This window comes from Allobosea sp. CCNWLY174 (assembly GCF_037120455.1).
Taxonomy (GTDB): Bacteria; Pseudomonadota; Alphaproteobacteria; order Rhizobiales; family Beijerinckiaceae; genus Allobosea; species Allobosea lupini.
The window spans coordinates 167,830-225,500 of the sequence record NZ_JBBBBQ010000009.1 but is presented as its reverse complement, the minus strand read 5'-3'; the positions used below and the strand labels follow the sequence as shown (position 1 = coordinate 225,500).

The 57,671-nt window shown below is 62.8% G+C and carries 47 protein-coding genes and 1 pseudogene (2 of these 48 only partly in view); 23 read left to right on the top strand and 25 right to left on the bottom strand.

The features are described from left to right. From V7S63_RS23250 to V7S63_RS23210, 9 genes are all read right to left on the bottom strand, one after another. Positions 1-416, bottom strand: the 5' portion of a protein-coding gene (locus V7S63_RS23250) for a hypothetical protein (protein WP_336531976.1). Its footprint begins 211 nt before the window's first position; the window shows 416 of its 627 coding nt (coding positions 1-416); the start codon lies at positions 414-416; the stop codon falls past the left edge of the window. Between the two features lie 491 nt (positions 417-907). Then, the gene (locus V7S63_RS23245; RefSeq protein ID WP_336531975.1) at positions 908-2,599 is read right to left on the bottom strand and encodes an FAD-dependent oxidoreductase; all 1,692 of its coding nucleotides are present in this window, start codon (positions 2,597-2,599) and stop codon (positions 908-910) included. A 69-nt stretch (positions 2,600-2,668) separates the two neighbouring features. After that, positions 2,669-3,898: an MFS transporter gene (locus tag V7S63_RS23240; RefSeq protein WP_336531974.1), complete on the bottom strand. Its 1,230-nt coding sequence runs from the start codon at positions 3,896-3,898 to the stop codon at positions 2,669-2,671. A 186-nt stretch (positions 3,899-4,084) separates the two neighbouring features. Beyond that, the gene (locus V7S63_RS23235) at positions 4,085-4,384 is read right to left on the bottom strand and encodes a putative quinol monooxygenase (protein ID WP_336531973.1); all 300 of its coding nucleotides are present in this window, start codon (positions 4,382-4,384) and stop codon (positions 4,085-4,087) included. Positions 4,385-4,446: 62 nt separating this feature from the next. Continuing rightward, complete coding sequence (locus V7S63_RS23230) at positions 4,447-5,160, bottom strand: type 1 glutamine amidotransferase domain-containing protein (protein WP_336531972.1); 714 nt, start codon at positions 5,158-5,160, stop codon at positions 4,447-4,449. Positions 5,161-5,294: 134 nt separating this feature from the next. Further along, positions 5,295-5,927 carry a hypothetical protein gene (locus V7S63_RS23225; protein WP_336531971.1) on the bottom strand — a complete coding sequence of 211 codons (633 nt, stop codon included), beginning with the start codon at positions 5,925-5,927 and terminating at the stop codon, positions 5,295-5,297. A gap of 7 nt (positions 5,928-5,934) precedes the next feature. Continuing rightward, entirely contained in the window at positions 5,935-8,190 is a 2,256-nt protein-coding gene (locus V7S63_RS23220) for a xanthine dehydrogenase family protein molybdopterin-binding subunit (protein WP_336531970.1), read from the bottom strand. A 1-nt stretch (position 8,191) separates the two neighbouring features. Then, the gene (locus V7S63_RS23215; protein WP_336531987.1) at positions 8,192-8,653 is read right to left on the bottom strand and encodes a (2Fe-2S)-binding protein; all 462 of its coding nucleotides are present in this window, start codon (positions 8,651-8,653) and stop codon (positions 8,192-8,194) included. A gap of 54 nt (positions 8,654-8,707) precedes the next feature. Then, complete coding sequence (locus tag V7S63_RS23210; protein ID WP_336531969.1) at positions 8,708-9,139, bottom strand: GlcG/HbpS family heme-binding protein; 432 nt, start codon at positions 9,137-9,139, stop codon at positions 8,708-8,710. Positions 9,140-9,469: 330 nt separating this feature from the next. Between V7S63_RS23210 and V7S63_RS23205 the strand changes: the two genes are divergently transcribed. The 4 genes from V7S63_RS23205 to V7S63_RS23190 all read left to right on the top strand — a co-directional run bounded on the left by V7S63_RS23205 (position 9,470) and on the right by V7S63_RS23190 (position 16,209). Continuing rightward, positions 9,470-12,295: a winged helix-turn-helix domain-containing protein gene (locus V7S63_RS23205; RefSeq protein ID WP_336531968.1), complete on the top strand. Its 2,826-nt coding sequence runs from the start codon at positions 9,470-9,472 to the stop codon at positions 12,293-12,295. A 190-nt stretch (positions 12,296-12,485) separates the two neighbouring features. Beyond that, positions 12,486-13,244 (top strand): alpha/beta fold hydrolase, encoded by a 759-nt coding sequence (locus tag V7S63_RS23200; protein ID WP_336531967.1) that lies wholly within the window; start codon positions 12,486-12,488, stop codon positions 13,242-13,244. A 197-nt stretch (positions 13,245-13,441) separates the two neighbouring features. Beyond that, a complete protein-coding gene (locus tag V7S63_RS23195) occupies positions 13,442-14,986 on the top strand; it encodes a cation:proton antiporter (RefSeq protein WP_336531966.1) in 1,545 nt (514 codons plus the stop codon). Next, positions 14,983-16,209, top strand: coding sequence for a flavin monoamine oxidase family protein (locus V7S63_RS23190; RefSeq protein ID WP_336531965.1), 1,227 nt, complete (start codon positions 14,983-14,985; stop codon positions 16,207-16,209). Before V7S63_RS23195 ends, V7S63_RS23190 begins: the two co-directional genes overlap by 4 nt. 391 nt (positions 16,210-16,600) lie before the next feature. Here V7S63_RS23190 and V7S63_RS23185 read toward each other — a convergent pair whose 3' ends face one another. Both V7S63_RS23185 and V7S63_RS23180 read right to left on the bottom strand, forming a co-directional pair. Further along, a complete protein-coding gene (locus tag V7S63_RS23185) occupies positions 16,601-17,035 on the bottom strand; it encodes a putative quinol monooxygenase (RefSeq protein ID WP_336531964.1) in 435 nt (144 codons plus the stop codon). Between the two features lie 16 nt (positions 17,036-17,051). Then, on the bottom strand, positions 17,052-17,864 hold the full coding sequence (locus V7S63_RS23180; RefSeq protein WP_336531963.1) for a VOC family protein: 813 nt from the start codon (positions 17,862-17,864) through the stop codon (positions 17,052-17,054). Between the two features lie 163 nt (positions 17,865-18,027). Between V7S63_RS23180 and V7S63_RS23175 the strand changes: the two genes are divergently transcribed. After that, entirely contained in the window at positions 18,028-18,594 is a 567-nt protein-coding gene (locus tag V7S63_RS23175) for a TetR/AcrR family transcriptional regulator (protein ID WP_336531962.1), read from the top strand. Between the two features lie 586 nt (positions 18,595-19,180). Here V7S63_RS23175 and V7S63_RS23170 read toward each other — a convergent pair. The 8 genes and pseudogenes from V7S63_RS23170 to V7S63_RS23135 all read right to left on the bottom strand — a co-directional run bounded on the left by V7S63_RS23170 (position 19,181) and on the right by V7S63_RS23135 (position 30,381). After that, a complete protein-coding gene (locus V7S63_RS23170; RefSeq protein WP_336531961.1) occupies positions 19,181-19,837 on the bottom strand; it encodes a GGDEF domain-containing protein in 657 nt (218 codons plus the stop codon). Positions 19,838-19,860: 23 nt separating this feature from the next. After that, positions 19,861-21,606: a hypothetical protein gene (locus V7S63_RS23165; protein ID WP_336531960.1), complete on the bottom strand. Its 1,746-nt coding sequence runs from the start codon at positions 21,604-21,606 to the stop codon at positions 19,861-19,863. Then, on the bottom strand, positions 21,597-22,718 hold the full coding sequence (locus V7S63_RS23160; protein ID WP_336531959.1) for a family 8 glycosyl hydrolase: 1,122 nt from the start codon (positions 22,716-22,718) through the stop codon (positions 21,597-21,599). The genes V7S63_RS23165 and V7S63_RS23160 overlap by 10 nt, the downstream gene beginning before the upstream one ends. Then, positions 22,718-25,033 (bottom strand): cellulose biosynthesis cyclic di-GMP-binding regulatory protein BcsB, encoded by a 2,316-nt coding sequence (locus tag V7S63_RS23155; protein WP_336531958.1) that lies wholly within the window; start codon positions 25,031-25,033, stop codon positions 22,718-22,720. The genes V7S63_RS23160 and V7S63_RS23155 overlap by 1 nt, the downstream gene beginning before the upstream one ends. Before the next feature lie 36 nt (positions 25,034-25,069). After that, positions 25,070-27,397 (bottom strand): UDP-forming cellulose synthase catalytic subunit, encoded by a 2,328-nt coding sequence (gene bcsA, locus V7S63_RS23150; RefSeq protein ID WP_336531957.1) that lies wholly within the window; start codon positions 27,395-27,397, stop codon positions 25,070-25,072. A gap of 557 nt (positions 27,398-27,954) precedes the next feature. Further along, positions 27,955-28,435 (bottom strand): annotated as a pseudogene (locus V7S63_RS23145) (ATP-binding protein). Positions 28,436-28,519: 84 nt separating this feature from the next. Continuing rightward, positions 28,520-29,059: a GNAT family N-acetyltransferase gene (locus V7S63_RS23140; RefSeq protein WP_336531956.1), complete on the bottom strand. Its 540-nt coding sequence runs from the start codon at positions 29,057-29,059 to the stop codon at positions 28,520-28,522. Between the two features lie 509 nt (positions 29,060-29,568). After that, positions 29,569-30,381, bottom strand: a complete 813-nt coding sequence (locus tag V7S63_RS23135; RefSeq protein ID WP_336531955.1) for a helix-turn-helix domain-containing protein — start codon at positions 30,379-30,381, stop codon at positions 29,569-29,571. A 968-nt stretch (positions 30,382-31,349) separates the two neighbouring features. On the opposite strand from V7S63_RS23135, the gene V7S63_RS23130 reads away from it, so the two are divergent. The 5 genes from V7S63_RS23130 to V7S63_RS23110 are packed head-to-tail and all read left to right on the top strand — an operon-like array spanning position 31,350 to position 37,270. Further along, the gene (locus V7S63_RS23130) at positions 31,350-32,966 is read left to right on the top strand and encodes a methyl-accepting chemotaxis protein (RefSeq protein ID WP_336531954.1); all 1,617 of its coding nucleotides are present in this window, start codon (positions 31,350-31,352) and stop codon (positions 32,964-32,966) included. A 9-nt stretch (positions 32,967-32,975) separates the two neighbouring features. Beyond that, positions 32,976-33,455: a chemotaxis protein CheW gene (locus V7S63_RS23125; RefSeq protein WP_336531953.1), complete on the top strand. Its 480-nt coding sequence runs from the start codon at positions 32,976-32,978 to the stop codon at positions 33,453-33,455. 27 nt (positions 33,456-33,482) lie between these two features. Then, positions 33,483-34,532: an HD-GYP domain-containing protein gene (locus tag V7S63_RS23120; protein ID WP_336531952.1), complete on the top strand. Its 1,050-nt coding sequence runs from the start codon at positions 33,483-33,485 to the stop codon at positions 34,530-34,532. A gap of 23 nt (positions 34,533-34,555) precedes the next feature. After that, complete coding sequence (locus V7S63_RS23115; protein WP_336531951.1) at positions 34,556-35,062, top strand: putative pterin-binding protein; 507 nt, start codon at positions 34,556-34,558, stop codon at positions 35,060-35,062. Continuing rightward, on the top strand, positions 35,063-37,270 hold the full coding sequence (locus V7S63_RS23110) for an ATP-binding protein (protein ID WP_336531950.1): 2,208 nt from the start codon (positions 35,063-35,065) through the stop codon (positions 37,268-37,270). On the opposite strand, the gene V7S63_RS23105 is transcribed toward V7S63_RS23110, so the two are convergent. Next, positions 37,260-38,051, bottom strand: coding sequence for a PAS domain-containing protein (locus V7S63_RS23105; RefSeq protein WP_336531949.1), 792 nt, complete (start codon positions 38,049-38,051; stop codon positions 37,260-37,262). The genes V7S63_RS23110 and V7S63_RS23105 overlap by 11 nt on opposite strands. Between V7S63_RS23105 and V7S63_RS23100 the strand changes: the two genes are divergently transcribed. Continuing rightward, complete coding sequence (locus V7S63_RS23100) at positions 38,042-38,872, top strand: hypothetical protein (protein WP_336531948.1); 831 nt, start codon at positions 38,042-38,044, stop codon at positions 38,870-38,872. The two genes, V7S63_RS23105 and V7S63_RS23100, sit on opposite strands and share 10 nt — an antisense overlap. Positions 38,873-39,419: 547 nt before the next feature. Here the strand turns inward: V7S63_RS23100 and V7S63_RS23095 are convergent. Together V7S63_RS23095 and V7S63_RS23090 are read right to left on the bottom strand one after the other, a co-directional pair. Then, positions 39,420-46,829, bottom strand: a complete 7,410-nt coding sequence (locus tag V7S63_RS23095) for a hypothetical protein (RefSeq protein ID WP_336531947.1) — start codon at positions 46,827-46,829, stop codon at positions 39,420-39,422. Positions 46,830-47,002: 173 nt separating this feature from the next. Then, positions 47,003-47,167 carry a hypothetical protein gene (locus V7S63_RS23090; protein ID WP_167561788.1) on the bottom strand — a complete coding sequence of 55 codons (165 nt, stop codon included), beginning with the start codon at positions 47,165-47,167 and terminating at the stop codon, positions 47,003-47,005. A gap of 412 nt (positions 47,168-47,579) precedes the next feature. Here V7S63_RS23090 and V7S63_RS23085 point away from each other — a divergent pair, with 412 nt between their 5' ends. Genes V7S63_RS23085 through sctT form a run of 11 tightly spaced genes read left to right on the top strand, consistent with a single transcriptional unit; the run spans position 47,580 to position 54,943 of the window. Beyond that, positions 47,580-47,837, top strand: a complete 258-nt coding sequence (locus V7S63_RS23085; RefSeq protein WP_336531946.1) for a hypothetical protein — start codon at positions 47,580-47,582, stop codon at positions 47,835-47,837. Beyond that, a complete protein-coding gene (locus V7S63_RS23080) occupies positions 47,834-48,289 on the top strand; it encodes a hypothetical protein (RefSeq protein WP_336531945.1) in 456 nt (151 codons plus the stop codon). Before V7S63_RS23085 ends, V7S63_RS23080 begins: the two co-directional genes overlap by 4 nt. A 17-nt stretch (positions 48,290-48,306) precedes the next feature. Further along, complete coding sequence (sctJ, locus tag V7S63_RS23075; protein WP_336531944.1) at positions 48,307-49,062, top strand: type III secretion system inner membrane ring lipoprotein SctJ; 756 nt, start codon at positions 48,307-48,309, stop codon at positions 49,060-49,062. Continuing rightward, positions 49,059-49,694, top strand: coding sequence for a hypothetical protein (locus V7S63_RS23070; protein WP_336531943.1), 636 nt, complete (start codon positions 49,059-49,061; stop codon positions 49,692-49,694). Before sctJ ends, V7S63_RS23070 begins: the two co-directional genes overlap by 4 nt. Further along, positions 49,691-50,293: a type III secretion system stator protein SctL gene (gene sctL, locus V7S63_RS23065; protein ID WP_091842581.1), complete on the top strand. Its 603-nt coding sequence runs from the start codon at positions 49,691-49,693 to the stop codon at positions 50,291-50,293. The genes V7S63_RS23070 and sctL overlap by 4 nt, the downstream gene beginning before the upstream one ends. Beyond that, positions 50,290-51,639, top strand: a complete 1,350-nt coding sequence (locus tag V7S63_RS23060) for a FliI/YscN family ATPase (RefSeq protein WP_336531942.1) — start codon at positions 50,290-50,292, stop codon at positions 51,637-51,639. Before sctL ends, V7S63_RS23060 begins: the two co-directional genes overlap by 4 nt. Further along, a complete protein-coding gene (locus tag V7S63_RS23055; protein ID WP_336531941.1) occupies positions 51,636-52,109 on the top strand; it encodes a hypothetical protein in 474 nt (157 codons plus the stop codon). Before V7S63_RS23060 ends, V7S63_RS23055 begins: the two co-directional genes overlap by 4 nt. A 32-nt stretch (positions 52,110-52,141) precedes the next feature. Beyond that, positions 52,142-53,170 carry a type III secretion system cytoplasmic ring protein SctQ gene (gene sctQ, locus V7S63_RS23050; protein ID WP_336531940.1) on the top strand — a complete coding sequence of 343 codons (1,029 nt, stop codon included), beginning with the start codon at positions 52,142-52,144 and terminating at the stop codon, positions 53,168-53,170. Further along, positions 53,163-53,816: a type III secretion system export apparatus subunit SctR gene (gene sctR, locus V7S63_RS23045; RefSeq protein ID WP_336531939.1), complete on the top strand. Its 654-nt coding sequence runs from the start codon at positions 53,163-53,165 to the stop codon at positions 53,814-53,816. The genes sctQ and sctR overlap by 8 nt, the downstream gene beginning before the upstream one ends. A 38-nt stretch (positions 53,817-53,854) precedes the next feature. Further along, a complete protein-coding gene (locus tag V7S63_RS23040; protein WP_336531938.1) occupies positions 53,855-54,127 on the top strand; it encodes an EscS/YscS/HrcS family type III secretion system export apparatus protein in 273 nt (90 codons plus the stop codon). 9 nt (positions 54,128-54,136) lie between these two features. Then, positions 54,137-54,943 carry a type III secretion system export apparatus subunit SctT gene (gene sctT, locus V7S63_RS23035; protein WP_336531937.1) on the top strand — a complete coding sequence of 269 codons (807 nt, stop codon included), beginning with the start codon at positions 54,137-54,139 and terminating at the stop codon, positions 54,941-54,943. Positions 54,944-54,954: 11 nt separating this feature from the next. Here sctT and V7S63_RS23030 read toward each other — a convergent pair whose 3' ends face one another. Further along, positions 54,955-55,992, bottom strand: a complete 1,038-nt coding sequence (locus V7S63_RS23030; protein WP_336531936.1) for an EscU/YscU/HrcU family type III secretion system export apparatus switch protein — start codon at positions 55,990-55,992, stop codon at positions 54,955-54,957. Positions 55,993-56,045: 53 nt separating this feature from the next. Here V7S63_RS23030 and V7S63_RS23025 point away from each other — a divergent pair, with 53 nt between their 5' ends. Beyond that, positions 56,046-56,843, top strand: coding sequence for a tetratricopeptide repeat protein (locus V7S63_RS23025; RefSeq protein ID WP_336531935.1), 798 nt, complete (start codon positions 56,046-56,048; stop codon positions 56,841-56,843). 20 nt (positions 56,844-56,863) lie between these two features. Here the strand turns inward: V7S63_RS23025 and V7S63_RS23020 are convergent, their stop codons facing one another. Both V7S63_RS23020 and V7S63_RS23015 read right to left on the bottom strand, forming a co-directional pair. Further along, on the bottom strand, positions 56,864-57,298 hold the full coding sequence (locus tag V7S63_RS23020) for a hypothetical protein (protein ID WP_336531934.1): 435 nt from the start codon (positions 57,296-57,298) through the stop codon (positions 56,864-56,866). A 16-nt stretch (positions 57,299-57,314) separates the two neighbouring features. Then, on the bottom strand, positions 57,315-57,671 hold the end of the coding sequence (locus V7S63_RS23015) for a type II and III secretion system protein family protein (protein WP_336531933.1). The gene runs 960 nt beyond the window's last position; the window shows 357 of its 1,317 coding nt (coding positions 961-1,317); its start codon lies beyond the right edge, outside the window; it ends in the stop codon at positions 57,315-57,317.

Below are 57,671 nucleotides of genomic sequence, written 5' to 3'. Positions count from 1 at the left end.
GCAAGAACGATCAGATCGCGCTTGCGTGCGCTATCCTCTTCATCTTTTACCTTCTCCAGAGCGTGTTTGGAGGCAGAAAGTAGATCTGGTTGAACGTTATGCACCCCCGCACGTTCAAGCAGTCGGCTCAGCTGTTCAGAGTTATGATACGGCCACTCCACTGGTAGGTACGATCGTCCCGTATTGTGGTCAAATCTAACCAGCAGCTTTACCGCACGGCCGTGAATATAGTCCACGCTGACACAATTAGTGTGATGTTGGACTGACCGTAATGCTTCTTCCTCCGAAAGCGCTCGCATGAACGGGGCTTCATAGCCTCGGCCAACGGGCAACGAGAGCCGGAACGCTTCGACCACGAGGCGCGCCAGCGGGATATCCGTTACGTCGATATATCCGCGCCAATCATACTCGCTCATCTGCCTCCCCTCTTCGGCAGCAGGATAGGTGATTGGACGGCGATGAAGCAATCCGCCGCGGATGCCGAGCGGCCATCGATCCGACAGCTCACTAGCAACCACAGAGCCCGCTGCTAGAAGGATCCAGAAGGCCTCCGGAGTCCAACTCATCAAAGGCAATATTCTTCAAACATGTGGCCCCCGGCAAAGTTGGAAAGTCGATCGACGCAAAAGACTCTTAGCAAAAGCCCGGAGCTTGGTCTCCGAATGCATACCCGCGCGGTGTCGAGGATGTTAAGCGAGGGCGTGTCGTTCTGGCGCCGGCGCGTGGGGCGGTGGATGACGTGCACCCAGCGCCCGGGGAACGTCCAACTCCTGGCGACGAGTTCGCGCGGCTATGAAGCAGTGGAAGATTGGCGCGCTTCAGACTAGCCCTTCGGAAGCTTTCAAGTCTCCGTCGGACTGGGGATGCGCCTCAACGCAGCGAGCCCTGATGCGATGCGGAGCCATGTTCAATTATGTGTGCCGCACTGCGTTTGAGGCGTGTCGGTTCGTGTCAGGAATGAGTGAATCTGGGCGATGACGGCGGCGCCTTCCCCGACGGCGGCGGCGACCCGCTTGGTCGAGCCGGCGCGCACGTCTCCCACGGCAAAAATGCCTGGGCAACTCGTTTCGAGCGGCAGCTGCTCGCCATCGCCGGCCCGCTCCCCGGTGAGGACGAAGCCAGTTCCGTCGAGCGCCACGCACTCGTCTAGCCAGCGTGTGTTGGGATCGGCGCCGATGAACAGGAAAAGATGGCGCGAGCTGCATTCCCGGACCACACCGGTTCGGCTGTCCCGAAACGTGGCGCCGGTCAGGCCTGTCGTGCGGTCGCCGTGCAATGCGGCAATCTCGCTGCCGAGATGCAGTTCGACATTGGGCAGCGCTGCGATCCGATCGATCAGATAGCGGGACATCGTCTGCTCCAGCGGGCGGCGCGCCACCAGGTGCAACTGTCGGACCTGCGGCGCGAGATAGGCAACGGCTTGGCCGGCCGAGTTTCCACCACCCACCAGAACGACGTCTTCGCCCCCACATAGCCGCGCCTCGACTGGCGAAGCCCAGTAGGACACACCGGCCCCCTCCAGCTCTTCGACATTGGGGATGGCGGGCTGCCGGTAGCGCGCGCCCGACGCGATGACGACTGTGCGCGAACGCGCAGTGCCACCATTGCTGAGCTCAAGGCTAAACGGTGCCTTCGAACCCTTGCCGTGACAACGGAGCATTTCGACGGTGAGAGGAATGGCAAGCTCGGCGCCGAATTTCGCTGCCTGATTGAAGGCCCGCCCTGCGAGCGCCTGTCCGGATATGCCGGTAGGAAAGCCGAGATAGTTTTCGATCCGGGCGGATGCGCCGGCCTGGCCGCCGAAGGCACGGCTGTCCAGGACCAGTACGGACAGGCCCTCGGACGCGCCATAGACCGCAGTGGCGAGGCCGGAGGGCCCGGCCCCGATGACCACCACGTCATAGATCTTGTCCGCGTCGAGGTCCGGGGTGATGCCGAGACAGGCCCCGGCATCGGCATTGCTCGGGCGTCTGAGCACCGTGCCGTTCGGGCAGATCATCAACGGTAAATCGTCGCGGTCGACGCCGAGCCGTTCGACAAGTTCTCGCCCTTCCGCCTCGCAGGCGGCAATGACAGTGTGGGGGTAGCCGTTGCGGGTTAGGAAGCCCGACAGCCCGACGATGCCCGGGTCATCCCGGCGCCCAACCAAGATCGATCCCGCGCCGCCGGTCTGCCCAGCCTCAATCAGCATGACGCGCCGCAGGATGAAGGCGCGCATGATCGTCTCGCCGACATCCGCCGATCCGATGACAAGTGCCCGCAGATGCGGTGCATCAAATGGGATCGCAATCGCGCCAGCGTTGCCTGCCACGACCGACATGAGGGCTGGACGCCCCGTGAGCTGATTGGTCTCGCCGGTGAACTGGCCGGGACCGTAGGTCGTGACGAGCGATGACTGACCGGCCGCGCTGCGCCGGATCGCATCAGCCGAGCCATCCAAGATCAGCCACGAGGGCGCGTTGCGGTCGCCGATCTCATAAACAACGTCGCCAGGGCCGAAGCCGTGCGGCGCCCCGCTCGCAAAGCGGCGAGCCGTCGCGATCTGAAGGCCGGAAAGTATTGGAAAAACCTGCTCCCGCCGAGCATCGCCTATTGCCATAGGGGGACCTCCGCCTGGGACTAAGTTCTCGCGCGACATCATCCGACCAGATGAAGGGCCCCAGCGCAATCATGCGGGCGCAAGCCGAGGTGCCCTTGGCAAGGTGAGCGCGAAGAGCATCAAGCCGAGCAGCGTCAGGCCGAAGCCCGCCCATACGGCGGAGAGCAGGCCATAGCCCGCCGCAATTGTCGCACTCCCCGCCCAAGCGCCGATGGCGTTGGCGACGTTGAGTGCCGCAAGGTTCATGGCGCCCATGAGTGTGGGCGCCTCCGGCGCGAGGCCAGTCAGGCGCACCTGGATGGTCGGGATGGCGACCATCATCGTCATGCCGACGCCGGATAAGGCCGGCATCAAGATCCAGACATTTTCGCCGCCGACGGCCAGCACAGCCAGTACGAACAGCGCGCTGCCAAAGCCAATGACCAATCCTCGGGTGGAATGGCGGTCTGCCAGCCTTCCACCGATCAGATTGCCGGCAGTCATGCCGCCCCCGAACAGCGCGAGCGCAACCGGAATCCAGGACTGGTCGAGAGCCGCCGTATCGGTGACGAAGGGGCCGACGAAAGTGTAAACGGCGAAGATGCTGGCAACGCCAAGCGCCGCGACGAGCATCATGGCCCAGACAGCCGGCTTGCGCAGGGAGGCGAGCTCCTGCAACACCGGCCCGCCACGAAGCGCCTCGGTGCGCGGCACCCAGGCCCACAGGGCAAGGAAGGCCAGCAATGCCGCCCCGGCTACGCCGAAGTAAGTGTTTCGCCAGCCCACGGTCTGCCCCAGGTATGTCGCCAGCGGCGATCCAATGATCGTCGCGACCGTCAGCCCGGTCATGACCAGCGCGAAGGCCTTTCCGCCATGCGCGGGGCCGACGATATAGGACGCGACCACGGCGCCGGCACCGAAATATGCCCCTTGCGGCATGCCGCTGACGAAGCGCGCCAAGGCGAACATGCCGAGATTTGTGGAGAGCCCGGATAGGACATTGCCGATGATGAACAGAGCGATCAGGCAGAGCAGAAGCGTCCGCCGGTTCAGCCGTGCCGCCGCCAGCGTCATCAAAGGCGCGCCGATCACCACGCCGAAAGCATAAGCCGCGATGGCATGCGTCGCGGTGGGAATATCGATGCCGAGGCTGGCCGAGAACAGCTGAAGAATTCCCATGCTCGCGAACTCGGACGTCCCGATGCAGAAACTGCCGAGCGCGAGGGCAAACAGCGTGAGGCCGCGCTTGGCCCGCTGTGCTTCATCCATGCAATGCACCTTCACGGCAGCGCATTGACCGCGATAGGCCTTGTCCAGCATCCATGCCTCCATGTGTCATGGCTGGGTGTCGATCCCATGCTGAGCAGTCCGCCCGGCCGCCCGCGCAAACCCCAGACCGCGGGTCCGGAGCGGCTTTATCGTTAGAACCCCTGGTTGAATGTCCCCGCTCGACTGATTGCACTGCTCGCTCGTAGGCGGCAACGCAGCCTCCGGCGCCCCGGCCGGCTATCTGACGTCTACCGCTTCGAGCACCAGGGCAGTTCGGTCGGCGAGTTCCGGAACTTTCGCGAGATAGGCCTGGTAATGCGGCGTGTTCCGGTGCGCCTCCACAGCTGCCGCGTCGCGATAGAGTTCGTCGAGCACGAAACGCCCCTCATGCGAGGAGTCGCGCCAGATGTCCCAGCGGAGATTGCCAGGCTCAGATCTGCAGTGCGGCGCCATCTCGACAAGCAGCCGGTTCAACTCGGCGGCCTTACCTGACTGAGCGGTCAGGATGGCGGTGATCTTCGACACCGGGTGCGTCATACGAAGGGTCCAGCTTTTGCCACAGGGCGGTGCAGCGATGACTTGGCCTCTGGGCCTGAGACCTAGCCCGCGGCCTTTCGCGCCTCGTCGCCGCGCTCTGCCATGGCGGCCCGCTGCAGTGCGGCGACCAGTTCCTCCGCCAGCGGCCCGGCCGAGGCGGGGTTCTGGCCGGTGATGAGGCGGCCATCGACGACGACTTTCGGCTGCCAATTGGCTGTCGAAGAGTATTCGGCCCCCTCGCCCGTCAAGGCGTCCTCCAGTTCGTAGGGCACATCCTCTCGGGCGTAATCGTACTCTTCCTTCTTTGAGAACGACGTGAGCTTCTTGCCGCGGACGAAGGGTTTGCCGTCACCCAGATCAACGCCGAGCAGTGCGCAGGGGCCGTGACAGACGGCGGTCACGAGCTTGCCCGTGGTCCACGCACGCACAACGGCTCTCTGGACGTCGGCGTTGCGCTGGATGTCGACCATTGGCCCAAGGCCGCCTGGCACGAGGATCGCGTCGTAGTCTGCTGCGTCCACCTCGGACAGCTTGCGACTATGGTTCAGCCGCCGAAAGGCTTTGCTCTCGAAGAACGCCTTCTGAGCGGGGTCGTTCTCGTCGTAGGCGTCGTAGGGCGTCCAACCGCCGGCAGGCGACGCGAATTCGATCGCGACGCCCGCTTTGTCGAGCACGTCGAAGGGATGCGCGACCTCGGCGAAAAAGAAGCCGGTCTTGCGGCTTTTCGGGCCGATCACGGCCGCGTTTGTGACGATGAACAGCACATGTTGGGTCAAAACAGTCTCCTCGGATGCTGATGCGTTCGTAAATGCGGATACCTCTGGATTGGGGTCCGGTGCGGCGCGCCCGCAAATTGCTCATCTCGCGTTGCGTGTGGTCGCCCGGTTTACGCCGACCAGTGCCCAGGCTCTCAGCCGGGACAGGGTTGCCCCGCAGCTCCCCATTGAGCCATGTCCTTGACGTGATCCTCGAAGGTCCCAGGGGGGGTCGTACGGCCAGTTCCGGGCTCCCAAGCTCTTGGGATGAAGCCGCTCAGCGAAGCATCGTGACGCAGATGCTCAAGGAGGCCGGCGGCGTCGCGGCCGCCATTGCGCCTGGGATCCTTGAGCTGGGCACAAATCTCGGTGCCGCTCTTGCCGAACCAGATGAATTCGACAGGTGCGAGCTGCCAATCGATGCCGGCCTGCGGAGGTGCCGGCGCCGGGAGGTTGGGCAATGTTGATGTGATGTGACACGTCGAGCACGGAATGGTCTCTGCTCCTATGCGGCTTTTACCTCCGTGAATGTTCATACCGTGGACCCGGGGTTTGCCTTCGCCGGCCGGTGTCCAGATCGGAATGGCCTTCGCATCGACGTGGCAATTGGCGCAGCGCGGATGCGTGACAACCGCCTCAATCCGCTTCCAGGCCTGCAGCCCCTCGGCCCGGCTGATGCTGCCTGCCGGTAGCGCGTCCTTCGACTCGCCCTTGGCCAAGACAATGCCCGTCAGAGCGACAATCGATGAACTGGCGAGAGTGAGCGCGATCAGAATCGTGGTCCTCATGGCGCCCTCACACGAAATCGATGAACTTGTTGAAGGGCATCTCTCGTATGCGCTTGCCCGTCGCGGCAAAGATGGCATTGGCGAGAGCCGGCGCCGCGGGCGGTACGGGCGGCTCCCCAATCCCCCTGACCGTGTAGTCGTTCTCCAGCGCGCGCACCTCGATCGCCGGGCACTGGTACATGCGCATGGCCTCGTGGTGGTTGTAGTTCGTCTGCTTGACGGCACCCTTGGTGTAGGTGAGTTCGCAGTTCATGGCATGGCCGAGGCCCCATACGACGCCGCCCTGGACGAGGTTCTCGAAATTGACGGGATCGATGACCCTGCCGACATCGGTAGCCACCCAGACCTTATCGATCTTGATGCCGGCATCGGTCATGGTGACGTCGACGATCTCGGCGACGGCGGTTCCGAAGGATTCGACGAACGCCACGCCGCGGCCTTTGCCGTTTCCTAGCGGCCCCTTCCAGTTCGCCATCTCGCCGACGGTTTCCAGGACTTTCCGGTAGACCGGAATCCTGCACATCTCGATGCGCGCTTGTAGCGGATCACGGCCTGCCGCGTGGATCAGCTCGTCGATAAAGCTCTCGGTGAAGAACCCGTTGGCCGAGGCACCGACGGAGCGCCAGGTCGTGGATGGCCCCAGCCCTTGTACTTCGAAGCTTTTGGCGCGGTAGTTGGGAATGTCGTAATAGACATTCCAGATGCCGACCGCGAGCTGGCCGTCGGGATCCTTCGTGGGCGCGCCCATTCGCGCTTGAAGTTCCTTGAACGGTGCTGTCGCTGCCACCTGCAGATCGGCTGCAATGATCTTCCCGTCCTTGACGCTGCCACGGTATCTCCCCATGGCGATCTGTCGGGGAATGTCCTGGAGAAAGTCCTCCTCCCGGGAGAAGACGAGCTTCACCGGGGTTCCACGCAGCTGGTTCGCGATCTCGGCCAGCACCCTGACATTCTCGAATTCGAGGCGATGCCCGAAGCTCCCGCCCATCCATTCGTTATGGAAAGTCACCTGTTCCGGCTTCAGGCCGATCGCGTTGGCTGCGATATACTGCACCGATTGCGGCGTCTGATGCCCAACCCAGATTTCCATACCCCGGTCGGTCACGACGCCGATCCCGTTGAGCGGCTCCAGCGGCTGATGTCCGACATAAGGCGCGCGATACTCTGCCTCGAGCAGTGTCCCGTCTTTCAGTGCGGCCTCGACATTGCCGTCGTTGCGCCATTCCTTAGCGAGAAATTGGGGGGTGAAGGACGAGCCCACCGTGTGCCAGTGGTCGGCCTGCTCGGCTGGATAAGCGCTCGGTTCCCACACGCAATCGACCCGCTCGGCCGCCTTCATCGCGTACCAACTGTTCGTCGCGATGACCGCGATGCCATTTGATATCTTGAGGATCTTCCGAACCCCCGGCATCGCCTGAGCCTTGCTGGCGTCGTAGGACTTGATCGGCTGACCCTTGTTGGGGTTCAGCTTAACGGCCGCGTAGACCATATCGTCCATCGTCCGGTCGATACCGAACTTCATCTCGCCGGTGACTTTGGATCGTATGTCGAGCCGCTCCATCGGCTTGCCGAGAATCCGCCATTGCGACGGGTCGCGAAGTTTGGCGACCGAAACCGGCGTAATCTTCGCCGCATCGGCGGAGAGCGCGACATAAGGAATTTTTGTCCCGTCCGGCAGAATCACGTTTCCCGCCTCGGTGCGCAGATCGGCGGCCGGCAGGCCGCCGCGCCGGGCAGCCGCCGCCTTGAGTGTTTCCCGCGCGATCGCGCCGGCCATGCGCAGTTTGTCGTAAGTGTCCGGAATCGCGCTGGAGCCCCCAGTCATCTGCAGGCCGGCCTGCCTCAGCCATTCGAGCGCGGCCGCCCGGGCCTTCTCCGCTTCGGGGCTCTGATCCGGCGCCATGAAAGGCGCGAGTTCATGCGCGAAGCCAGTGTTGAAATAGGCGGGGCTCGGTCCGGCGAAGCGGATTTCGAACTGACCGGGCTCGAGATCCAGTTCCTCGGCGATCATGAGCGGCTGGATGGAGCCGACGCCCTGGCCCTTGTCGGCATGCTGGGCGATCAGGGTGATCTTATCAGGACTGATCTCGACCCATGGATTGAAGGTCACCGCGTTCGGACCGAGGCCTGCCGTCAGCGGGTTCGCGGCGGCGGAAGCAGCGGGTTGCTGCGCCGCGCCGTACTGCCCGAAAGCCACGCCTCCAGCGACCGCAACCGAGCCGAAAACGAAGCTGCGGCGGGAAAGATCTGGCATTTCTCCCATGTCATTTCCCTCCCATCTTCGCAGCGGCAGAATGGATCGCCACACGGATGCGTTCATAGGTGCCGCATCGGCAGAGATTGCCCGACATGATTTGGTCGATGTCCTCGTCGGTCGGCTTCGGGATCGCTTTAAGGAGCGAAATGGCCTGGATGATCTGGCCGGTCTGGCAATAGCCGCATTGCGGAACCTGATGCTCGATCCAGGCCTCCTGCACCGGATGCAGCCTGCCGTTGCCGACCGCTTCGATGGTGGTGATCGTCTTGCCCACGACGTCGGCCGTGCGCGCCTGGCAGGAACGGACGGGCGCGCCATTGATCTGCACCGTGCAGGCGCCACATTGCGCGATGCCGCAGCCATATTTGGGGCTAGTGATGCCAAGCTCGTCGCGAAGCACCCAGAGCAAGGGCATCTCCGGGACGACGTCGACGTGATGCTTGGTCCCGTTTACAGTGAGCTCGAACATCATGGCGCGTTCCCTCAGCCGACGATAACATTCGTTGCAGTCAACATCGGCCGGCTAGGAATCCCGGGCCTGGTTGATGGCCGCGGCCACCGCTTTCGCTACCGCGATGTCCTGTTCAACCGAGCCCGCGCTGGCGCCGACCGCGCCGACAATCTGGTCATTGACCGTCACCGGAAGGCCGCCGCCGAAGATTACGACCTTACCGCCATTGCTGTGCTCGATCCCGAACAGCGGCGCGCCGGGTTGAGCAAGAGCAGCAAGATAATCCGTCGCCTTGTCGAACATGCGCGCGGTCTTTGCCTTGCCGATCGCAAGATCGATACTTCCTGCTAAAGCGCCGTCCTGCCGGGTGAAGGCGACGAGGGCGCCGCCGACGTCGACCACTGCGATATTGTAAGGAACCCCGAGGCTCGCAGCCTTGGCTTCGCCGGCCTCGAGCATCTGCTTGGCATCAGACAAAGTGAGTGTATCGAGCGTGCGAGGCATGGTCCCCAATTTCTCGATTTACGTGCGGCCAGATCTAAGCATCGATGGGGCGGCAGCACCGGTAAAATGATGTAAATTCAAAGCTGCCGAGGTGACTGCCTCGGCACGGCGGCAAGGCACCGGCGCCGGCAAACGCCCATGCGTCATATCACTGGCATGGACGGCGGAAGCGGGCGCGAGCTAGGCTTGTCAGGCCTGCAGATGCGGGTGGTAAGCGAGGCGTGACGTGACGAGGTCGAGCAGCGATCGCGAAGTCAGATCTCTCGCTGAAGCGCGGCGGGCTGTGGGGTACTGCGACTTGCGGCAATCCGCATCCCAGCGCTAGACGCGATGACGAGGGTCGGCAGTTCAGAAGAGATTCTGGCGTTCGGCACGTTCGAGCTCATGCCGTCGCGGCGGATTCTGCTCGAGAACGGCAAGGCGGTCGGTATTCGCAGCCGCGCCTTGGACCTCCTCTGCGTGCTTGTCGATGCTTCGGAGCAGATCCTCAGCAAGGATGAGCTTCTGGAGCGCGCCTGGCCCGGCACTTTCGTGGCCGAAGCGAATGTCCGCGTCCAGATCAACGAGCTGCGTCGCGTTCTCGGCGATGGGCGCGATGGCCGGCGATACATCGTAACCGTGCCCAATCGCGGATACAGCTTCGTCGAGACCGTACGGCGCAGCCCGGCCGTCTCGCCAAGAGGCACGGGCATCGCTGGCGATGGGCAGGAGCCCGTCTCGCGTCGCCTTCCGCCTTTGCGGAATAAAATCATCGGACGGGATCGATCGATCCAGACGCTTGCGAAACAGATCCGGCAGCGGCGACTGGTGACTGTCGTCGGCACGGGCGGCGTCGGCAAGACGACACTGGCTCTCGCGCTCATCCAACACGTGCGCATGGTTCCGGACGCAGCTGACCGGCAGAAGATCGTGTTCGTCGATCTCGCTTCGCTCTCTAACCGACACACCGTTCCGAACGCTTTTGCATCGGCAATCGGCGCAGTCGTGGCCGGCGACGATGCCCTATCCAGCATCGTGCTCTATCTGCGTGATGCGTCGTGTCTCCTTCTCATCGACAATTGCGAGCACGTGATCGACATCGTGGCCGACATCGTCGACGCCATTCTGCGCCAGGCACCCAATGTCTTCGTTCTCGCGACGAGCCGAGAGCCGCTGCGGGTCGCCGGCGAATGGGTGTACCGGCTTCAGCCGCTGGCTGCTCCGCCCGTCTCGGAGGCGCTCGGCCTGGATGAAGCTCTGGCCTATCCCGCTGCCGCTCTGTTCGCCGAACGTGTCTCCGCCCGGTTCGGCAGCATGGCGCTTCGGGATGAGGATGGCCGTTTCGTGGCTGACATCTGCCGACGCCTCGACGGTATACCCTTGGCGCTGGAACTCGCCGCCGGACGCTTCGAGGCGTTCGGTGCCCGGGGGCTTGCTGCCGTGCTGGACAATCTCTTCGCGGTGCTAAGCCGAGGAGAGCGCAAGGCGCCGCCGCGGCAGCAGACGCTTCATGCGACGCTCGATTGGAGTTTCAACCTGCTCAGCGCGCGGGACCAGATGCTATTGCCGCGGCTGGCCGTGTTCTCGAACGCGTTCTCGCTGGGATCCGCTGCGAAAGTGGCCGGCTGGGGCGATTTGAGTGCGGGCGACGTGACGGAGGGGATCGCCGATCTTGTCTCGCAATCTCTCGTCAACACGGCGGGGGGCGCGACTGAGCCCTGCTTCATCCTGCTCGAGACTACGCGCGCTCACGCGAGGGAAAAGCTCGCAGCCGCGCCCTGCGCGAACGAAGTCGCGATGCGGCACGCAGGCTGGTGCCTGTACTTGTTGGGTGAGATCGAGCGACCATCCAGCTTAGGGCGCACCGTTGACGAGCAGAGCCTACTGTCCGATCTGCGAGCGGCTCTGAACTGGGCTTTTTCGCCGATTGGCGATCCGACATGCGGGGTCTCGCTGACAGTCGCCGCAATCCCTCTTTGGCTACGTCTTTCAATGGTCGCCGAATGTCGTGAGCGTGTTGAGGAAGCGCTCGCGCGCCATGGCGAGCAAGCCGATACGAGCGACGGTGTCTTGCTGAAGCTGCAGACTGCGCGCGGCTGGGCATTGATGTACAATGCCGGCACGGCTCGACAGACAGGCGACGTCTGGAAGGCCGCTCATGGCCTTGCGGAACGTCTGGGCGACAACGAGTATCGGTTGCGGTCTCTGTGGGGTCTTTGGGCAGGCAATATGAAAAGTGCCGCATTCGCGGCGGCGCTCGAAAGTGCAGTGCAGTTCAAGAGCGCCGCCGAGCTATCTTCCGATCCGGACGATCTCGCGATCGCCGACAGGCTCATCGGAACCTCGCAGCATTTCCTCGGCGACCAGCCGGGTGCGCGCCGTCACATCGAGCAGATGCTCGCGCGCTATCCCTCGCCTGGCCATCGCTCCCACATAGCGCGTTATCAGGTGGCTCCCCGGATCGCCGCCCTGATGACGCTATCGCGCGTCCTGTGGCTGCAAGGCTATGCGGGCGCAGCCGCAGACCTGGCGGCCGCAAGCCTCGCCGAGGCCCGAACCCTCGATCACCACCTGTCGCTCTGCTACACGCTAGCCCAATCGGCCTGCCCAATCGCGCTGCTCAACGGTGACTTCGAGCAGGCGGGTCGCCTGATCGAGGAACTGCTTGCCGAGACAACGCGCCACGACCTTGAGGTCTGGCATATCTACGCGCGGGGCTATCGGGGGCATTTGCACGTGCTGCAGGGCGAGTCCGAACACGGCTTGCCTCTCATTCAGCACGCGGTCGACGAGCTTCGCAGAGCACGCTTCATGCAGCATCACGCGGCGTTCGCTCTCGCTTTGGTTGAAGCGCTCATATCTGCTGGCCGATTAGACGCGGCCGACGCGCTGCTCGACGAGCAGCTTTCTTATCTCGGCGAGGATGGCCGCCTGTGGGTCGCGCCCGAGATCCTCCGGCTGAAGGGCGAACTCGCCTTGCGTCTCGGCGAACAGGCATCGGGCGTGGCGCTTCTCGATCGATCCCTGATCGTGGCCAAGCAGACCGGCCAGTTGGGATGGCACATTCGTTCTTGCTTGAGGTCGTCGGCAAGCCGGGACGAACGTTGGCGGGAAATTCAGAGGATCGTCCCGAGATCGCTGCTCGGCCATTTCAACGCCGAGATAGCCGAACTGTAGCGGCGCTCACAATCTCACGGCGCTCCGTATGGGCAGACTCCCACGCGCATGACGGCCGGACCGACCCCTAACCAAGGTTCGGCCAGCCTCTGTCCCGCCGCCGATTTTACGCTGTTTTACAGCTGCGATCGCAATCGAGTGCTACTGTTCCGGACGACTGGCCATGCGACATCGGTGGTAAGAGGCGCAAATGAGCAGTTTTCAGCGGATCTTTTTTCTGGCGGCCGGAGCAATCGCGCTGATGACCAGCTCGACCTCCGCGACGGCGCAGGTGGCGGCCAAGTCCGTCGTGCTCGTCCATGGTGCATTCGCCGACGGATCGTCGTGGCACAAGGTCATTCCTATACTCGAAAAAGCCGGCCTGAAAGTCATTGCCGTCCAGAACGCGCTACAGTCACTCGAAAACGACGTCGCGACGACGCGACGCGCCATCCGTGATGCCGAAGCTCCGGTTGTTCTGGTCGGTCACTCCTATGGCGGGATCGTCATCACCGAAGCCGGGAACGACCCCAAGGTTGGAGCGCTGGTCTATGTGGCGGCTTACGCTCCAGATAGCGGGGAGGCCCAGAGCCACATCACCTCTCGCTATCCGCAACAGGAAAGTCGGACCGAATACATCCGGGATAGCGACGGGTTTCTCAAGATAAGCGACGCGGGAATCGCGCGCTATTTCGCACCCGACCTCACAGCGGAGGAGCAGAAGCTGGTGACTGCCGTGCAAGGCAGGCTGCATGCAGGAACTCTCTCCACCCCCATCGTCCGCGCGGCTTGGCGTGACAAGCCGACGTTTATGGCAGTTGCAACGAATGACGCCATCATTCCGCCGCAGCTCCAGAAGGACCAGGTCGAACGATCACGAGCGACAGCTATCGAGGTGCCTTCCAGCCATGTCGCAATGTTGTCGTTCCCGGACAGAATCGCCCAGCTGATCATCCGAGCCGCCCGATGACCGTCAGCACGCGGGCGCTGGCGTCGAAAGCTGGGTTGGGCGATAACCGACAGCCAAGAAGCGCTTTCACCGAGCGGTTCGCTGCGGTGGTGCTTGGCTCCCGATTGGCGGACATCGCCTGACTGACGCCAGGATGGGGTGCGACGGCGGATCGCCAGCGATCGACTCCATGGCAATCAACGATAAGATCGCCGAGCATGGCCCTGTTCGAGTCAATTCTTGCCATCATGTTCGGGGCTGTCATCCTCGCCGCGGCGTCGCGGCGGGCCGGCGTTCCGTATCCGGTCGTGCTCGCTGTCGGAGGAACGGCTCTCGCCTTCATTCCCAATGCGCCGCACATCGCGCTGGATCCGGAGCTGGTGCTCGCCCTTTTCGTAGCTCCGATCCTGCTTGACGCGGCCTTCGACAGTTCGCCGCGCGATCTGCGCCGGAACTGGCTGCCGGTGTCGAGCTTAGTATTCGTCGCCGTCGGCGTCACGACCGCAGCCGTCGCCATCGTGACGCGATGGCTCGTGCCCGAGATACAGTGGGCTGCCGCGATCGCGCTCGGAGCAATCGTCGCGCCGCCCGATGCCGTTGCCGCCACGGCGGTTCTGCGAAAGCTGCGCCCACCACACCGCATCGTCGTGATCCTCGAAGGCGAGAGCCTGTTGAACGATGCGACCGCGCTGCTGATCTATCGCCTCGCTGTGGGCGCGGTCACAGCCGGCAGTTTCAGCGCGGCAAGCGCATTGCCCGCCTTCGCGCTCGTGACTGCCGGCAGCATCGTGCTCGGCACGCTCCTTGGGTTGGCCGCCGTACGGCTGCTCACGCTTTTTCGTGAGCCGGCAAGCGCCATAATCGTCCAGTTCATCACGACCTTCGGTGTCTGGATCCTGGCAGAGCGGCTGCATCTGTCCGGGATCATCACGGTCGTCGTCTACGGCATCGCGCTCGCGAGAACGGTTCCGGCAATCACGAGCCCGCACCTGCGGATCCCGGCCTACGCGGTCTGGGAGACGACCGTCTTCGTTCTCCAGGTTCTGGCTTTCGTTCTGGTGGGCTTGCAGTTGCGCCCGATCCTCGAGGGGCTCGACGCCGCACAGCGCTCCGGTTACGTCTGGATCGCGATTGCGGTCCTCGCGACGGTCATTATCGTGCGGTTGACCTGGGTCGCGACCTATCGGGGCCTTGCCGTCCTGTTCTCAGGCAGGCACTCCGACGCAGACGAGAAGGCCGCGTCTGTCCAGAACGTCAAGGGCAGCGTTGTGATCGCCTGGTGCGGCATGCGCGGTATCGTTACGCTCGCCGCGGCGTTCGCTCTGCCCGCGGCTTTTCCCCATCGCGATCTGATCCTGCTTTGTGCCTTCACGGTTGTGGTCGGAACGCTGCTGATCCAGGGGCTAACGCTGGCCCCGTTGCTGCGCTATCTGGCGATCAGCGATGACCACCCTGTCGACCGGGAGTTCGCGCTGGCGCGCAAGGCCGCGCTGGAAGCCGCGATCGGATCGCTCGAAGGCGGGCGGGCTCCGGTCGTGACAGCGATCCGGCAGGAGTATCGCGACATGCTGGAGCAGACCGGACGCGCCGTGCAGCTCGACACCGACCATAACGCGCTGAGGCGGAAGGCCCTCGCGGCCGCGCGAAGGACCGCATTCGACCTCAGAAAGCAGGGCACCATCGGCGATGATGCATTCCACCGTCTCGAGGAGGAGCTCGATTGGCTGGAACTCGGCGCCGCGCCGCGGGAGGGCAGCGCGTGACGCCGCTCGATGTCGCGATTGTGGGCGCCGGCGCGGCCGGCGTCGCGGCGGGCCGGCATCTTTCCGCATCCGGACTGGACGTGCTTCTGATCGAGGCGACCGGCCGGATCGGCGGGCGGGCGCACACCGCCTTCCATGACGGCCTGCATTTCGACCTCGGCTGCGGCTGGCTCCATTCGGCGGATCGCAATGGCTGGGCCGGGCTGGCGCCGCAGCTTGGTTTCCATCTCGATCGGACCACGCCGCCATGGGGCATCCAGTTCCGCGATCTCGGTTTTTCCGCTGCCGACCAGCTTGCCGCGCGAGCCGCTTTCGCCCGCTTCGAGAAGCGCCTGCGCGAGGCGCCTTCCGATATCGACCGCGCCTCGGACCTTCTCGACGCGTGCGACCGCTGGACGCCCTACCTCGAGGCACTGAGCACCTATGTCAACGGCACGGAACTGGAGCAGCTTTCGATCCGCGATTATCTCGCCTATGTCGATGCCGACACCGGCGTTAACTGGCGCGTGGCCGAGGGCTATGGCAGCCTCGTCGCCGCCGCAGCGAAGGACGTGCCGGTTGCGCTGGACACGGCGATCACGGGTATCCATGGATCGGGGCGCGCATTGCGGTTGAGCAGCGCCAGAGGCGAGATCGAGGCGGCGCGCGTCATCGTCACGGTCCCAACCGATGTACTCGCCTCCGGCGCGATCCGTCTGCCGCCGCGGGCTTCCGACCACATCGATGCCGCCGGCGCGCTCCCGCTGGGCTTGGCGGACAAGATCATCTTCAAACTATCCGATTGCGATGGCTTCGAGCCTGACACGCAGGTCCTGGGCAATCCCTCCGTCAAACGAACGGCGAGCTACCATCTGAGGCCATTCGGTCGGCCGCTGATCGAAGGCTTCGTCGGCGGCGAGGCCGCACGAGAATTTGAAGCCGAAGGCGACGCATTTGCCGCTTTCGCACGCGACGAACTGGCGGGGCTTTTCGGCTCGGGGATCAGGAGCCGGTTGGAGCCGATCGCCCAATCGCGCTGGAGCCGCCAGCCATTCGCACGAGGCTCCTACAGCCACGCTCTGCCGGGCCATGCCGCGGCGCGGGCGGTACTTGCCGGGGATGTTGATGGGAGGCTGTTTTTCGCCGGCGAGGCATGCTCGATGCAGGATTTCTCCACCGCGCATGGCGCTCTTCAAACCGGCATTGCCGCCGGGCAAGCGGTGCTCGACTCATTGAAAGTTTGAGCTGGATGTCTAAACTCTAGACATCTGCGAGAGCAGAGAAAGAACTTAAGGAATATCTGCTTCGTGGCGAGCGACCAATCACGCCGGTTCATTTCCATTTCTCGAGGACGTTGGCATATCGCCCCCGATTTCAACAAGTCGCAGCTGGTACGTCGTTCCCGAGCCAGCTGCGTTTGTAAAGGAGAGCGGTCGAAGCAGCACAGGCTGGATGTGCGAGACTCAGCCAATCGAAGACGTCTGCTGTCCTGCATCTGTTGAATGTCAGCTTGGGCGCTTTGCAACAGCGCGAATGTCCAACGTCAAGGCCGATTGGGTTGATCAGCTTCGCAAGCAGGAGAGCTTATTTCGCGCTCCTGCCTGACCGGTAATCTTATCGTGGTCTAACCTCAGCTCAGGGAGCATTGCCCCTTAGCTGCATATGAGTGACCGCCACGCCACTTTCTGCGAGTTCCGGCAGACGCGCAAACCAGGCTTGCACGTGCGGGGTCGCGTTGTGTGCCTGGAAATCCGCCTCTGTGGCGAAGATCTCGTAGAAAATGAAATGCCCCGGCTTGGCGCGGTCCTCGTGAAGGAAATAGACGAGGTTGTTGGGTTCGTTTCGAACCTGCGCTACGAGAGGGAGCGTCGCCTCGCGCAGCTTTTCCTCCATGCCTGGCTTGGCGCGGACCTCCGCGACGACCGCATAGGCCGCCTCGGGAAGTTTGCCGTACGGAACAGTCGCGCGGCTATCTGCGCTCTGGGCAGCAAAGCTGACGATGGTGGGCGCGGTGGCGACCGCTGCAGCGATCATGAGTGCGCCACCCCGCTTTTTCGCTGAGTAAGTCATCTTGGGGTCTCCCTGGTCAGATCCGCCGGCGGGACAGGCGAGCCCGGTCGAAGAGCTGCTTTACCGGCCCAAGCGCCTGCACGAATTCGAGCTGCTCGCCCTCGGGGCCTTTGCAGTAGATCAGCCGCCACCCGTTTGACTGACCTTCTGTGATGCCGTTGCTATTGGCATCGATCGGGGCGGCAAGGCGCTCCCGCTCAGTGCTGACGGTGATCACCCTGTTCGCTTTGACCTGCGTCATGCCGCGTCGCGCGGACTCCGCTTCGAGATCGGCGATGAACCGGTTGAAATCGACGTCGTCGCCAAGGTGAAAGCAGATGTGCATCATGCGCGGGAAGGCGGGGCTCATGTGATCGAGCGGCTCGGCAAAGGCGGCTCCGCTCCCTGCCGGCTCGCTGTTGTCGCGATACTGCAACAGCTCGATCACGACGTTGTCGAACTGGATGAAGCGCACATCGAGACGCTGCGCACCGCTGCGTAGATCGGGAACGCCCATCACCCGCGGATTGACGCGGCGCTGACGGGCCTGGATCTCCTGATCGGTCAGCAGCGTGTTGTGTATCCGCTCACCATAGAAATCGCCGTCGCGCAGCACCTCGGTGCCGCCCAGAACATCCGTGTAGAAGGCGTAGGCTCGGTCCATGTTCTGTACAGTGAGGCCGAAATGCTGCACGCCCTGAATACGCGAGCTCAACGACAGCGATGTCTGATGCGGCTGTGTGGCCGCTTGTGCGGGGACGCCGAAGGCGCCCGCCAGGGCCGCAGCACCGGCGCTTTGCAGGATCGAGCGACGCAGGACCGCGTCGTCGTAGGTCGAAAAGGTGGTCATCTGAAAGTCCTTTCTGACTTGGAGCCATGGGGTGTCGACCTGCGAGACCGGACAGCGCTTGAAGGTGCCGGGCGCTCGCAGCCATCATCATCACCGTTGATGTGATGACATATCACATACCCCGGTTTGACGGCGAGTCAAGCCAAATGTTATTGGTCATCACATGAGCAGAACGACCGTCAGAAAGCACGCCTCGCGCCATGGCTATCACCATGGCGACCTGCGCCGCACTTTGCTGGAAGCAGCGCGGGACGAGATTAGCGCCAACGGCGTTCAGGCGCTGTCGCTGGCATCGCTCGCGCGCAAAGCGGGTGTGGCGCAATCGGCGCCGTATCGCCATTTCACGGACCGCGACGAACTGGTGGCCGCCGTCGCGACCCTTGGCTTCGAGACATTCACAGCGACGTTGCTGAGCGCAGCGGAAGCTGGGGACGAGGCCGGAGCTCTCGGTCGAATGTATGCTGCTTACCTGCGCTTCGGGGAGGAGAACATTCAGCTCTACCGCTTGATGTTCGCTTCCGGCTTGGTTGCCGGAACGCCAGAGAATAGCGCGCTCAGAATGGCTGCATTAGCGAGCTTTCAGCCCCTCCTGGATCGCGTAGGAGACGCTTCTCGGCAGCGCGCCCGTGCCGCGGCGAATGCAATCTGGGCGCAGTTGCATGGCTTTGTCATGCTGAAGGCCGATGGTCTTCTCACCGAGCCAGCGGAGGTGATGCTTAAGAGTCTGTGACGTCTCGCCGACGGCCGAGTGGTTCACGGGGCGGCCTTCTACTACTCGCTGAGAATCGGCGCTCACCCCATCGTTTGGGATGAGCAGTTTTGCTACGTCTCAGTTATTGCAAAGCAACTCAGCGAACTAGGCGGAAGCCTTTCGTTCTGGAACGACGGTGCTAAGCCGATGCCTGCATTTCGAAGCCTTGCTGCCGGGGTGCGGTAGGCCGACTTGGGCGGCGCAACCGGACGGGTCGGGAAGCCCTTTTTTGCTGGCAATGCTTACTCTGTGCTCGACATCTCGACTGCGCATGGGCTCCCCGGATCTGATTATTACAGCACTCGCCATCCCGAACTTTTTCGCACCCGCGATCAGTCTGCTGAAAGCATTGCCCTCGGAGATGCAACGGCAGCAACAGGATCGTCTTGTGTAGATGGCTCCCGCGTTGCAAGGGATTCTGTGACATTTTGGCGTGCTGGCCGGGTGCAGTTTTGTGTCCGGTCTGTTCGCGCAGTCATTGACCGCTCGCGCTGATTTTTTCCGCGGACATTTTTTTTAGCTGACCGTGTCCTATGTGACGGGTCTTCACCACGACTTGGCCAAATCATGTATGCTGGTAGATCGTTTGGCGCGCACGCTTGTTGCGATACATCGCGTGGTCGGCAGATCGCATAGCCTCTTCGGCGGGCCCTGGGCTTATCATCGAGTGACCCGCGCTAATTGTCAGCATCAGCTTGCCGACGGCGGTATTGATCTGCGTCGCCGCGACGCGCTCTGCCATATCCGCGATCTTCAACTGCGCCGACTCCTCGTCAATGTGCAGCAGGATCACCGCGAACTCGTCGCCTCCGATCCGCGCCAGCAAGTCTGAAGACCTGATGGACGACTTGATCACCTGCGCCACGGCGATAAGGGCGACGTCGCCAACGGCGTGACCGTGCCGGTCATTGATCGTCTTGAGGTTGTCGACGTCGATGATCACGACCGCTGCCTCGCCGCCGTATCGTTGGACCATGTCGGTCACGCGTCGCAATTCGTCATTGAATGCACGGCGGTTGTAGATGCCGCACAGCTCGTCGTGATAGGCTAGCGAGCGCAGCGATTGCAGCTGCCGTTCGGCTTGCCGGAGGGACCGCTCCAGCAGCTTTTCCCGCACCGACTTCACGGCCGAAGCAGCGCCGCGCTTGAGACGCGACGGCACCGCCGCGTTGGCCGGGCCGCGCCGATAAGGCTTTGACCCGGTTGGATTTCGGCCAACCATCGCAGGGCTCCTCGCCATCGGCCTCAGTTGTACCACCAGCGATGCGGATTGCCGCGAGCTTGGATTTCAACGAGGAAATCACCGTGCTCGGTCGCTTTACTGGGCTTGATTGTCTTGAGCTTCGCGAAGATCTCGCCAGCAGCCTTGTAGTTGGTCGCATTGTAATGGGCCCAAGCGCGAAGCTCCTGCATCCCAACCGGCATAGACCTTTGATTGCTGTCGAGCAGTGCGGCGGCTTCCTGGAACTTGCCCGCCTCATAGAGCTTGAGGCTATCGCGCATTGCGCCGGACGGCAGACCGCCTCTCGCGATTCGGCGCGCGGAACGGGGTGACGTCGGATCCTGATTGCCAAGGCGATCGAGCGACGCAACCGCCGGGTACTGCTGCTTGTAAGCATTGACGGTCGCCAGCGCGGCCGCCCTATCGTTCAGCCTTCGAGCCGCGACAACGAGGCCGACGACAGCCTCCTCCGAAGGTGCCCAGGAAATCGAGCGCTCGAACCACGCACGAGCCGGCGCGAAACTCTGGGCATTGTAGAGGCTCCACCCCAGCGCCTGCGCGCCGAGCGCGGATTTGTCCTTGGCGATGATTTCCTCAAGTCGCATCCGGCGCTCCGACGTCAGTACCTTGGCAGTCGGACCCGTAATGTCGGACGCAACGATCTCGATATAAGCCTTGCGTATCAGCATGTCGGCTTCACGATGGCGATAGGCAAGTTCCTCGGCCTGCTCGAGATCGCCGGAATTACGTAAAGCCAGGATAAGGCCCTCGATGTACTTTGGCTTGGGAGCAGATTTCGTCGCCAGGCCGAACCATTCCTTTGCGGCGGCATAGTCCTTGCGCCCGAAATGGTACCAGCCGAGCAGAGCGGCGTCGTCAGCTACGCCACGGCGGGCCGAGGTCTCGATCAGCTTGAGTTCGCGCGCATCGGGCATCTCGGTGGTGTCGCCGCTAGACGCCTGCCCCATCTTCCGGCGAATGATGTCGACGCCTATGGCATCGAACTCGGCGTTCGCGCCACGGCGCTTGCCCAGGGCAATCAACTCCTGGACGGTTGGCGCCGGCAAAATCGTCGAAGCCTTCTGGACGGTGGCGAGCCGCTCGCGGCTATTTTCGCAGTTGGTCAGGATGTAGCGATAGACGTCGACGGCCCGGGCAGGTTCCTCGACGCCCGACAAGGCCTCAGCGACCCGCCAGAGCAAGTCGATTTCGCGACAGACCAGGAGATCCTCAGCGCCCGTCGCGAGCTCGATCACGCGCGGCCAGTCCTTGCCATCCGCAGCGATGACGATCGCCTCACGACGCTCGGCCTGCACGAGCTTACCGGCGAGATCGGCAGACGGCACGTATTCGGGCCGCTCGGCCTGCAAGGCGGCGATACGTTCGCGCAGCTCTTCATAGCGCTTGGCAGCGAAGAGTGCCCAGAGCGGCTGCTCGTCGATGGTCGGGCCGCCGACACTGAAGAGATCTTCGGGTGGTTGCCAGTTGGCATGGAGCGTTTTCAGGCGGCGGATCTCGGCCGCGACGCGCGCCGTGTCGCCCTGGCCCGCATAGAAGCGCAGCGCGCTTTCATCGACGGCCTTGACGGGCGCCGCCTGCGGGGCGCCCGCTTCGCCGGCTGGGCGAGCCAGCTTAAGGCCGACCTCCTTGGCCGCCCTCGGCTGTTGCGCCGGTAGCGGCGCGTCGATCTTAAAGGCGTTCTGAGCCTGGGCAGGTCCCAGCAATGCTATTGCGGCGACCGACGAAATCACAAGCGACTTCAGAGACATTTGGGCCTCCTTTCACTGATCGCTAGCGTGCTGAGCAAAGCGAGTGTTGCGGGGTAGTAGAGCTCGTTCCTGGCCGCCACGAGCGCCGCTGGGACCGTCCGGCCGGCCGCCACGCACTGCGCCAATGCGAAGATCAGGCGATAGCCGGCGCCGTCGAACTTGCCGCTGGCCTTGCCGTCGTCGATGTCGATGATGAAGGGGCCAATGTCCTCGGCCGCGTTCCACATCGCTACGAAGGGCCTAAGGTGCTCGGGCGAAACGCGATTCGACCAGGCGAGGTAGAGCGGAATTCGGATAGCATTGTAGCTGAACCGTCGCTCAAACTGCGTAGCCGGCGCACTGCGCTCGGATCCAAGCGCGAGCCATTCTGGCGGAATTCGCAAGGGGCCGAAGCGTCCCTCGCTGACCAGGGTCAGTCCCGAGCGCCGCAAACCAGCCCAATCGTGCTCCGGTGCCAGAACCTCGAGCCGGTCGATCGCCGGAAAGACCCAGTAGGACAGATTGACCACAGGACCGTCCGGCTGCGATTTCGCATCGAAACCGACTGAGCCTGGTAGCAGCACCGGCCCTACGCGCGACTTGACGACGTTGTGTTTGAAGATCGCCGCCGATATGCGTTTCATCGCCTGGGTGTATTCTGGTACGTCCCACCGCGCACCGGCCTCGCCCAGAGCCCAGGCGATCAGCAAATCGCCGTCGCTTGCATTGTTGCGGTCGGTTACATTCGGCGAGCTGCCAGGCTCCCAGCGCCAGGCCGCCAGGCCGTCGTCGCGAATATAGAGTTCGCGCGCCGTCCAACGCCAGATCAGGTCGAACGCTTCGCGATCCTGCGTTGCGACCGCGAGCACCAGCGCGTAACCTTGGCCCTCCGAATGGCTGATATTGCCGTTGCCGTTGTCGACGACGCGGCCTTCCGGCCTGACGAAGGCCGCCCTGTAAGATGGCCAGTTCTTGGCCAGCAGCATCGCCCCTTGCGGACTTTGCGAGGCGGGCGCGTTCGGGTTGACCGCGGTGACCTCGGAGCGTGACTGCGGAGCGGCAGCGGCGCCACCGCTTCCAGCTGCCAGGGCTGCGACCAGCGCCGTGCCCGCGAGGCTGGGATTACGGGCCATCACGTCCGCCGCCCCTTGAGAACCAAGGCCGTTGTTAGCGCGAGCAGCATCGCCAGCACGATCAGTCCGCCGAGATAGTAGCCCTGGTTGAGCGAGAGCCAGCCGGCGATAGACAGCCTGAGATTGGCCGGTGACGGGAAGGCGGTCGGGAGATAGTGCCGCTCCTGTGCGGCCCGGTTCTCTGGTGCCCAGCTTTCCAAGCGCAACAGCGCACCTTCGCCGTTGAAGCGGCTCCAGGCATGGGCCGTCGTCGCCTTGGCGATCAATTCGTCAAGCGTCTCAGGGCTGGACGCCAGGACCATGGTCTTGATGTTCGGAGACGGCTGCGGTTGGAAGATGCCGCGCCAAGTCTGCGGCGGCATCGTGCCGACCTCCTGCAGGAGAGTGAGCCCATCGCTCGCCAGCAAAGGTGAGGCGCCGGCGGCGCCCTTACGCCTGTCGCGTTCGATCAGCCCGAAATCATCAAGCCATGCGGCGACCGGGCCGAGATCACCACGGGACAAGCTGCCGATCAGTTTGGCTGCGGCGCTCGCGCGCAGCCGCTCCGCGACCGACGACGTCTGGCTCTCAGCGGCGGCGACCACGGCGTCGGCGGCCCCTGGATTCATGGCTTCGCCATTCCGAGCGACGACCTGGGACGTGTCGGCCTGCTCGATAGCCAGCATAGAGCGCGCCAGCGTCTGCGAGGCCTCGCCCGGAGGTCCGAAGAACAGCCCGGAGGCGTCCGGATCGTCGAGCGGGCCGAATCGGAAATTCACCGGCATCGAGGCGCGCGCCGCAGCGCTCATACGGCCGATCCAAGTCATCGCCGCATTGAGATAGACCGGGCTAGCCGAGGACACGGCGACGATCGTCGGCTCTTCGCGACCGATATAGGGGTAGCCATGGCCCAAGGTTGCCGACAGATTCGGTAGTACCGTGACGCGCGCCAGCGAGCCGAAGCTGATGCGACTTGTCCCCGCGATCAACAGCCGCGGATTGGAAGGGCGAGAAGCCGTTGCGTCGCAAGCGCGGTCGGAACCGGCCATGTCAGCCTCCACGGTGACCGTGTTGGCGCCGGCCTTGAACATTTGGATCGGCAAATCGACACGGCTCAGCTCGAGCTGGGACGAACCACTCTGGTTGACCGGCACCATGGCCGCGATCTGGTCGTTGATGCGGATATTCACGCGGCGGCCGACGGCCGCGGAGCCTAGGAAGGCGGACTCGAGTTCGAGCTTGGCCGCTCCATAGGGCGCAGCGAAGAAGTCGCTCGGGAGATTCAGCCGCATCGAGGACTGGAAAAAGGCGCCGTCGAAGGCCCTGCTCTCGAAGCCAAGCTCGCTGAAGCTCAGCTGGGAGCCGTTACGCACCTGACGTCCGACGGTATTGGCAAGCGCGCGTCGTCCCGCCTCCGAACCGATACGATTCTGGGCATTTGCCAGTTCGGTCAGGCGCTGCAGACTGCGCTCGCCCTCTGTCCCCTGCCGGAGCGTGAACGTGGTGCGGCCATCGGCGGCGTCGTGCAGATAAAGAAGACCCATGTCACCATCGAGCGGTGTCGAGCCTGCCGGCGCCTCGCGGCCGACGACTAGGTCGATGCCCGGCCCCTCGCGCTGCTCCTCCGCGACTTCGATGATCGGCCGCTGGATGCCGGCGGCGAGCACGATCGCATTCGCAGCTCGCATCGCCTCGTCGAGCGCAGCCGTGTCTGAAATGCCAGCCAAGCGGATGCGAATCGGCGTCCGTTCCGCGCCGCTTGCGGCGAGCGCGGGCAGATCGGTGATGCGGCGCAGCACCGGGGTGCTCTGCAGGCCAACGAAACCGCTGCGGTTCAGCGAGACCGCGCTCCACAACTCGTAAGTGGCCTTCACGCCGCAGTCGACGCGGTGGCGCTGGTTGGCAATCAGCCGCACCGAATTGTAGCCTGGCACGACGACGCCCGGCGGGATCGTGAGGATTGCCGTGGCCTCGGCGGCGTTCGCGTCCAGACGAACCTCGCCGATTGTATGGTCATTGACCCGCACTACCAGGCGAGAGACATCCGGCAGATTCGAGACGGCGTTCAGATACGTGACGCGGAAGGCCGTCGCGCGCAGCGCCTCGGCCTGGGTCAGGAATATCGCCCGCTCATCTGTACCCAACTCGCCATTCAGGCGCAGAACGTCATCCATCATCGACAGTGGGCGGAAGCTCGCTTGAGCGACGGGGCGCGGCGCCAAACGGGCCGCTTGCGAGATTTCAAGATTCGGGCGTTGCAGGGCCGTCTGGCCCTGTGCGGCGATCGTCAGGCCTGTCGTGGCAAGAACAATAGCGAAAATCGGCAGCGCACGCATGGCAGATGCTCCGGTGATCATTGCGATGAAAGCGCGTCAGAGGGTGTTGGCAGGCGCGAAATCGGCCAGACCAACGTCCGGCAGGCGTGCGCCGCGTGCCGGCATCGCCGCGTGCTGACCTGCCGGTTCGGTGCGCGCAAGCGGGTCGGCGGGCAGCGCGCCAGCAATCGGCAATCCTGTCTGCTGACCAGTCCCGTGTTGCCGGTTGGTGCGGCGGAAGAGCAGGAAGAACATCCCGCGCATGGCCTCCCGCACTGACCAGACGAGAATCCGGGCGGTGCCGATCAATAGGCTCTGGCGATTTTGACGCGCGGCTCGCGTGCTGCGCATTGCAGCAAGATCCGCATAGGCGACATCGGCGACGAGGCGATAGCGGTCGGCGCCATCGCCAAGGAACCGCAACCCGAGCACGCGGCTGTCGTCGGCGCTGGTTGCGGAGGTGATTGCAACCTGAGCCATTTGCGTCGGTCCGGTTTCGCTCTCTATCCGAATGGCCGCCCGATAGCGCCCCGGGGCGAGTAGCTGACCGAATTGACGGCCATCGCCACCGCCGAGCTGAACCTTGAGACCGCCGACGGATGCATCCTTTACGACGACTGGAACCTCCAGATCGCCAATGATCAGAGTGCCGTGGCGGTTTGTCTCGAGGCGCTGGATCTTGCGCCGCTCGCGGCGTTCGGAGACCACGCCCAGTGCCAAGCCGGCCATGACAGTGTTGAACAGATTCCAGGCACCGATGACGATTAACAGATCGCGCGCGGCCGGCTCGGTTGCATAGCGGTAGCCGCTGTAAGCCAGAGTAGCGAGCAGGAAGGCGAAAATCGCATAGAATGGCCAAGCCAGCGGCGACAACTCGTCTTGGGCAAGCGAATTGCCCTTTTGCGTTACGTTGAACTTCGGCGCGCGGGGGTTGACGATTACGCTTGTGACCGCGCGGAACAGATAGACGCTTTGAATGTACTCGTAGAGCTCCGAGACCCAGGGCCAGCGCAGGCTCCCATAAAGGTAGTGCTGCATGAGGATAACGGCCACGATATAGGTCATCGTGTAAGCGACGAAGCTTTGGGGCGACGCGTTGTAGATTTGCAGGTTGAATAGGAGGAAGAAGAGCGGCGACACCATGAAAATCGCGCGTGACAGCGGAAAGAGCCAGAACAGATTGCTTGAGGCGTAACACAGGCGTTGCGGCAAGCTTAGACCCGTGTTTACCAGCGGATTTTTTAGCATGAAGATCTGCAGCATGCCTCGGCACCAGCGCGAGCGCTGTCCGATGAACGACTCAAAAGTCTCTGGTTGCAGCCCGGCAATCAAGGGCTTGTCGACGTAAAGGCTCTTCCAACCGCGCGAATGCAACTCGAGCGCGGATTCACAGTCTTCGGTTATGGTAACCCCAGCAAAGCCGCCAACTTCGTCCAACGCAGCGCGACGCAATACAGCGGCCGAGCCGCAGAAGAAGGCCGCGTTCCAGCTGTCCAACCCCTTCTGAATCGCGCCGTAGAACATCTCGTTCTCCGACGGCATCGACCTGAAAGTCTGGAGGTTGCGTTCCAGCGGATCGGCGTTGATGAAGAAATGCGGGGTCTGAACCAGGAATAGTTTGGGCTCTTTGGCGAAGTGCCCAACGGTCTCGCGCAGGAACTCCCGCGCCGGCACATGGTCGGCGTCGAAGACGACGACCAGGTCGCCTGAAGAGTGCGCCAGTCCATTGTTGAGGTTACCGGCCTTGGCGTGGACATTGCGCTCACGGGTGAGATACGTAACTCCCAGCTCTACGGAGAGTTTCTGCAAATCCGCGCGCCGAGCACGCGCGGCTGATGCGACAATAGGATCGAATGAGTAATATTTCTCATCGGTTCCGCCGTCATCGAGGAGGAAGACCCTCAGCTTGTGCTGCGGATAATCGAGAGCCTTCGCCGCCGCCAATGTTGTAGCGACGAGGTCGCGCTCTTCATTATAGGACGGTACGAAGACATCGACTGATGGCAGTTCTTCATCTTGTAGCCGTGGTGCGCCGGGACGTGTAATGGGCTGGGCATTTACGAAAAGGCCAAGTCCAAGCATCGTGATACAGAATAGATCCGCGGCTAGCAGTAGCATGCCGGGTACAAAATCTGCGACCTGGCTCGGATCGGGAATCGTCTCAGCGATGCGCCAGTAGACGTAACGTATGACGATGATCGATCCGAGCGCCAAAAATATATGGCGAAACACACCGCCCAAGCGGAGCCATGAAATCGCGATCATGACGCCGATTGAAACGGTGGAGAACACGAAATGAAGTTTAATGTCAATCGGCTGGGTAACAAATAGGACGAATGAGACGGCAGTCAGGACCCAGGCCACTCGTACGAACTTATCATACATTCTAACTGCCCCACGCTACGCTACGGAATATGGGGTCATTAAGAGATAATTCACCTTTGTTAAAGCGAAAAATTGTAACAAAATTGTAAATGGTCAACGGAAATGGCTAATATCTATTATAACAAATCTTAGAATACAATTATCACGACACTTTATGTATTTAAAACCATCATAAGTTTTGCATAGCGTATTTTATGGAACTCTGCCATTTTCGTAGCCAGAATTATTGGCTCGAAAAGCTGACCAAAGCAGATATATACTATATATTTAAAATTTAGATAATGACACATCTATTGAAAAAGGCAATAATCGTATGAGTTGCGGCTTAATATCTGGCCTTCTAGATGGTGGCCTGAAACGCATTTCTCCTCCGGTTTTTGGGAGAGTCCTGGGCTTCGTTTCTGGCCTTAGGTGGCCCAGCGTGGTTTTAAGTGGAACTCGGCGGGCGTCACGTTACTGAGGGCGGAGTGTCTTCGGTGGCGGTCGAGGCTCAGCGATAGCCCGCGCGCATAAATATCGGCTCTGCTCGTCCGATAGGGTCGCTCGCCGATTTCCTGTCAATCCACCTGGTGATAGGTTTCGCTTCGTACTGCCTCGCCGACCGCCGCCAGAGTGTCTTGCCGTGAATAAGCTTCAACCGGCAGGGCGTGTCACTCTAGGTGCCCAAGCGCTGAGGACTGGTTGTGGATTTCCGTGATTGGACCGGAATCGGTCAATGTGTTCCCACCGCGCTCCTGGCAGCGAAGAATCGTCACGTCGAGGGCGGCGTGCCACGACGATGCCGTCCACAATGACGAAGTAACCACATTCCGCGTAACCTCCGGCAGCCTGCGCGACAACCTCCAAAACGACCGTGTTCTGATCATGTGCTTGCGGCTGGTGCCGTGGGATCGCCCCAGTCTTGATGAAATGCCAGAAGTCATCTCAATGAAGGTGGACCTTCGATGATCCGGATTCTCGCGCAAGTGTCTTCGCGCCTGTGCTTTTCCCGAACCCCGGAGCGCCCGTCAAAATGAGCATTTCACCACCGTGCTTCATGCGATTCTGCCCATTCCTCGCGCACCAGATGATGAAATCCTTATTGAACATGCCCAAAAAGGGATTGCGCCACCGCCCTGCGCGTTATCTTTTTGCGGTGTCGAAGGTTCGTTGATTCCATTGTTGCCGTGTAAGCAACCAATCGACCTCTTTCCATCCCCGAGCTTCCATCCAGGCGGGCCCAGGCCTTTCCGCCACCTGAACCGCGCCATACCGCTTTGCAATTTTGATGACACGGCTATTGCCACTCGACGTGTCACTCACAAAAGCGTCCAAACCGATCGTTTCAAAACCGAACCGAACGAGACATTCTCCAACCTCGATCGCAACTTTGTGGCGGCCCCATAATTCGGGGGCCAATTCCAGGCCCAACACCGCAACTTTTCGATCTTCGGCTTTGACCCTGACACCGCCGCATCCGCACAACTTGCCGCTGGACTTATCGAAGATACCAAGCTGGAAATTCAGTCTAGGCCGTTCAAGTTGCCAATCGAGAAACATCGAAAAGAGCGACTGAGCCTTCTCGTCATCACCTGTTGCGATGTCATACAATTCGCGATACCGCGGGTCGTCCTGATACGAGACAAAGGACGAACGATCTTCTTCTGTGAAATCCCGAAGCATGTATCTTCTTGAGATTAGTATCATAACAATAGCCTCGTTAAGGAATATTTGAATCTTTTACTAGGTCGACAGGCATCCCCTGCGACTCACCTCTAAATGGATTTAGACGGCAGTGCCCGGAGCCACGGCTTTCTGCTCGGTGCCAGTAGTTGTCGACGTTGGGGCAGGATCGCGAGCAGCCGTCCTCCCAGCCATCAGGAAGGCAAGCCTCTGCCCTCGGCTTACCTAGCACCAGATCTTTCTGTTTAGGTGATCTCCGCCCTCGACGGCTGCGAGCGAACGATCGCGCCACGAGTTTATTGTCGTCGAACCAAGTATGATGCTTTCCTGCCGCGTAGACCCTTGTTCCGCCTGAGCCAGATATGGCACCCAATCCGCCTGTTCGGCTTCCATCGACCGTCAGGCACAATTTGTTTGCTGGATCGCCACCGTTGGTCGAGGCGCAGTGGATGAAATTGATCGCACCGTCGAGCTCGTTGAAGCTGCCGATGAGCTATGCAAGAGCGCGCCTATGTCGCGCATGGCCATGCACCTGCGCCGGCGAGCCGGGACATGACGCGCCTAGTCAGTTCGTCGGTCGGAAACCAGACTTCCATCCGAAGTGAGGATGGCCGGGCATCCTGCGGTAGCCCGGCCATAAACTGAGCTGTGACGAAGCTGAGCCTCCCGGCTGCGCTTAGGAAGACCATCTCCAGCGAGCGCAGCGTTTGGCGTCTCTCCCTCCTTTCATCGAGGTTGAACTCATGCCGGAGCCGCTTTTCTAGCCGGTCTACCCGCTCGCCGATTTCGGGATGCAACACCTGCTCAATCCGCAGTTGGTGCAGCAATGCGTCGCCGACAGAGGCGGCGTTGATCATCTGCGAGAACAAGCCTCCCGGGTCGATCATCGCCGCGATCATGTCGACGCCCGCCTCAGGCTCCACGGTTCCCCGCCAGAATTCCGGCATCAGGAGCGCGCAAAGTCTCTGTCCGCCGAGATTGATCCGCCGCATTCTCCAGGAGGCATCGAACAAGAAGGCCGGAAAGGGCTCGTGCGCCTTGAGCACGCGCGCCAAGTCGTGCATCGGATCGCGGTCACCGTCGATGTCGAGCTCGATCGCGGTGAAGCCCGATCGTATCAGGAGACCGTTCGCCTCGGACGGCTCAAACTCGAGCGCTTCCATCCAGCCGATCATCAGGGACTTACTGACGCCCGCCCGCCCGGTCTCGACGAAGCCGAGATGGCGCTGCGAAATGCCCAGACGCAGCGCCAGATCTAGCTGCGAGATGCCCCGCGCGCGTCGCCTCTGCGCGAGAAGACCACCGATCTGCGCCTTCGACATGGCCTCGTTCCGCTTCGGCCGCGATCGTCAGAACCATACACCGCGTATGGATACCACTAATTGCGGCGGACCTTATTGTCTTCGCGCCGCCGTAAAGCAGCTACCTGCGAGGTAGTCGATGCAAGATTCCCAACACATAGCCAGCGTCGCCGCACCGCGCTTCGAGATGCCATCATGTCGCCAGTCAACCTTCGTTTCGCCTTGGCTTTGATGGCCGCGGCCGCCGGTGGCGCGCTGGCGCCGAGCAGGAGCTGGCGCAGGTCCCGATTGCAGGCGTCCCTACCCTCCCGGATGCCTGCCGGCTGCTGATCGTATCGGCTGTCCGCGCGAGCCGCGCCCCAGTGAGCGCGGACCAAATACGAGTTAGCTTCAAAGTGAGACAGGCGCTACGGGCTATAGTCATTCTTGGAGCCTGCTGACCAGGGTGGACGAGCAGCTGATTGCGGGACTGGGCAGAGTGCAGGTAGCCAAGTTCGTCCAGGTCGATGAAGTCGCGGACCAGCTGCAGAACCCGCCTGCGATGACCGCCCATCTGCCCGGCGCTACCGCGCCGATAATGAAATTTCGTGGCCCCGCAACCACGAGATAATTCTCGCATTATCGGCGACGTGAATGGGCGGCAGGCTTGCATCAACGAGGCCTTCTCTCGGTGCGCCCGCGAATTCGACTGCGCAGACCGTCCAGTCGCGACAATACACGGCGCTCCTCAAATCAAGCCCGAGTGACTGAGCGAATTGCGCTCAAATGACCCATATTATCCGAAAGTCGAAGCGCTTTAAGTTTGATTTAGATCAATAGAAAGAGCCTATTTGGCTCTTTATGGATCATAATTTACGAAAATGAAACGATTTTGCTGCGGAATGCGCCATCGAGGCTATGCAGATGCCCGGGAATGAATGCTTCCGATGCATCCGAGGAGAAAGCCCGCTAGCGACTGAATAATTCCCGCGGATCCGAGGTTGGCAAAAATGTCGAACGATACTGCCCTTGCTCAACGCCTCGATTTCATGAAGCTCGACCAGACGTCACGAGATCGCATTCGGTCCGTCGAGCATGAAATCAAAGATGCCCTTCCGGCTGCGTTGAATTCCTTCTACGAGCAACTGCGGCGGACGCCCGAGACTGCGAGATTCTTTCGCGATAGTTCTCAAGTCGACGGAGCGAAGGCTCGGCAGTCGTCGCACTGGGAACGCATCGCCACCGGCCAGTTCAACAACGATTTCGTGTCCGGTGTGACGACCGTAGGCCAGGTGCATGCGCGCATCGGCCTGGAGCCGCGTTGGTATATCGGTGGCTACGCGCTTCTTCTCGAAGAGATCGTATCGCATGTCTTGAAGGCTCTCTGGCCCAAATCCCTTCTGGGCGCGCCGATGGCGGGCGCAGAAGATCGTGGCAAGAAAATCACTGCGATCATCAAGGCTGCCTTGCTCGATATGGACTACGCCATATCGGTCTACCTGGAAGCCTCAGAAGCGGCGCGACGAAAAGTCGAGGAACAGGCTCGATCAACGGAGCAGGCGAAGGCCGCCGAACGAGAGATGGCCGTCGAGCACATTACCCGCGCCATGTCTGCGCTTGCAGATGGCGACCTGACCCATCGCATGCCGAGCGACATTCCTGCCGAGTACGAATCGATCTCCGGGCACTTCAATCAGGCAATGGTGCGCCTCGAGGACATGATCGGTACGATCAAGGCTACGTCGGCGCAGATCACCATCTCATCCAACGAGATCAACGCCGGGGCGGAAGACCTTTCGGGCCGAACAGAGCAGCAAGCGTCTGCTCTCGAGCAGACGGCTGCAACGACCGAGGAGCTCGCAGCTTCGGTCAAAACGGCGTCCGAGTCGTCTCGGCAATCGGTAAGGCTGGCTGAGGATGCTGCTCGGGTTGCCAGGGCCGGCGGCGAAACCGTCTCCAATGCCATCAATGCGATGGAGCGCATCGAGCAAGCCTCGACCAAGATATCAGAGATCACAACCGTCATCGATGGGATCGCGTTCCAGACCAACCTCTTGGCTCTCAATGCTGCGGTTGAAGCGGCCAGAGCGGGCGATGCCGGCCGAGGCTTTGCAGTGGTCGCCGCCGAGGTCCGGGCCTTGGCCCAGCGCTCTGCCGATGCTGCCAAGGACATCACCGCGCTTATCGCATCCTCCGATCAGGAGGTGACGGACGGCGTGAAGTTGGTCCGAGAGGCAGGCCAAGCCCTTCGGGAGATCGTCGACGCCTCAAGCCGCGTTTCATCGACCGTGAACGAAATCTCCGCCGCAACAACCGAGCAGTCAAACGGCATCGAGGAGATGGCTCAAACGGTCAGCCACATGGATGGCATCACCCAGCAGAATGCCGCGTTGGCGGAACAAAGCGCTGCTTCGGCCACGACCCTCCATGATCAGATCAAACGGCTGGACAGCCTGATCGCGCAATTCAGGACGAATACTGCACGCGCCGAACCTCCGAGCGCTGCGCAGCCGGATCTTGCTGCCATTCTTCGCAGCGTGGTTCCCAACCGCACTCCGGCTGCTGAAGCCCGACCCCGGAAAGTGGTGAACGGCCGTCAAAATAATGACGGTTGGGCCGAGTTCTAGGAGGGCACCGTGCAAGCTTTGAATTCACCCACCAATCGCGGGGGCACGCAATTGATCCAGCAACTCGTGCTGTTCGTTCTTGGGACCAGAAAGTTCGGCGTCGATGTCAGCCTCGTTCGGGAAATCCGCGGGTGGCAGCCTGTCACGGAAGTTCCCAGTTCCGCTCCGAACATTCTTGGCGTGATCAATCTCCGAGGCTCGATCGTCGGCGTTTACGACCTCCACGCCCGTCTGGGAGCGTCGCGGCATTCCATTGGGCAGAGTAGCGTCGTCATCGTCATCGAGCATGACGGGCGTTCGGCAGGCTTCCTAGCTGATGCGGTGTCGGACATCGTCTCGATCGGTCCCGACGAGTTAAAGGCGCCATCCGAAACCGGGTCCAATATCGACACCCTGCTCTCCGCCATGCTCATCCGGGGACCTGACATCGTCAGCGTCCTCGATCTCGCTTCACTGCTGCCGGCTGTTGACCAACCTCAGGCCGCCTAAACTGTCCGATCCAGAAAGGGTCCGACCATGAAAATCATGATCGTCGACGATCACCGGACTTATCTCGCTATTATGCACGGCATCATTGCGCGGCTCGACAGCACGGATGTACGCGACTTCAACGAACCCTACGGCGCGTTGCAAGCCGCCGCCGCCGAAGAGTTCGATCTAATACTCGTCGACTACATGATGCCGAAAATGGACGGTGTGGAGTTCATTAAACGGCTTCGTAAGATCCCGACTTGCCGCGAACAGCCTGTGGTCATGATTACCGCCGACGATGCACGGGAGACGCGACTCCATGCCCTTGAGGCCGGTGCCACTGAGTTCTTGAAGAAGCCAGTCGAACCGATCGAGCTTCGGGTGCGCATCAATAACCTGCTCGCACTAAGACAGGCTCAGTTGAAGCTTCGTAATCAAGCAATTTGGCTTGAGCGAGCCGTAAAGGAAGCGACCAAGGAACTGGAAGCCAGCGAGCGCGACGTTGTGACCAGGCTGGCACGCGCCATTGACTGTCGCGACGGCGATACGGGCGACCATGTTTCTAGGATGGCCGAGCTCTGCAGTCTCATCGGCAAAGGCCTTGGATTCGATAAGCACGATTGCGAGATGATCAGAGCTGCCGCGCCATTGCACGATGTGGGCAAGATTGGTGTGCCCGATGCGGTGCTGCAGAAGACTGGTCGGCTGGAGCCGGCAGAGATGGCCATCATGAAGGAGCATGTCTCGATTGGAGAATCGATCCTGGGGGACAGCCGTTCTGCGTTATTGAAGACCGCCGCTATCATCGCGAGCAGCCACCACGAGCGCTGGGATGGCTCGGGCTATCCGCGCGGCCTGTCGGCCGACCAAATTCCCTTGATGGGGCGGGTTGCAGCTGTCGCAGACGTATTCGAGGCGCTTACGGCTGACCGCATCTATCGCCCAGCCTGGTCGCTTGAGAAGGCGCGACAGTTCATTCGCGACGGCGCTGGGACGCAATTCGATCCTGCATGCGTGAGAGCCTTCGAGGCTCAGTGGGACGCAATCGTCGACGTCATCCGTCCGGAAATCGGGATCGAAGCTTCCGCGGCATAACCAAGCATCGGGAACATAACCTCATGTTTTTCAACCGGCGATCAATTTTGGGCGGCCTAGGGGCCCTCAGTGCAGCTTCTTCGTTTGGGCTTGCACTCGAGCAACCTAGATCCGCTCCAATTCTCACGATCCGTGGCAAAGTCGGCCATACCAACAGCTCTGGCGAAGCCGTGTTCGACCTGGGTATGCTCAGTCGACTTCCCCAAGGAATAACCGAAACCGAGACCCCTTGGTATCCAAGCAAGACCCGTTTCGAAGGACCACTGGCCGCAGAATTACTGAAGTCCGTCGACTGCCAGGGCCAAAATCTCAAAGTCTCCGCTCTAAACGGATATGCCGTCGACATCCCGACGAACGATTTCCGTCGCTGGCCTGTGATCCTTGCCACCCATGTCGATGGGAAGCCCATTTCAGTTCGGGAGAAGGGACCGATCTTCGTCATCTATCCGTTTGATCGAGAGCCGTCTCTCTACAACGAGATCTATTTCGGCCGTTCGATCTGGCAGGTTCAGTCGATCGAGATTGGCTAAATGCCGCGCCAAACTGCTGCCGCGCTGGGATCGCGCTCTGCTCACCATCGATGGCTCGACATCGGTGTCGTTGCCCTCGCGAGCTTGAGCGTTTTCTTATGTGGCGCCGCCGCGGTGACCTTTGGCACGGTCCGGGATCGCCAGCATTTGCTCAGCCAGACCGTACGCGAGGATGCGGTCTGGGCTGCCTATCAGATCGACAGCGAAGCCAAGAAGCTGCGTCTCGCCTTGACCGCGCCGCTGACATACCAAAGCGCAAATGACATTGCGCTTCGCTACGACATACTGTTCAGCCGCGCGGCCCTGCTGAGCGGGCAAAATTATGTCAGGACTTTTGCCCGTGTCGATCTGGGAGGATTGGCAGCCGCGGTGCGCTCCCGCATCGTTGGGCTTAGCTCGCACTTCGATCCGCTGCGCAGCGCTGACGGGCTCGACACGCTCGATATTCGCGCGTTGCAGAAGGCGGCATCGGACGCATCCACCGCCGCCGAGCAATTTCTCAACCAAGCCAACCTGTCTTTGATGCGGCTCAGAGCGGAAGAGCGAGACAGTGCGTCTCGTTCGCTCGACCGCTTTGGATTGGTGGTGGGCAGCCTGATCGCAGCGCTGGCCGTGATCGTCTTCTATCTGGCGAGCCAGCTTCGGCAAATTCGCTCTTCGCGCAACAAACTTGCATCACTGAGCATTGAACGCGCCCAGGCCGCCGAACGTGCCGAGGCTGGCGCCCGTGCCAAATCTATCTTCTTGGCAACAATGAGCCACGAGATTCGGACGCCGCTGAATGGGATCATCGGAACTGTCGACTTACTGCGCGATAGCTCAATGTCGCCCGACCAGCAACGCAAACTCACAGTGGTTGCCGAGTGCAGCGATACGCTTCTGGCCCTGATCGACGATATCCTCGATTTTACGAAGCTAGAAGCCGGGCCGGTGGAATTTGAGAAAGTCCCAGTAAGGATCAGCCATGTAATCGGTTCAGTTCTGGAAACAGTTCGGCATCGCGCTGAGGCAAAGGATCTGACGCTCAACCTCGATTGCCAGTTTGACGGAGTGGTGAGAAGCGATCCCACGCGACTGCGACAAATTCTTTTCAATCTGATCGGGAATGCCGTGAAATTCACAGCCCAAGGCGAGATCAAAATTGATTGCCGCGTGGAAGTTGGTGAACTTGTTGTCGAGATCTCGGATACTGGAATCGGCGTCCCAGCGGAGATGAGAGATAGACTTTTTAAGAATTTCAGTCAGGTTGATGTTACCATCAACCGGCGCTTTGGTGGGTCAGGTCTTGGTTTAGCGATTTGCCATCGTATTGTGACGGGTCTTCACGGCCGCATCGGCGTGCGCGAACTTGAGCCGAATGGGAGTTGCTTCTGGTTTCGGGTGCCCGTCGAAATCGCCCCGAACGACGTCGGTCCTAGCAGTGCGCAACAGTCCCTCGACATGCGATCCGGCCGATTGAGTGGTCGGGTGCTGCTGGCCGAAGACAACAACATCAATCGCACGGTCGCTGTCGAGATGCTGCATCGCCTGGGCGTGACCGTCGCGACGGCCGCAGATGGCGAGGAAGCCATAAGAATGGCGTTGGCCACGCCATTCTCGGCCATCTTGATGGATGTTCAGATGCCGGGCACCGACGGTCTGACGGCGACGCAGATGCTTCGTCAAAGCGGCTGCGACACCCCCATCATCGCATTGACCTCAAACGCCTTGTCCTCAGATCGGGCTGCCTGTCTGGATTCCGGGATGAACGATTTCATCGCGAAGCCGATCAATCGCGCCAAGATTGAAGCGGCCCTTCGCCCTTGGCTGACCGTTTCTACCCAGACCACCTCGCTTGATCCCGTTAATGCAGCAAATTCCGCGATTGATTTCTCGGTTCGAGCCACTCTCGAAGAGGATTTGGGCCAGCCTCTGCTTACCGAGCTCACCAACGATTTCTGGAAAGATGCGAGCGAGGCGATCGAGCGAGCCAAAAAACTCGTCGCCGAGGGCAACACGCGGGAAACGCTACGCGAGCTTCATGCCCTGAAGGGGGTGTCCGGCACGCTAGGCATGGCTCTGATTTCGACGACCATACAAGCGCTGGAATGTGGGCTTCGAGAAAGCCGAGCTGTCGATCTGACGGTGTTGGATCGCGATTTGACGGCATCTCTGGCAGAGCTGAAGTCGCGCACTTCACTAAGCCAGGACGTGCTGGTCAGCGCTTGAGGTCAATGCCAGTGACGATTTCCCCTTCCCCAACAAAGTTCACCTTGGCCCGGATCAAAGCGACGAGCACCTTTTCGACGCTCACCGGCCGGAAACTATCGGCTAGCCGGCATTCGGCTTCGAGCCGACGGATGGTGGAGAGAGATACGTTAGCCTCCTCTGCTAATCGCGACGCCGACCAGTCAAGGGCGCCACGCGCGGCTCGTAGTGCCGCGGGCGTTATGTCAGTGAACTCTTGTCCACCTTGGACCTCCGATGGAGGTTTGGTCGATCTGAGAGCGCCGGCGACTGCAAACAGGGCGCCGATCCAATGATCGACGCTACCCTCGTCATTCATGACCGGAATCCCGCGGGAGTTGACCCAGCGGTATCCACCGTCGGCATAGCGGACGCGGTAATCAGTATTGTAGGGGAGCCCGTGCAGTACCGACACGCGCCACGCCATTCGCGTGCGTTCGATGTCTTCCGGGTGAAGCGCGTTGAGCCAACCGTCACCTCGAAATTCCTCTTCCGACTGGCCCGTGAGAGCCGACCATTCCGGCAGATTCATGACGTAGCCATTGTCGCTCGCCCGCCAAACGAGGAGCGCAGATTGGCGCATGAACAAAACAAGTTCCGAGTCGGTGGCTGGCATCGCCGCAAAAGAGCCTATTTTGCTCTCTGGTACAACCGAGAAAACGCCTTTGGTTGAAATAAGTCCGGCAATCCGTAAGTTTTGAATGATTCCAATCAATAGCCTCTGCAGCCTGAACGAAGAAGGTTTAAAATCCAATGCCCGCATTCACCACTGCTGCTTTGAAGAAGTACTTTGAGGGATATCTGGATGACGCGCCGATAGCCTTCGTGATCTCGACCACAGGCGATAGATCCTCCAAATATGTCCGCGCAAATGCTGCTTATCTCCAACTTTGCGGGCGTGCCTGGACAGATATCGCAGGTGCCAGTCTCGTCGAAAAGGGTTCAGCGATACCCGGCGCGGAGCGCATACGGCGTCTTTGGTATCTCGACAACCTCGGGCGATATAAAAACGAGGTGGCAACGATTGCGCACTCATCGGGCAAGCCTGTAACCGTGATCCTATCGGCCCAACGAGAAATCGTTGATGGTACGGCTCTGGACTTCGAGTTTCTGGTCGAGCACCGCGAGCTGTCCGAACGTCGCACGCATCTCGGGGCCGGTAAGAGCAACGTGGCGCCTGCGCCAGCCAGAGTCGCGCGGCGAGCCAGTTTCACGCCATCAATCGCGAAGTCGCTGGAACTGATGAGTAGCGAGTATGCACGGTCGCTCATTATCGAAATGCTTGTAAGCGTCACCCGAGGGATGATGTATCTCTCGCAGATTTTGCCTGTGGGCAGCCCGATCGTCACCTACGTTAACGACTATGCCAGGCGGCAATTCGGCGAAGTGCCTGGGCCATTGGCCATGGAGAGAGCTCCTTTGGTATTCGCCACCCTATCTAGAGACGTGGCCGAAGAGCAACTGCTGAATCTCGCGACGCAGATCTGGGTGTTAGCCCGCTTCCAAAATCCCGATACCCGCAATCAACTTCTGTCGCTCGTGCAGCCATACACGGTTGCTCCCAATGCCTTGGTCAAGGCTTGATTCTCGTATCAACACCTCAATGGCTTTGATCTGCGCATGTATAGCGGGAGACGGAAGCTCAGATGTCCGCTGCGGGTCGCGAGATCCGATGTTTTGAACGTCCGCTGCCGCGCAGACTAGGAATATCCGGAAGTCGCATGGCTGCTTCGCCAGGCGCCGTCCGCCTATGAGGGCAGGAGGTCCATTGCGACCGCCCTCACATCGGCTATGAAATCAGTTGGGAGCCGCAACATAATCCTCTCCTTTGACCGGAGGCTGCGAGCGACGATCGGCTGGGCCGGCTGGAACTCTCAAACTGTCTCAAGAGCGCTGACGGCGGACAATCGGTCACTAGGACCATGGCCGCAAGCACGGTCGCGACAGCGGCCACGGGTATGATGGATGGTGAGCAGGCCATCGGCCGAATTGGCGACGATAATGGTCGGGCCGCTGCCCCTATCCGACGCTTCTTGGAAGTCTGCTTGATATCGGTTCGAGTCGCCGGACAGACCGGCGATATCCAACAGTGACGGAGCGCCAGGCGCGTACCGCCGCCGCCAGACCCCGCTCAGGCAGCCAGGGTCGATCCGCTCTTTTCCTCGGTCGTGACGAACCGCATCAATGCCTTCACCGCCGGCGCGTTTGAATCAACCGGTTCTTCTCCTGCGTCGCCATGCAGGTTCGCAATCGGTCGATTGGGTCCGCCCGGCCCGTACAATGGTGGCGTCTGCATGGGATCTGGCGCCGGTGCTGGGTCTGGAGTGGGCACGGGCTGAGGCGGCTCCTCGATCGGCTCCCAGGGGAACACCAGGCTGAGGCCGACGCGAACGGCGACCGCCGCGCCGAGCAGCACCAGCGGCGGCAGCCCGTAACGTAGCCATGGCTTGTCGATGCTCGATGGATTCCGCTCGGCACCGTTCAACGGTGCATTGAACATATCCGTAACGCGGCTATGCCAGACGATCGGTCCCATGCCGCGATTGGAGCGATATTCGTCGATGTAGTCCTTCTGCGCGCCGCGGAAGACGTACCAGTCGGCGGCGACCTTGAGGAGCTCGATACCGCCGAGCACCGGCTGCCCCGCTGCAAACGCATTCGCCGCATGGATGCTATCGGCGACGAAGAACGGCACCATGCCATAAGTATCGCCGGCGGAGGCGTATTGCGGCCAGCGCTGGATCAACGACGGCTTGTGCATCGGCTTGTACTTTTGCGTACCGTCCGCCTCCGGCGGGCCGGCGGGCAGCCGGCCGTCATGGTACACGGCTCTCGGATCGCCGCCGCCGACGAAGAAGCGGCGGATCGGGCCGATGATCTTGCCTCCACCACTTGTCGCTGCATAGGTTGGATGCGGCTTATTGTTCTTTCCGGCAGGGCCGCTCCCGGTGCCCTGTGTCGGCGGTGCTGATTTTGGCTGAGCAGCGGTCGCCGGCACATTGCCGCCGGTGGACGCCGCGTGGAGTTCATCAGCTGCCTTCTTGGAAGCGTTGAAGTCGGCATCGCCGACGCCACGCTTGGAAGCCGTTCCGATGACGCCGGGCATGTTGCCGAAAAGGAATGCCGCACTTGCGGAATTGCTGGCAAGGTCGGCCGCGCCGCCAAAGGTGTCGAGCACGCCAAGATAGCGATAGGCAGCGGGATCGAGGAACGGGTTGGTCACCAGACGCGTGGTGTTCGCGTTGCTGATGCCGAAGCTAGCATAGCGAGCAAATTCCAGAAAGCGCCCGGTCGGCGTATTCGGCGAGATCAGCCGGCCCGGCGCGGTCTCCAGCACCTTCATCGCCTCCGCATCCAGACGGTTCGCGCGCAGCGTCTCGAAGGCGAGGAGATAATTCATCCGGTCGGCACGGCTATGACCCCAGACGGCGCCGCGCCAGCCAGTGGTCCGCCGCGCCAGGATATCGAGATGGGCGTCGGCGATCGTGAGCCAAGGGGTCGACTGTGTCGGATCCTGATGCAGTTCGGCAGCCGCAGTCTCGATCTCGGACTTGTTCCCCACGCGATGAATGTACCCGCGCCTGCCGAGCAGCGGCTGCGTCGCGACGTCGACGACCGCTTCGCGCACGACCTTCATCGTGTCGGGTTCCGGCGCCTTGCCCTTCGCGATCGCCTGCTGGGCCGTCTCGATCGCGTCGGCATATCGTTCGCGATTGGGCTTGGCGATTCCGAGCCGCCGCCCGCGGCCACCGGTGACCTGGCGATTGAGCTGGTCGAGGACGGCCTCTCCGGGCTTGAAATTGTCATGCGCGACGTTCGAAACGAGGGCGGCACTGTCCTGCCGCTTCTGCAGCCGAATCTTGGCGCCCTGCCTGATGCCGGCGACGCCGCCACGGAAGAGCCAGGCATAGATCGCGAGCGATGACAGCAGGTCGCGCGCGCCGATATGGCTTCCGGTACCGATCCTGGCGGTCGTATAGGCGCCAAAGGCGGCTCCTCCGACATAGCCGACACTGGTCAGGATGATACGCCGCTTGTCCTTGCCTTCGAGCGGACGGTCCGTCTTGACGAAGGTTTCGCCGGGCTTGGGCGCATAGGTGGCATCGCGATTGGCGACGCTGTAGGGGTAGACGCTGCCGTCATCGAAGATGCGCAATCCGCCTTCGACAAGTTTCGGATCGATGACGCCCGAGGCGATCGCCTCGGTCAGCTTGTCTTTGGGGCCGACGAGCCGGTAGACATAACCGCCCGGCGCCGCCTGCTTGCGGCCTTTCCTATTCGCCGAAGCAGGGCGCTGCTGCACTGCCTCGCGCGCGCCTTCGAACGTCGAATGTAGAGTGAACTCCGACAGGTTAAGCGCCGGGTGAGGCCCTCCTCCGCCCATGATCTGCTGCGGCGGCACCGGCCCCTCGATGTAACGAATTGCCGTGTAGTCGTGCGAGCCTAACAGGTGCGGCACTCGCCTCGTCGCATAGTCCGTCACCTTCTTGTGCAGGGGACGGCCCTTGAGGGCGTGGTCGTCCGGCGATTGAGCGATAGCCAGATACGCCGTCTGCGCCTTCATCTGATCGTCGGGTTCGGGCAGTTTCCCGTTCGCAGTCTTCTTGCGCCAATACGCGTTTGCAGGGTCGACGAAGCTCTTCCGCAAGCCGCTGGCCGGCCCGGCATACGCCGGCCGCGCCGTGATGTCGGGCGATTGCCGGGCTTCGGCGATCGGGTCGGTTGAAGCCTTGTTGGCGATTCCAGCTTGGCCGACATGCGGCTGGGCCGTCGGTATAGCCTGCGTCTGCGTAACGATTGCCGGCTGGCTTCTGGCGCTAGCGCCCGCCACCGGCCGAAGGGCGATCGCCGGAAAGACGTCTCCGCTTCGATAGATGAACTGAGCCGCTGGTAGCCAGTCGACAGGAATCTCGGCCAGCGTTCCGATGCCGGCAATGTCCTTCGCATCGGCTTGGACCTTATAGACGAAACCGCCGCGCAAGCTTCCTTTCGGCGGCGGCAGAGTGGCGACCGCGGCGGCTGCGGCGGCATAGGTGTCGAAGAACTGGGTGTCAGCCGTACGCAGTCCTGGGCCGGGAGCGCCAACCTGCTGTCCGTAGACGTCGACCGGCAGCTGCATCGTTAGCGCGAATCTGGTTTGGATGGCGGGATCGGTGGAAGGCAGTGGAAACTGCCCGACCGCAAGAACGTCATCCGGAGTCGGCTTGAAGGCTTTGGCCGATCTCACCGTCGCAGACAGGTTCGGCATCAGCGAGACGCCATGCTGGCCGATCACCGATACGGTGTCAGGCGCAAGCAACGCGTCCGAGCCCGCCGTCCGCACCGGCATGGCGGAAGCGCTCGGCGGGACACTAGCGGTCTGTTGCCCAGCAGCTGGTTTCGGGGCCGCCGGTTGCAGCGATACGGTCACCGGCCACTCGGCCCCGGAACCCAGCGCCCGACTGAGCGCAAAGGAATCGGCGCGGTCCAACGCAGCCTGCAGCCGTGCATCGAACGCCCCCTGGCCGGGGTTCTCGATGTGACGGACGAGATGTCCGAGGTCGACGATGGCCTGGCGATAGCCCGGTACGGTCTCGCGCGCACCGGCCAGATAGTCGAGCACGCGATTCAGCGAGCCGTCGACCTTCTTGTCCGGCGACTGGCCGACCAGCCCGCGGCCCTTGGCGATCAGCTGCTGATTGGGACCGCCCGACGGCTGGGACGCGGCGCTCAGATCGCGCGGCTTCGGCTTGTTCGCCTCCTGCTCCAACCTGTCGCGAATGCGCGCCATGATGTCTTCGGGCGTGGCGCCGGTACCATCGGTAAGATGGCGAAGGTATCCGGGCCCGGACGCTGCATCGAGTGCGTGCGACGATCCGACTGACCAAAGATGTGGCGTCAACTCATCCGGGCTTTCAGTGACAGGCTTCGCCGGCCGGCCGGTGCTCTCGCCATCTCGCTCGCTGCTTACCGCCAGCGTCTCGGGATTTCGCCGCGCCGTTTCCCAGAGCGGCATCGGATCGCGCCGCGAGGTTTCGACTGTAAACCCATGCGTCTCGTCCCACGCCTTGAGCGGCAGCTCGAGCGCGCCGGGATGAAGCACGACGACGGCGTCTTCCGGCCTGCCGGTTTGTCGCGGATCCCCTCCTTCAACTGTGCGCCCTGGGCGCGCCTGCTGGCCCGCGTTGCTATTGCCGGTATCGCCATGCCCGGTGCCGCCGATGTTGGCGATCTGACTTGCCGCAACGGCGTCGGCGACATTCGGCGGAGCGGCAGTTAAGGCCAGAGGCGCAGGCGCCCCCTCGGCGCCGATCAACGGATCGACGCCGCTCTTGTTCGGCTTGGCCGATCCGGCCGGCCCGCTGCCACCGTTCCGACCGGCCTGTGGCCCAGATGTCGGCTGCGGCTGCACGACGATCGTTCCGCCCTGCGAGCTGCCACCACGCGCTGTTCCCAACCCCCCAAGGCCGCCCGGCAAGGCGGCCGTCCCTGGCGCGTGAGGCGTGAATCTCGTCGCGTTCGCTACATGTCGTGTCCTGTGCGTTGCGGGTTGCGGTGCCGCCCGTCCTTGCTCGATCCCGGCATGCAGGCCCGACACCGTGCCGTAGACGCCCGAGGCGAAGCTCATCAGCTCCATCAGCGGATTCATGCCGGGATCATCGCCATGAGCCATCAAGTTGAAGGCCGAGACGGCGAGGAGCGGCGAGCCGGCCGCGATCGAGGCAAGATCGAGCGTGCGGGCGAATCCGATCGTTCCGCCGGTGGCGCTCTGCATGATCTCGCCGGCATGGCGGTAATAGGGGGTTCGGCCGTAGGTCGCCCCGATCGAGGTACGCAGCGACGCGACGGTGGTCATGCCTGCGTTTCTGAGCCCGATCGCACGTGAGACCGAAGCGGTGGCCGGGAAGATCGTCGCTCCCGCCGAAAGCGTCTCCATGATCAGGCGTCCCGGCGTGATCTCGCGCCCGTAGTAGATGTCTTCTCCGAATTCCTGCAGCTGCCTGCCGCCGACATAGGTACCGGCGACGATCGCGAGTGGAGCCGCGACGACATTGACGCCGGGGATCAGCATCAACAGCGGTGCACCCGCGGCCACGCCGGTCGCGATCGGGTCGACGTATTTCTCGACGAAGGTCTTGACGTGGGCCTGGTAGGCCTCGGTCTCGACCTTGTCACCCTTGGCCGTGAAGGCGAGGTTCTGCGGAACGACGATGGTGCCGCTGTCCAACAGGTCGTTGTCGTTCTGGTAAGTCTCGATGAAGGATTTGATGTTTTCCGGCTTGCGTACATCGAGGGCGTAGTCGGAACCGCGACCATCGACGACATGGTCCTTGCCGTCGGTTCCGCGCACGATCGCGAACAGCATCTGCTGCGAGCCGACGCTGGCATCGATGTACTGGAACGGCACGAAGGTGACCTGTGCCTGGTCGCCACCGACGACCTGAATCTTGCCGGCCATCCTATCGGCCTCGTCGGCACCGGCGCCGGCCGACTGCAACGCCGATTTGAGATTCCTGCCTCCCAGCAGGTGCTCGGCCCCAAAAAGGGCCTTGCCGTCCGGTAGGCTCTGCTGCGCCATCGCACCGAAGGTCAGCTCGATCTGATGCGTCGCCTCGGTTTGCCTGCCGCGATAATAAGCCGCCTGCATGTTGCTCTGGTGCTGACTCGAATCGTCGTTGAGCAGCTTGGTCGGCTGGGCCGCGGTGAACACCGCATAATCGTGCCAGGCAACCGCATGCTCGCGTTGCACCCGAAGATCCTTGTCGAGCTCCCGCGTCGCGTCGAGCGCCGACAGGATCAGCGCGACCTCTGGATGAACCCAGACCTCCACGCCGTTCATGGTCGACTTGACCGCGCCGGCGAAAGGCGCGACCTCCCCGGGACCGCCAACCGGGATCGCCGGCCTTGTCGTTGTGAGCGCGGTGTCGAGCGCTTTCTCGAGCGTCGGGATGGTCTTGCCTGCGATCTCGATATTGACGTCGATCTGCGTAATCGTACTCGAAGTGTACGCCTTTTCCGCTGCCTGCTTGCGCTGCTGCGCACCGAGCAGGCCGTTGGGACCGCATCCGGCGACATTGCTCCAGGCAATATCGATGTCGCGCTCGTGATCGCTGCGCCGGACATTCTTGGCGCCGGGCTGAAAGGTCAGCGGGATGACCAGCGTCTTGTGCTCGTAGACGAAGGTTGCGTAGAGCTGCCCGTCCTTTGGATCGTCGTCGACCGAGACGCTCTGCAGCGTGCCGGAATACTTGCGCTTACCATCGGTGAAACCGTCCTGCTCGAAGAGATGCGGGCTCTTGCTCCGTAGGTTGTTCAGCGCCGCGTCCTCGACCGGCGCAGCCTCGAGCTGCGCGCCAGCAAGGTCTCGTTCGGCATCTGCGAGATCGCTGGCCTTGACCGCGACGTCGCGATTGGCTTGCGCCACCTTGCGCTGGTTGCCGGCCGTTTCGAGCATCCGGTCGGCCTCGGCGCGCTCGGGCGTATTGGGCTGGGTCGTCCGTAGCAGCTGCTTTGCGACCAGCTCGCTGATCTCGACATCGAGCAGGTCGGCCTCAGCAGAGAGCTGGCCATATTCGGCGAACCCGGCCCTGACACTCTTGTCCCCATGGTCGGATCTGCGATCCGAGACCTTGCTGCTCTCGGGGCTATTCGCCGCCCTGACCTGCTGGGGGTTGGGCCCTTGCGGCCCGCGCACTTTGATCTTGTCCTCCAACGCATCGACAAGAACGGTTTCCGCCTGCTCGCGTTTCTGGCGGCTCTGCGTCGCCTTGCCGGCAACTTCCTGCGAATCCTTGAGGTCGGACTGCGCCTGGGCGAGCGGCTTGGTTGCCTTGATCTCGAAGGTGATGCCTTCCGGCGCGAGCGTCTTGGCCAGTGTGCGGTTGGCGCCGGCGACCGCCGAGCGGTACTCTGGGTCGGCGGCGTAGACCGCGAGCTGGGCGGTCGCTTCGTCGGATTTGGCGCGGGCCTCGACAGCGCGGCCTTCGGCAGAGCCTTGCGCGGCACGGGCGCGGGCGACTTCCGGATGGACCCACTGGCCATTCGACTGAATCCAGTCGCCGCCGCCTGACGGCATCATCTGCGGCTTCTGCGCAGTGCCAGGGCCATACTTCTGCTCGGCAGCCGCCGTCTCGACGCCGCGGTCATGCGCCTCCTGGCCTGCGACCGTCGACTCGTCATTGAGGATGATCGCATTGATCTGTGCGACGAGGACCTGGTTTTCCTTCGCCTTCGCCGGATCGCTGTTGGCCAGCGAGTTCGCCAGCAGCTGTGCCAGCAATATCAAAACACGCTCTTGCTTGGCGATGAGCGCCTGCCCCTGGGGCGTGTTCGCCTGACCGGGCTTCAGGTCTCCGGCCCAGATGACCTTGGGATTGCGGCCTGCCGCATTGGTCATGGAGGCGGAGTAGTTCACGCGCGACAGGACGGGCGCCAGCCTCTGGAGAACTTTGCGAACGGCGTCGGCGAGAGCCTTGAGCAGCGACCCGAGCGGGCTTGTCGACCGCGAGCTTGTGGTCTGGCCGACGAGGCCGCCGTCCGGCTTGTTCACGCGCATGTTCATGAAGGCCTCCCGACGCTGCCGCCGGCTGCGCCCTGGCTATCTCGCGCGCCAGGTCGATGGCGGAGAAAGCCGGAGCGCAGCCGGAGATGACGCGCGCCACCATGCGGCGGCGAGCGTTGATGGCTTGGAGGGCGGTGGCCGGTCGGCCACGCCAGGGCGCTGCAAGAGCGCGATCAGGCGTTCGGACGCTGCTTGGCTGCGTCGAGACTGACCTTCTTCTCAGTCGTCTTGGTGGTGATTTCCGCCGATTTCACGATGGCGCGGTTGAAGGCGGCTTCCATCTGCTGGATCGCATTCTCCGGCGTGGTTGTATTCTGGACGGACGAGGTTCCGGACATCGCAGACTCCGTTTTTGACGTGCTCTGGATCGGACCGGTGCGGGATCTTCGATGCCCCGGCTCCGGCACCCGAGCGACCCGAAAGTCGCCCAAGGCAGGGAAACGTTAATATCGATAAAGGATTCGTCAAGCACTCAAATCACAGGAGCTGACATTATTCCAGATTATGAATGCAAATATAAAGTTACCACTAGATCCGGATGGAACTAAATTGACGACTATAATTCTAAGAAATTCGAACCAACTATATATTGCCTTATGAATTCATAATTCAGAAATGCATAAGCTAGTGCACACTGGAATTTAGACTGCAATAAGCGTTGACATCGGGAAAACCCCACCCCTACCCTTGCCGACCACGGCAACCTGGCGACGCTACTGTGCCGTCCCGCGAACCCAGAGGAGAGCAGCGATGAGCGTGCAACCGGTCAATACCGCGCTGGCGAGCGGCGCGGTCGACAACAATGGCAGCAGCGCCGGCTTCGATGATGCGATCGCAGCAGCGCAGCAGCGCAACACCGGCGCCGAAGGCACCGATCAGCAGGATGAGATCAGTCAGGACGAGCTCGCCAGAATGGTCGGCCAATACGGCTCCCAGATCATGTCCATGCTGCTGATGCCTCGCATGACCGACATGCTGGGCGAGGTCATGGCCGACGAGGAGGGTTGACCGGTAACCAGTTCGCACAAATCCAGTTTCCGGAGGCACAGATGACGATCGCAAACGGGCTGCCCACCGCCTCGTTCTCCAGCTCCACGCTGATCATTCAGACCGGCGCTGAGCAGCAGCCTGCCTTTGACCACGCTGCGGAAGCGGCAGCGCGCCAGCAGAGCTGGCCGGCGCGAGCCGGAGCCTTGGCCGATCCCGGCCAGCTCGCCTCGGAGCTGACGAACCGGATGGACGGCTTCCTGCGCCGGGCTGGTGAGAGCAAGCGTGAGCCTGCCCTGTCGACCACCTCCTTACCGGAGGCAACGGAGCCCAGCGCATTAGACAACCGGCAGCTCGATCGCGTGATCGAATCGATGAACCGCTCTTTCGAGTTCGCCGTGCAGACGCAGCTGGTCGTCCGTGGCGCAACGCAGACGACCGGTTCAGCCAATACCGTGCTCAAGGGGCAGTAAACGGTTCGGTGTTCGTCATGGCGAAAGGTCGTCGCAGCCGTATCCTGGCTCTGCTTTGCTGCGCCGCGCTGCTGGCCGGCTGCAAGGTCGATCTCTACACGAATCTCGATGAGCCTCAGGCCAATGAGATGGTGGCGATTTTGCTGCAGAGTGGCATTCCGGCCAGCCGCAGCGTGCAGAAGGGCGGAAAGTTGACCGTGACGGTCGAGGAGGCACGCTTTGCTGATGCCGTCACGATCCTCGGCCGCAGCGGCCTTCCCCGGCAAGAGTTCCAAACGCTCGGCGACGTCTTCAAGAAGGACGGCCTTGTCTCCTCTCCGGTCCAGGATCGGGCGCGAATGATCTTCGCCCTGAGCCAGGAATTGTCACGCACCGTCGCCGCGATCGACGGCGTGCTGACCGCCCGTGTCCATCTCGTCCTGCCCGAGAATGACGCGCTGCGGCAGAATCTCTTGCCGTCCTCGGCCGCGGTCTTCATCCGGCACGATCCCAAGATCGCGATTGACGACAAGTTGGCATCGATCAAGATGCTGATCGCCAACGGTGTCGCGGGGCTGAGCTATGACCGAGTCTCGGTCGTGGTGGTACCGGCCGAGCGCAATGCCGCAGCGCTGCAGGCCGCGCCGGGCGCAGAGACCGTTTCGTCGCACACCAACTTGCCCTGGCCGGCCATCACCGGAGCGGTCGCCGGCTGCGCCGTGATCGTCGGCGGGGCGCTGCTCCTGCGCCGCCGTCGCTACTATCGGCTCTCCGAGGGAACGGGCGAGCGATGACCGGCGCGCTGGCACGATCCAATGACGCATCTATCGCCTGGCTTCGCTTCGCCGCGAGCCCAGCCGGTTACGCGGCACCCGAGCGACTGGCGGCCGCATTCGACGATGCGATCACGCCAGAAGCTTGCCGCAGGCTCCTCGCCTTGCCGCGCCTGGAGGCCCGGCTTTCCGAATTGCTCTGCGCCCGGAACGGGCTCTCGGCGGGGCTCGCACCGGAGGTCGTGTCCGATTCCGACCGCAGCGTCCTGCTGCTGACCCCGGCCCTGCTGCACGGGCTGGTTCGCCGGGCCGGCGCGATTTACTTGTCCGGCGCGCTGTCACAGATCGTGCTCGCAAACGATGTGCGTGCGCTCGACAAGGCGCTCGGGCCAGGTGTCTTTGCTCGCGCCATGGCGAGGCGAGATCTCGGCGATCCGGCCAATGCGCCTACGCCATCGGCCGTTTCGGAACTGGTCGAGCAGATCGACCGTGCAGGCTGGAGCTGCCTGCTGGCCTGGGCGGCTCAATTGCCGACAGAGATCGGTGCGCGATTGCGCCTGCAGATGCCCGGACAGGTCCTGCCGCTGGACGCGATCACGCCCGATCTTGGAAGATCGATCATCGAGGCGGCGCATCGCGCCGAGGCGGCATGACTGCAGCGGCCGACCTTCCGAGCCGGCCGCCGCGCGGGCTCGTCCCGGCGGAGCAGGCGGCCGCCTGGGGGGACGGCTTCATCTTTCTCGACGCCGCGCGGCAGACTGCGCGTGCGATCGAGGCCGCGGCCCGTGAAGAGGCCGCGCGGATGCTGTCTCAGGCCGCGGCTGCAGGGCGCGAGCGTGGCGAGGCTGAGGCCGCGGAGCGAACCGGCCGGGCCATCGCGGACATCGACGCCTATTTTGCCGGCCTGTCCGGTTCCCTTGCCGATATCGCCTTCGAGATCGTGCGCGACGTTATCGACCAGTTCGACCGCCGCGACATCGTGGCCATGGCGGCGCTGAAGGCGCTTTCGGCTTTCCGCCGCAGTCGAACGCTGACCGTTCGCGTCCATCCCGAACATGTCGAGGCGGTGACCGAAACGCTGCAGGACGCGATCAGAACCGGCGGCCTCGAGCTTGCGCTGGAGGTCAGCGGCGATCCGGGTCTCGCTCGCGACGGTTGCCTGCTGACGAGCGACATCACCACCATAGACGCTGGTATCGACAGCCAGATCGAGGCGCTCCGCCGCGGGCTGCTACGCCGGTCGACGCCATGACAACGGTGCCGACAACTGGACTGGAGCGCCTGGACGGTGCTTTGCTGTCGCTGCGCGATCGGCTGGGGCAGGTGCAGCCGCGGCCGCCCAAGGGTAAGGTCCAGCGGGCCTTGGGCGTCACCATCCACGCCAGTCTGCGCGATGTCCGGCTCGGCGAGATCTGCGAGCTGCGCGATCCAGCGAGTGGCTTTGTCGTCCTTGCCGAAGTCGTCGGCCTGCAGGATGGCTGCGCGATACTGACGCCGATAGGCGACCTCGATGGTCTTTCGACCGAGACCGAAGTCGTGTCGACCGGCGAGGTCCTGCTTGCCCCCGTCGGGCAGGGCCTGCTCGGCCGCGTCATCGATGCGACCGGGACGCCTTTGGACGGCGCCGGCTGGCCCCGCGGCGCGCTTGCGGGCTTTCGCCCGGTCCATGCCCCGCCCCCGCCGCCGCTTGCGCGCGACCTGATCGAAGCCCCGCTTCAGCTTGGACTGCGCGCCATCGACGGATTGCTCGGATGCGCGCGCGGCCAGCGCCTCGGCATCTTCGGTCCCGCCGGCGCCGGCAAATCTTCGCTGCTGGCCGACATCGTGGCCGGGACAGAAGCGGATGTAATCGTGCTGGCACTGGTCGGCGAGCGCGGCCGCGAGGTCCGGGAAACCCTGCAGCGGCGCCTGTCGCATGCGGCGCGGGCGCGTACTGTCGCGATCGTCGCCACCTCCGATCGCCCGGCGCTCGAACGGGTCAAGGCGGCCCATGTGGCGACGACCATCGCCGAATATTTTCGTGATACCGGCCAGCACGTCCTGCTGCTGATGGACAGCGTCACCCGCTTTGCTCGGGCCCAGCGCGAGCTCGGCCTGGCCGCCGGAGAGCCTCCGACGCGGCGCGGCTTCCCACCCTCCCTGTTCGCAGCGCTTCCGAGATTGCTGGAGCGGGCAGGCCCAGGACAAGGCGGCTCGATCACTGGCATCTATACCGTGCTGACCGAGGGCGAGGCGGAGATCGACCCGGTTGCAGAAGAAGTCATGGCGCTGCTCGATGGCCATATCGTCCTGTCGAGCGAACTCGCCCAGCAGAACCATTTCCCTGCCATCGATGTCCTCAAGAGCCGCTCGCGCCTGATGAGCACGGTTGCGCCGCCGCAGCAGCTCGCTGATGCGCAGCGCATGCGCGAGCTGCTGACGCGCCATGCGGAGGTCGAACTCCTGGTGCGTGTCGGCGAGTACGAGCCAGGGTCGGACAGCCTGGCAGACGAGGCGCTCGCGCGGGTCGACGGGATTCGCGCCTTCCTTCGTCAACCATCCGGCGAGCAGGACACGCTGGAGCGGACACGGCAGCGGATGCGGGAGGTCCTGACGTGAGCGACCTCGACGCCCTGCGAACACTGCTCGAGCTTCGGCGCCGACGCGAACAGCGCGCCGGTGAAGTCGCGGGCCGGCGGCGCGCCGCCGCGGCCAGCGCCGAAATCGCGGTGGAGCAGGCTACGGCAGCTCTTGCAAGGCATGACGATGCGACGCTTGCGCTGCAGCGTTCGCATCATCTCGGCCTGGTCGATCAGCCATTCTCGCTTGCGGCACTCGAATGGCTTCGGCGTGAGGTCATGGTCGCAGCCGCCGCGCGGCTCGATCTCGAAGCGGCGACCGAAGCCGCGGGAGAAGCCCTTTCTTCGCGGCGGCGGGAATATCACGCGGCGCAGGCGCTGCATCGCGAGCGTCGGCTCAGCCGGATCCGGCTCGAACAGGCCTGCGAGGAGCGGGCGAGGCAGGTGCGGCGACGACGCGAGTCGCGCCTCGATATCGCACTCGACGACATCAGCGGACGCCGGCCATGAAGGCGGATGTCCCCCTGGCGGGCCGATCCACAATGGCACGCGACGACGCGCATGCGCTCGCTTACCCAGCCGTGGCCTTGCGGGACGTTGGGCCGATCAATCGCTTTCATGGTTCGCGCTGGCGGCTCTCACTTCAGCTCGCGGGCCGTGAACTCTTGCTTGCGGCGGCCACGCGCTTGCCCCGGACCACTGAGCGCGATTGCCTCCGGCTTTCACTGGCGATCGGCAGTGAGGAGGCGGAGTTGCTCGTGCCGCCCCGGCTAGTCGAGGCCGCGCTAACGAGCTTTGGACCGCAGGCAGTCACGGCAAAGCTCGGGCCGGACCGGGCCGCACTGTTGATCGAGGCGGTTTTTGTCGATGCCCTCGCCCAGCTCGAGGCGCATCTGGGCAAGGCAGCCGAGTTGCGCGCGCGATCCAGCACGGCCGGCAGCGAAGGGTTGCGCTTGGCCGTGAGCGTCGCGCTGGCGGATGCCGCGCTGGAGATCGGCGCGATCGCCGGGCCCGCCGACCTTCTGGCGCGCCTCGTCGCCCTGCTGCCGGCAGATGGCGAGCCGCCCGGGTGGATTGATCCGATCCCCGTTCCGCTCAGCCTGCGCCATGCCGAAACCAGGATCGAGCTGCGCGATCTGCGGCGCGCCCGACCGGGAGACGCATTGTTGTTCGATCGTCATCTGCCGGCGGGGCAGGCCTGCCTCCTCGCCGGCGGGCGGTTGATTGCTCCGGTCGCAGTGGAGAGCGACATGGCGCATTTGCGCGCGCCGCTGGTTCGGGCGCGATCATCACAATGGGAGTGGCTCATGGACGACTTGCAGGACGCCGCTGGCGCCGACGAGGCGGAGGTTCTCGACGATTTGCCGATGCGCGTTGTTTTCGAGTTCGGCCGCAGCGAGATGTCGCTCAAGGAACTGGCCGGTCTTGGCGCCGGAAGCATCGTCGCGCTTGCTAGCCCGCCGGGCGAGCCACTCTCCCTGCTCGTCAACGGCCGCCGGATCGGCCAAGGCGAGCCGGTGCGGATCGGCGACGCGCTGGGCGTGCGCATCACCCGGCTGTTCGATGCCTGATCTCAGTCCCAATCTCGTCGGGATCATCGCCTTCGTCTCACTGATCGGGCTGATCCCGCTCGGCGTGGTGACCATGACCGCCTTCCTCAAGATCTCGGTGGTCCTCTTCCTGATCCGCAACGCACTCGGCATCCAGCAGTCGCCGCCGAACCTGGTGCTGCATGCGATCGCTCTGGTGCTGACCGTCTATGTCACGGCGCCGCTTATGGCCGATCTCTATGGACGGGTCTCGGCGCGCCAGCTTGATCTCAACTCGGTCCAGGGCCTGACCGAGGCGGCGGATACGGCCCGCCAGCCGCTGCGCGACCATCTCTCCCGCTTCACGCATGAGCGCGAACGCGAATTCTTCCGCACCGCGGCCGTCCGCGTCTGGCCGGAAAACGCCGCCGCGGCACTGAAATCGGACGACCTGATCGTCCTCGTGCCGGCTTTCGTCAGCTCGGAGCTGACCCGCGCCTTCCAGATCGGCTTCCTGCTCTACCTGCCGTTCCTGGTCATCGATTTCATCGTCGCCAACGTGCTGATGGCGATGGGCATGATGATGGTCTCGCCAACGCTGATCTCGATCCCGCTGAAGCTGCTGCTCTTCGTCAGCATCGACGGCTGGACCAAGCTGATGCACGGCCTGATCCTGAGCTATGGCTAAGCCGCGATGGATCGGACTCGCGATCAGGGTAAGCGCCCGTGACCAACGAGGTGATCCTGACCAAGATCAACGCGGCGCTGATGACCGTGCTGACCGTCTCGGGGCCGGCGCTGCTCGCCGCCGTGCTGATCGGCTTCGGCGTCGGCCTGCTCCAGGCATTGACCCAGATCCAGGACCAGTCGCTGCCGCAGGCGATCAAGCTCATCGTCGTGCTGCTGCTACTGCTCCTGCTGATCGGCCCGCTGCTGTCGCTGCAGGTCTACGAGCAGGCGATCTCCCTGTTCGAGGATTTCCCGGCCTTGACCCGTTGAGCGAAGGCAATGTCGGGCGATCTCCTGCTTCAGCTTGTCCTGCCGTTCATGGTGGCGACGGCGCTCGCCGTGACCCGTATCACCGGCGCCATCCTCGTCACGCCGGCCTTCACCCGCCTCGGCCTCGCCGGCATCATCCGCGGTGGCGTGGCGCTGGCATTGACCCTCCCGCTCACCCCGGTACTGACCGAGGCGCTGCAGAACGGCCCGCCGCTCTCGCCAGCGCTCGTCACCGCCATCCTGCTCAAAGAACTGGTGCTCGGCATCGCTATCGGCCTGCTGTTCGGCGTGCCGATCTGGGCGGCCGAGCTCGCGGGCGACCTGCTCGACCTCCAGCGCGGTTCGACCGCGGCTGCCCTGCTCGACCCCTCCGCCATCGCCGAATCCAGCATCACCGCGACCTTTTTTGCGATCAGCCTGCTGATGCTGTTCTTCGCAGCTGGCGGATTCGATCTTCTAGTGAAGGGCCTTTACACCAGCTACCGGCTCTGGCCGGTGGCGAGCCTGGGGCCCGTGTTCGATCCCGGCGCGGCCCAGCTGCTGTTGAAGCTGCTCGACGAGATCATGCGCTTTGCGCTCCGCCTCGCCGCTCCGATCGTGATCGCGCTGCTCTTCACCGATCTTGCCATGGCGCTGCTCGCCCGCACCGCGCCGCAGCTCAACATCTTCGAGCTCTCGCTCTCGGCCAAGAGCCTGGTCTTCTCGGTGCTGCTGCTGATCTATTCGGCGTTCATACTCGAATACATGCGTCAGGATATCAGCCGCTTGTTCGACGCCGAGCCGTTCCTGCGCCAGCTGGCGCCGCGCCAGCCATGACCAGCCTCGCGCTAGAGCACCCCCGCTTTGACGAGCGCGTCGGCGACCGGCTGGAACAGGTCCTGCCGGACCGGATCGCCCTGAGCGTGGCGCTTGTGAAGCGCCTGCGCGATTTCGTCGAGAACCACCGGGACGTCGCGTTCGCGTGCGTCCAGCAGCATCGCGGCACCGGAGGCTCCATTGGCCTTGCAGACGATGAGCGGCACCGGCGTCTCACCGCGCTGGTAGCGCAAGCCGACGACGTCGCCGCGATAGGCGATCACCAATGTCGCGCGTGCGATCCCGACGCCGCTCGAGCGGCCGATCAGCCGGTAATGCTGGCTCCTAGCGCTGCGGATTTGCGGGTCGCCCTCGATGTCCTTCGTCTCGCGTTTCATCTCGGAGCGCGTCATTCGCATCTCGCGCAGGAAGATGAAGCGCTGCAGCAGGAGATCGGCAAGGCCGACCACGATATAGGCCAGCACCACGATCAGGAAGAGTGGCAGCAGCAGGACGGTGATCGCGCTGCCGGCACAGCGCTCGCCGCAGACAGGTGTCTCGAGAAGCGGCTGCAACTGACTGCCGAGAATCAGGATGAAGGCCGCTCCGAGCACCGCGATCTTGACCAGGCTCTTGAGGAACTCGCTGACGCTTTTCAGCGAGACCAGCCGCTTGAGACCCTTTGCCGGATTCACATGCTCGAATTTCGGCTTGATGATCTCGAAGGAGAAGACCGGCCCGAAGCTTCCGACCATCGCCGTCAGCGCAGCGGTCGCGACCGTGGCGGCAACCAGCGGCGCCGTCAGCTGCAGCAGCATGCCGCCCGCATGTCGCAAGGCGCGCTCCAGGACAATCGAGAATGCCTGATTGTCGCGATTGATCACCAGATCGACGAATGCGTCGAGCTGCAGCAGCACCCGGTCCTTGATCAAAACCAGATAGAAGAATGCGGCGATGAACGTGAAGCCGATGATCAGGTCGCGGCTCTGGGGCACCTGCCCCTTGCGCCGCGCCTCGCGCAGCTTTTTCTCGCTTGCCGGAAGCGCTTTCTCTTCGGAGGGCTCGCTCACCGCCCGAGCACCTCGCCATCCATCCGCACCCTCGTGACACGGAACGCTTCGCAATGATGACCAGACCCAACCGCTTGGCCTCGCTGCTTCTCGCCGCCTGGCTGCCGGCGTGCACGCTGACGCAGCAGGCTGCGAGCGACGCGGATAGGCCGCAGGTGCAGCCGCGCGGCGCACAGGTACTCGCATCGACACTGGAGGACAGCGGCGAGATGGCGACCGCGCTCGCCGTGTACGAAAGTGCAGCGGCGACGGGCGACGCCGCCGCGGCGGTGCAGCTCGGCGAAGCCTATCTGCGTAGCGGCGACGGCATCGGTGCCGAGCGCGCGTTCCGCCTGGCGCTGGAGCGTGAACCGAACAATGGCCCGGCGCAGCTCGGGCTTGGTTCGGCGGCGCTGCGCCGGGGCGAGATCGATGCTGCGCTCGCATCGCTCACGAAGGCCGCGCCAATCGTCGATAGCGCCACCAGCTATAATCGGCTTGGAATCGCCCTGACGCTCGCCGGCCAGGCACCCGAGGCTGTCGGCGCCTTCGAGAAGTCGCATAGCCGAGCTGCGGACGATCTCGACATCGCTGCCAACCTCGCTTTGGCCGAAGCGCTCGCCGGTCGCAAGGAGCAGGCGATCGAGCGGATTCGCGGCGTGGTTCGCTCCGAAAGCGCCAAAGCCACGCATCGGCGTACCCTCGCACTGGTGCTGGCGCTGTCGGGCGCCGGCGCCGAGGCACAGAGCCTCGTCCAAACCAATGTGCCCGTTACCGAGCGGCCAGCCTTCCTGCGTCGCCTGCGCACGCTGGAGGCAGCAGGTGATGCGCGAGCCCGGGCGAGGATCGTCGGCACGATCCTCGCCGGCTGAGCCCCGCTGGCTCGCGCATTTCACTTCTGCTCCGTCCGCACCTGCGCCGGCGCACGATTTGTATTGCGGCGCCCGTCGCGGTCGAAAGCACCGCCGAGTGGATCTTCGTCACCGTCGAGATAGCGCCGTGCCGCTCGCGCGACGGGAGCTGCCGCAGCCGGGCCCGGCCTGCGCCCCTGAAACAGATCGGCTTTGCGCTCGACCATGCGCTCCAGATTGTAGGCATTGGCGCAGCCTGGCGGCAAATGCGGATCCATATCGAAGGGATATCGCGTCGGATCCGGCTGCAGGCAGGCTTCGGGCGCGACGATGGCGGTTGGCCGAGCCCCTGTCGCCTCGGCAGGCAGATAGAGAACCTGGTAGTTCGCCGACACGTCGGGCGGCGAGTTGGCGCAGCCCGCGACGAGCGCGGTAAGTGCGAGAGCGAGTAATCGACCGGCTCGAACCGTTGTCATGACCGCTTCTCGCATCTCACTTGAAGATCAGGCCGGCGCCGGACGGGGCCCTCGGGCCTTTTTCCACCGGCACGGCCGTCGCCACCGGTTGCCGGCGCGCCACCCGCACCGGGCGGTCGAGCGGCGTCGCCGACAGGCGATCGCTCGAAGGCTTCACCAGATGGGCTGTGATCAGGATCACGAGCTCAGTCTCATCGCGGCGATAGCGCGTCGACGTGAAGAGCGTCCCCAGGATCGGCACGTCACCGAGAAATGGAAATTTGTCGACCTCCTGGGAGAGATTGCGCTGGAACAGGCCGGCGATCGCGAAGGTCTGCCCGCTGGCCAGCTCGACATTGGTATCGGCCCGCCGAACGGTGAAGGCCGGCAGCTC

Excerpts from the sequence above, each read along its gene's own strand:
- V7S63_RS23205 (WP_336531968.1), top strand. The coding sequence starts at position 9,470 with ATGACGAGGGTCGGCAGTTCAGAAGAGATTCTGGCGTTCGGCACGTTC.
- V7S63_RS23095 (WP_336531947.1), bottom strand. The coding sequence starts at position 46,829 with ATGAACATGCGCGTGAACAAGCCGGACGGCGGCCTCGTCGGCCAGACC.
- V7S63_RS23135 (WP_336531955.1), bottom strand. The coding sequence starts at position 30,381 with ATGTCGAAGGCGCAGATCGGTGGTCTTCTCGCGCAGAGGCGACGCGCG.
- V7S63_RS23200 (WP_336531967.1), top strand. The coding sequence starts at position 12,486 with ATGAGCAGTTTTCAGCGGATCTTTTTTCTGGCGGCCGGAGCAATCGCG.
- bcsA (WP_336531957.1), bottom strand. The coding sequence starts at position 27,397 with ATGTATGATAAGTTCGTACGAGTGGCCTGGGTCCTGACTGCCGTCTCA.
- V7S63_RS23180 (WP_336531963.1), bottom strand. The coding sequence starts at position 17,864 with ATGACCACCTTTTCGACCTACGACGACGCGGTCCTGCGTCGCTCGATC.
- V7S63_RS23085 (WP_336531946.1), top strand. The coding sequence starts at position 47,580 with ATGAGCGTGCAACCGGTCAATACCGCGCTGGCGAGCGGCGCGGTCGAC.
- V7S63_RS23020 (WP_336531934.1), bottom strand. The coding sequence starts at position 57,298 with ATGACAACGGTTCGAGCCGGTCGATTACTCGCTCTCGCACTTACCGCG.
- V7S63_RS23155 (WP_336531958.1), bottom strand. The coding sequence starts at position 25,033 with ATGCGTGCGCTGCCGATTTTCGCTATTGTTCTTGCCACGACAGGCCTG.
- sctL (WP_091842581.1), top strand. The coding sequence starts at position 49,691 with ATGACTGCAGCGGCCGACCTTCCGAGCCGGCCGCCGCGCGGGCTCGTC.
- V7S63_RS23170 (WP_336531961.1), bottom strand. The coding sequence starts at position 19,837 with ATGGTTGGCCGAAATCCAACCGGGTCAAAGCCTTATCGGCGCGGCCCG.
- V7S63_RS23240 (WP_336531974.1), bottom strand. The coding sequence starts at position 3,898 with ATGCTGGACAAGGCCTATCGCGGTCAATGCGCTGCCGTGAAGGTGCAT.
- V7S63_RS23140 (WP_336531956.1), bottom strand. The coding sequence starts at position 29,059 with ATGCTTCGGGATTTCACAGAAGAAGATCGTTCGTCCTTTGTCTCGTAT.
- V7S63_RS23105 (WP_336531949.1), bottom strand. The coding sequence starts at position 38,051 with ATGCGGGCATTGGATTTTAAACCTTCTTCGTTCAGGCTGCAGAGGCTA.
- V7S63_RS23025 (WP_336531935.1), top strand. The coding sequence starts at position 56,046 with ATGATGACCAGACCCAACCGCTTGGCCTCGCTGCTTCTCGCCGCCTGG.
- V7S63_RS23130 (WP_336531954.1), top strand. The coding sequence starts at position 31,350 with ATGTCGAACGATACTGCCCTTGCTCAACGCCTCGATTTCATGAAGCTC.
- V7S63_RS23165 (WP_336531960.1), bottom strand. The coding sequence starts at position 21,606 with ATGTCTCTGAAGTCGCTTGTGATTTCGTCGGTCGCCGCAATAGCATTG.
- V7S63_RS23220 (WP_336531970.1), bottom strand. The coding sequence starts at position 8,190 with ATGGGAGAAATGCCAGATCTTTCCCGCCGCAGCTTCGTTTTCGGCTCG.
- sctR (WP_336531939.1), top strand. The coding sequence starts at position 53,163 with ATGCCTGATCTCAGTCCCAATCTCGTCGGGATCATCGCCTTCGTCTCA.
- V7S63_RS23060 (WP_336531942.1), top strand. The coding sequence starts at position 50,290 with ATGACAACGGTGCCGACAACTGGACTGGAGCGCCTGGACGGTGCTTTG.
- V7S63_RS23175 (WP_336531962.1), top strand. The coding sequence starts at position 18,028 with ATGAGCAGAACGACCGTCAGAAAGCACGCCTCGCGCCATGGCTATCAC.
- V7S63_RS23120 (WP_336531952.1), top strand. The coding sequence starts at position 33,483 with ATGAAAATCATGATCGTCGACGATCACCGGACTTATCTCGCTATTATG.
- V7S63_RS23185 (WP_336531964.1), bottom strand. The coding sequence starts at position 17,035 with ATGACTTACTCAGCGAAAAAGCGGGGTGGCGCACTCATGATCGCTGCA.
- V7S63_RS23225 (WP_336531971.1), bottom strand. The coding sequence starts at position 5,927 with ATGAGGACCACGATTCTGATCGCGCTCACTCTCGCCAGTTCATCGATT.
- V7S63_RS23195 (WP_336531966.1), top strand. The coding sequence starts at position 13,442 with ATGGCCCTGTTCGAGTCAATTCTTGCCATCATGTTCGGGGCTGTCATC.
- V7S63_RS23090 (WP_167561788.1), bottom strand. The coding sequence starts at position 47,167 with ATGTCCGGAACCTCGTCCGTCCAGAATACAACCACGCCGGAGAATGCG.
- V7S63_RS23160 (WP_336531959.1), bottom strand. The coding sequence starts at position 22,718 with ATGGCCCGTAATCCCAGCCTCGCGGGCACGGCGCTGGTCGCAGCCCTG.
- sctQ (WP_336531940.1), top strand. The coding sequence starts at position 52,142 with ATGGCACGCGACGACGCGCATGCGCTCGCTTACCCAGCCGTGGCCTTG.
- V7S63_RS23210 (WP_336531969.1), bottom strand. The coding sequence starts at position 9,139 with ATGCCTCGCACGCTCGATACACTCACTTTGTCTGATGCCAAGCAGATG.
- V7S63_RS23110 (WP_336531950.1), top strand. The coding sequence starts at position 35,063 with ATGCCGCGCCAAACTGCTGCCGCGCTGGGATCGCGCTCTGCTCACCAT.
- V7S63_RS23100 (WP_336531948.1), top strand. The coding sequence starts at position 38,042 with ATGCCCGCATTCACCACTGCTGCTTTGAAGAAGTACTTTGAGGGATAT.
- sctT (WP_336531937.1), top strand. The coding sequence starts at position 54,137 with ATGTCGGGCGATCTCCTGCTTCAGCTTGTCCTGCCGTTCATGGTGGCG.
- sctJ (WP_336531944.1), top strand. The coding sequence starts at position 48,307 with ATGGCGAAAGGTCGTCGCAGCCGTATCCTGGCTCTGCTTTGCTGCGCC.
- V7S63_RS23070 (WP_336531943.1), top strand. The coding sequence starts at position 49,059 with ATGACCGGCGCGCTGGCACGATCCAATGACGCATCTATCGCCTGGCTT.
- V7S63_RS23245 (WP_336531975.1), bottom strand. The coding sequence starts at position 2,599 with ATGGCAATAGGCGATGCTCGGCGGGAGCAGGTTTTTCCAATACTTTCC.
- V7S63_RS23215 (WP_336531987.1), bottom strand. The coding sequence starts at position 8,653 with ATGTTCGAGCTCACTGTAAACGGGACCAAGCATCACGTCGACGTCGTC.
- V7S63_RS23235 (WP_336531973.1), bottom strand. The coding sequence starts at position 4,384 with ATGACGCACCCGGTGTCGAAGATCACCGCCATCCTGACCGCTCAGTCA.
- V7S63_RS23115 (WP_336531951.1), top strand. The coding sequence starts at position 34,556 with ATGTTTTTCAACCGGCGATCAATTTTGGGCGGCCTAGGGGCCCTCAGT.